This window comes from Pseudomonas graminis (assembly GCF_001705435.1).
GTDB classification, from domain to species: Bacteria; Pseudomonadota; Gammaproteobacteria; order Pseudomonadales; family Pseudomonadaceae; genus Aquipseudomonas; species Aquipseudomonas graminis_B.
The window spans coordinates 1-57256 of sequence record NZ_MDEN01000062.1 but is presented as its reverse complement, the minus strand read 5'-3'; the positions used below and the strand labels follow the sequence as shown (position 1 = coordinate 57256).

General features: G+C 60.6%; 49 protein-coding genes, 2 tRNA genes and 1 pseudogene (1 of these 52 cut by a window edge). 33 read left to right on the top strand and 19 right to left on the bottom strand.

Features of this window, described 5'->3' with window-relative positions; all coding sequences use genetic code 11:
* The 13 genes and pseudogenes from BBI10_RS12370 to BBI10_RS12315 form a co-directional block, all read left to right on the top strand.
* Positions 1-503, top strand: partial view of an acyloxyacyl hydrolase gene (locus BBI10_RS12370; protein WP_065989064.1) — the 3' portion only. 10 nt of this gene lie to the left of the window's left edge; the window shows 503 of its 513 coding nt (coding positions 11-513); its start codon lies off the left edge, out of view; it ends in the stop codon at positions 501-503.
* A gap of 333 nt (positions 504-836) precedes the next feature.
* Positions 837-1871: pseudogene (locus BBI10_RS28580) on the top strand (HAMP domain-containing protein); the annotation flags it as partial.
* 15 nt (positions 1872-1886) lie between these two features.
* Positions 1887-2726 (top strand): methyl-accepting chemotaxis protein, encoded by an 840-nt coding sequence (locus BBI10_RS28575; protein WP_410929048.1) that lies wholly within the window; start codon positions 1887-1889, stop codon positions 2724-2726.
* Between the two features lie 137 nt (positions 2727-2863).
* Entirely contained in the window at positions 2864-4075 is a 1212-nt protein-coding gene (locus BBI10_RS12360; protein ID WP_065988804.1) for a GGDEF domain-containing protein, read from the top strand.
* 434 nt (positions 4076-4509) lie between these two features.
* Positions 4510-10125, top strand: coding sequence for a putative Ig domain-containing protein (locus BBI10_RS12355; RefSeq protein ID WP_065988803.1), 5616 nt, complete (start codon positions 4510-4512; stop codon positions 10123-10125).
* A 513-nt stretch (positions 10126-10638) separates the two neighbouring features.
* Positions 10639-11994 carry an iron-containing redox enzyme family protein gene (locus BBI10_RS12350; RefSeq protein WP_065988802.1) on the top strand — a complete coding sequence of 452 codons (1356 nt, stop codon included), beginning with the start codon at positions 10639-10641 and terminating at the stop codon, positions 11992-11994.
* Between the two features lie 47 nt (positions 11995-12041).
* Positions 12042-12992 carry a methyltransferase gene (locus tag BBI10_RS12345; protein ID WP_065989062.1) on the top strand — a complete coding sequence of 317 codons (951 nt, stop codon included), beginning with the start codon at positions 12042-12044 and terminating at the stop codon, positions 12990-12992.
* The gene (locus BBI10_RS12340) at positions 12989-13300 is read left to right on the top strand and encodes a hypothetical protein (RefSeq protein ID WP_065988801.1); all 312 of its coding nucleotides are present in this window, start codon (positions 12989-12991) and stop codon (positions 13298-13300) included. Before BBI10_RS12345 ends, BBI10_RS12340 begins: the two co-directional genes overlap by 4 nt.
* A gap of 144 nt (positions 13301-13444) precedes the next feature.
* Positions 13445-13960, top strand: coding sequence for a DUF4142 domain-containing protein (locus tag BBI10_RS12335; protein WP_065988800.1), 516 nt, complete (start codon positions 13445-13447; stop codon positions 13958-13960).
* A gap of 135 nt (positions 13961-14095) precedes the next feature.
* Positions 14096-14338, top strand: a complete 243-nt coding sequence (locus BBI10_RS12330; RefSeq protein WP_065988799.1) for a hypothetical protein — start codon at positions 14096-14098, stop codon at positions 14336-14338.
* Positions 14339-14693: 355 nt separating this feature from the next.
* Positions 14694-17393: a DNA ligase D gene (gene ligD / locus BBI10_RS12325; RefSeq protein WP_065988798.1), complete on the top strand. Its 2700-nt coding sequence runs from the start codon at positions 14694-14696 to the stop codon at positions 17391-17393.
* Between the two features lie 245 nt (positions 17394-17638).
* On the top strand, positions 17639-18886 hold the full coding sequence (locus BBI10_RS12320) for a zinc-dependent alcohol dehydrogenase (protein ID WP_065988797.1): 1248 nt from the start codon (positions 17639-17641) through the stop codon (positions 18884-18886).
* 25 nt (positions 18887-18911) lie between these two features.
* Positions 18912-19130, top strand: coding sequence for a PLDc N-terminal domain-containing protein (locus BBI10_RS12315; protein ID WP_065988796.1), 219 nt, complete (start codon positions 18912-18914; stop codon positions 19128-19130).
* A gap of 82 nt (positions 19131-19212) precedes the next feature.
* Here BBI10_RS12315 and BBI10_RS12310 read toward each other — a convergent pair whose 3' ends face one another.
* Positions 19213-20070, bottom strand: a complete 858-nt coding sequence (locus BBI10_RS12310; protein WP_065988795.1) for an SDR family oxidoreductase — start codon at positions 20068-20070, stop codon at positions 19213-19215.
* A 443-nt stretch (positions 20071-20513) separates the two neighbouring features.
* Here BBI10_RS12310 and BBI10_RS12305 point away from each other — a divergent pair, with 443 nt between their 5' ends.
* Positions 20514-20894 (top strand): RidA family protein, encoded by a 381-nt coding sequence (locus BBI10_RS12305; RefSeq protein WP_065988794.1) that lies wholly within the window; start codon positions 20514-20516, stop codon positions 20892-20894.
* 122 nt (positions 20895-21016) lie between these two features.
* On the top strand, positions 21017-23011 hold the full coding sequence (locus BBI10_RS12300) for a peptidase U32 family protein (protein ID WP_065988793.1): 1995 nt from the start codon (positions 21017-21019) through the stop codon (positions 23009-23011).
* Positions 23012-23066: 55 nt separating this feature from the next.
* Here the strand turns inward: BBI10_RS12300 and BBI10_RS12295 are convergent, their stop codons facing one another.
* Positions 23067-23396: a hypothetical protein gene (locus BBI10_RS12295; protein WP_065988792.1), complete on the bottom strand. Its 330-nt coding sequence runs from the start codon at positions 23394-23396 to the stop codon at positions 23067-23069.
* Between the two features lie 286 nt (positions 23397-23682).
* Here BBI10_RS12295 and pcsA point away from each other — a divergent pair, with 286 nt between their 5' ends.
* Positions 23683-24402 carry a phosphatidylcholine synthase gene (gene pcsA / locus BBI10_RS12290; RefSeq protein ID WP_065988791.1) on the top strand — a complete coding sequence of 240 codons (720 nt, stop codon included), beginning with the start codon at positions 23683-23685 and terminating at the stop codon, positions 24400-24402.
* Between the two features lie 96 nt (positions 24403-24498).
* Here the strand turns inward: pcsA and BBI10_RS12285 are convergent, their stop codons facing one another.
* The gene (locus BBI10_RS12285; protein ID WP_065989060.1) at positions 24499-24960 is read right to left on the bottom strand and encodes an Lrp/AsnC family transcriptional regulator; all 462 of its coding nucleotides are present in this window, start codon (positions 24958-24960) and stop codon (positions 24499-24501) included.
* Between the two features lie 206 nt (positions 24961-25166).
* On the opposite strand from BBI10_RS12285, the gene BBI10_RS12280 reads away from it, so the two are divergent.
* Positions 25167-26327 (top strand): cysteine desulfurase family protein, encoded by a 1161-nt coding sequence (locus BBI10_RS12280; RefSeq protein WP_065988790.1) that lies wholly within the window; start codon positions 25167-25169, stop codon positions 26325-26327.
* Between the two features lie 157 nt (positions 26328-26484).
* On the opposite strand, the gene BBI10_RS12275 is transcribed toward BBI10_RS12280, so the two are convergent.
* The 3 genes from BBI10_RS12275 to BBI10_RS12265 all read right to left on the bottom strand — a co-directional run bounded on the left by BBI10_RS12275 (position 26485) and on the right by BBI10_RS12265 (position 32421).
* The gene (locus BBI10_RS12275; RefSeq protein ID WP_244160353.1) at positions 26485-26913 is read right to left on the bottom strand and encodes a hypothetical protein; all 429 of its coding nucleotides are present in this window, start codon (positions 26911-26913) and stop codon (positions 26485-26487) included.
* Between the two features lie 197 nt (positions 26914-27110).
* Positions 27111-27743 (bottom strand): hypothetical protein, encoded by a 633-nt coding sequence (locus BBI10_RS12270; RefSeq protein ID WP_065988789.1) that lies wholly within the window; start codon positions 27741-27743, stop codon positions 27111-27113.
* A gap of 1 nt (position 27744) precedes the next feature.
* On the bottom strand, positions 27745-32421 hold the full coding sequence (locus tag BBI10_RS12265; RefSeq protein WP_244160352.1) for an RHS repeat-associated core domain-containing protein: 4677 nt from the start codon (positions 32419-32421) through the stop codon (positions 27745-27747).
* A gap of 444 nt (positions 32422-32865) precedes the next feature.
* Here BBI10_RS12265 and BBI10_RS12255 point away from each other — a divergent pair, with 444 nt between their 5' ends.
* Both BBI10_RS12255 and dacB read left to right on the top strand, forming a co-directional pair.
* Entirely contained in the window at positions 32866-33210 is a 345-nt protein-coding gene (locus BBI10_RS12255) for a YggL family protein (RefSeq protein WP_065988787.1), read from the top strand.
* 376 nt (positions 33211-33586) lie between these two features.
* Positions 33587-35053, top strand: a complete 1467-nt coding sequence (gene dacB / locus BBI10_RS12250) for a D-alanyl-D-alanine carboxypeptidase/D-alanyl-D-alanine endopeptidase (RefSeq protein WP_065988786.1) — start codon at positions 33587-33589, stop codon at positions 35051-35053.
* Here the strand turns inward: dacB and BBI10_RS12245 are convergent.
* Positions 35044-35229, bottom strand: a complete 186-nt coding sequence (locus BBI10_RS12245) for a hypothetical protein (RefSeq protein ID WP_065988785.1) — start codon at positions 35227-35229, stop codon at positions 35044-35046. The genes dacB and BBI10_RS12245 overlap by 10 nt on opposite strands.
* Positions 35230-35275: 46 nt before the next feature.
* On the opposite strand from BBI10_RS12245, the gene BBI10_RS12240 reads away from it, so the two are divergent.
* Entirely contained in the window at positions 35276-35908 is a 633-nt protein-coding gene (locus tag BBI10_RS12240; RefSeq protein WP_065988784.1) for a DUF5666 domain-containing protein, read from the top strand.
* A gap of 126 nt (positions 35909-36034) precedes the next feature.
* Here the strand turns inward: BBI10_RS12240 and BBI10_RS12235 are convergent, their stop codons facing one another.
* From BBI10_RS12235 to BBI10_RS12225, 3 genes are all read right to left on the bottom strand, one after another.
* Positions 36035-36379 (bottom strand): hypothetical protein, encoded by a 345-nt coding sequence (locus BBI10_RS12235; RefSeq protein ID WP_065988783.1) that lies wholly within the window; start codon positions 36377-36379, stop codon positions 36035-36037.
* A 93-nt stretch (positions 36380-36472) separates the two neighbouring features.
* Positions 36473-37030 (bottom strand): DUF4174 domain-containing protein, encoded by a 558-nt coding sequence (locus tag BBI10_RS12230; RefSeq protein ID WP_065988782.1) that lies wholly within the window; start codon positions 37028-37030, stop codon positions 36473-36475.
* Between the two features lie 254 nt (positions 37031-37284).
* Positions 37285-37361, bottom strand: a tRNA-Val gene (locus BBI10_RS12225).
* A gap of 313 nt (positions 37362-37674) precedes the next feature.
* Between BBI10_RS12225 and BBI10_RS12220 the strand changes: the two genes are divergently transcribed.
* Complete coding sequence (locus BBI10_RS12220; protein WP_065988781.1) at positions 37675-37998, top strand: hypothetical protein; 324 nt, start codon at positions 37675-37677, stop codon at positions 37996-37998.
* Between the two features lie 175 nt (positions 37999-38173).
* Positions 38174-38395 (top strand): hypothetical protein, encoded by a 222-nt coding sequence (locus tag BBI10_RS12215; RefSeq protein ID WP_244160351.1) that lies wholly within the window; start codon positions 38174-38176, stop codon positions 38393-38395.
* 112 nt (positions 38396-38507) lie between these two features.
* Here the strand turns inward: BBI10_RS12215 and BBI10_RS12210 are convergent.
* Positions 38508-38584: transfer RNA gene (locus BBI10_RS12210), tRNA-Val, on the bottom strand.
* A gap of 247 nt (positions 38585-38831) precedes the next feature.
* Here BBI10_RS12210 and BBI10_RS12205 point away from each other — a divergent pair.
* Positions 38832-40115: an NAD(P)/FAD-dependent oxidoreductase gene (locus BBI10_RS12205; protein WP_065988780.1), complete on the top strand. Its 1284-nt coding sequence runs from the start codon at positions 38832-38834 to the stop codon at positions 40113-40115.
* A gap of 25 nt (positions 40116-40140) precedes the next feature.
* Here BBI10_RS12205 and BBI10_RS12200 read toward each other — a convergent pair whose 3' ends face one another.
* Entirely contained in the window at positions 40141-40842 is a 702-nt protein-coding gene (locus BBI10_RS12200) for a peptidase C39 family protein (protein ID WP_244160350.1), read from the bottom strand.
* Positions 40843-41068: 226 nt separating this feature from the next.
* On the opposite strand from BBI10_RS12200, the gene BBI10_RS27560 reads away from it, so the two are divergent.
* On the top strand, positions 41069-41245 hold the full coding sequence (locus BBI10_RS27560) for a hypothetical protein (protein WP_167355791.1): 177 nt from the start codon (positions 41069-41071) through the stop codon (positions 41243-41245).
* A gap of 129 nt (positions 41246-41374) precedes the next feature.
* Here BBI10_RS27560 and BBI10_RS12195 read toward each other — a convergent pair whose 3' ends face one another.
* On the bottom strand, positions 41375-42139 hold the full coding sequence (locus BBI10_RS12195; RefSeq protein WP_065988779.1) for a TerC family protein: 765 nt from the start codon (positions 42137-42139) through the stop codon (positions 41375-41377).
* A 117-nt stretch (positions 42140-42256) separates the two neighbouring features.
* Between BBI10_RS12195 and nhaR the strand changes: the two genes are divergently transcribed.
* A complete protein-coding gene (gene nhaR / locus BBI10_RS12190) occupies positions 42257-43153 on the top strand; it encodes a transcriptional activator NhaR (protein WP_065988778.1) in 897 nt (298 codons plus the stop codon).
* On the opposite strand, the gene BBI10_RS12185 is transcribed toward nhaR, so the two are convergent.
* Together BBI10_RS12185 and BBI10_RS12180 are read right to left on the bottom strand one after the other, a co-directional pair.
* Complete coding sequence (locus BBI10_RS12185) at positions 43150-44307, bottom strand: MFS transporter (RefSeq protein ID WP_065988777.1); 1158 nt, start codon at positions 44305-44307, stop codon at positions 43150-43152. The genes nhaR and BBI10_RS12185 overlap by 4 nt on opposite strands.
* Positions 44308-44496: 189 nt before the next feature.
* The gene (locus tag BBI10_RS12180; protein ID WP_065988776.1) at positions 44497-45006 is read right to left on the bottom strand and encodes a DUF1993 domain-containing protein; all 510 of its coding nucleotides are present in this window, start codon (positions 45004-45006) and stop codon (positions 44497-44499) included.
* A gap of 108 nt (positions 45007-45114) precedes the next feature.
* Between BBI10_RS12180 and BBI10_RS12175 the strand changes: the two genes are divergently transcribed.
* Positions 45115-45792 (top strand): YceH family protein, encoded by a 678-nt coding sequence (locus BBI10_RS12175; RefSeq protein WP_065988775.1) that lies wholly within the window; start codon positions 45115-45117, stop codon positions 45790-45792.
* 5 nt (positions 45793-45797) lie between these two features.
* Here BBI10_RS12175 and BBI10_RS12170 read toward each other — a convergent pair whose 3' ends face one another.
* The gene (locus tag BBI10_RS12170) at positions 45798-46610 is read right to left on the bottom strand and encodes a shikimate 5-dehydrogenase (protein ID WP_065988774.1); all 813 of its coding nucleotides are present in this window, start codon (positions 46608-46610) and stop codon (positions 45798-45800) included.
* Positions 46611-46837: 227 nt separating this feature from the next.
* Between BBI10_RS12170 and BBI10_RS12165 the strand changes: the two genes are divergently transcribed.
* The 3 genes from BBI10_RS12165 (at position 46838) to pbpG (ending at position 48882) form a co-directional block, all read left to right on the top strand.
* Positions 46838-47188, top strand: coding sequence for a hypothetical protein (locus BBI10_RS12165; protein WP_065988773.1), 351 nt, complete (start codon positions 46838-46840; stop codon positions 47186-47188).
* A gap of 238 nt (positions 47189-47426) precedes the next feature.
* On the top strand, positions 47427-47609 hold the full coding sequence (locus BBI10_RS12160) for a hypothetical protein (protein ID WP_065988772.1): 183 nt from the start codon (positions 47427-47429) through the stop codon (positions 47607-47609).
* A gap of 337 nt (positions 47610-47946) precedes the next feature.
* Positions 47947-48882: a D-alanyl-D-alanine endopeptidase gene (gene pbpG / locus BBI10_RS12155; RefSeq protein ID WP_065988771.1), complete on the top strand. Its 936-nt coding sequence runs from the start codon at positions 47947-47949 to the stop codon at positions 48880-48882.
* Between the two features lie 44 nt (positions 48883-48926).
* Here pbpG and BBI10_RS12150 read toward each other — a convergent pair whose 3' ends face one another.
* Both BBI10_RS12150 and BBI10_RS12145 read right to left on the bottom strand, forming a co-directional pair.
* Positions 48927-49859 carry a magnesium transporter CorA family protein gene (locus BBI10_RS12150; protein WP_065988770.1) on the bottom strand — a complete coding sequence of 311 codons (933 nt, stop codon included), beginning with the start codon at positions 49857-49859 and terminating at the stop codon, positions 48927-48929.
* Positions 49860-49863: 4 nt separating this feature from the next.
* Entirely contained in the window at positions 49864-51447 is a 1584-nt protein-coding gene (locus BBI10_RS12145) for a RimK family protein (protein WP_065988769.1), read from the bottom strand.
* A gap of 89 nt (positions 51448-51536) precedes the next feature.
* Here BBI10_RS12145 and BBI10_RS12140 point away from each other — a divergent pair, with 89 nt between their 5' ends.
* The 3 genes from BBI10_RS12140 to BBI10_RS12135 all read left to right on the top strand — a co-directional run bounded on the left by BBI10_RS12140 (position 51537) and on the right by BBI10_RS12135 (position 53496).
* A complete protein-coding gene (locus tag BBI10_RS12140) occupies positions 51537-52667 on the top strand; it encodes a GNAT family N-acetyltransferase/peptidase C39 family protein (protein ID WP_065988768.1) in 1131 nt (376 codons plus the stop codon).
* A 114-nt stretch (positions 52668-52781) separates the two neighbouring features.
* Complete coding sequence (locus BBI10_RS28220; protein WP_274605101.1) at positions 52782-52913, top strand: hypothetical protein; 132 nt, start codon at positions 52782-52784, stop codon at positions 52911-52913.
* 124 nt (positions 52914-53037) lie between these two features.
* Positions 53038-53496, top strand: a complete 459-nt coding sequence (locus tag BBI10_RS12135) for a DUF2214 family protein (RefSeq protein WP_065988767.1) — start codon at positions 53038-53040, stop codon at positions 53494-53496.
* Between the two features lie 29 nt (positions 53497-53525).
* Here BBI10_RS12135 and BBI10_RS12130 read toward each other — a convergent pair whose 3' ends face one another.
* Positions 53526-54845: an Nramp family divalent metal transporter gene (locus BBI10_RS12130; protein WP_065988766.1), complete on the bottom strand. Its 1320-nt coding sequence runs from the start codon at positions 54843-54845 to the stop codon at positions 53526-53528.
* Positions 54846-54959: 114 nt separating this feature from the next.
* On the opposite strand from BBI10_RS12130, the gene BBI10_RS12125 reads away from it, so the two are divergent.
* Positions 54960-56396: an MFS transporter gene (locus tag BBI10_RS12125; RefSeq protein ID WP_065988765.1), complete on the top strand. Its 1437-nt coding sequence runs from the start codon at positions 54960-54962 to the stop codon at positions 56394-56396.
* Positions 56397-57256: the final 860 nt, after the last annotated feature.

Sequence of the window (57256 nt, the reverse complement as noted above, 5' to 3'; positions counted from 1 at the left end):
TACTGCTCGCAGCCCTTTGTCTGTCCTCTTTCGCCACCCATGCTGATGCCACGCAAATCTCCGGGGCACTGGGTGCCACCAGCCAGGGTGGCTTGACCGGCCGCGTTGCTTTGGGTTTCGACTGGGACAAGGCATGGCTGGAAAGCTCCACCGGCAAACTGACCGGCTATTGGGATCTGGGCTACACCTACTGGGAAGCGGGCAAACAGGCCGGCGCGCGCCATTCGGCGTCGTTTGCCCCGGTGTTCGTTTATGAGTTCGGCGGCGGCCCGGTCAAACCGTTTATCGAAGCGGGCGTGGGCGTTTCGCTGTTTACCGGCGCGTCCGCGGGCGATCAGACGTTTGGCTCGGCGTTCAACTTTGAAGACCGCCTCGGCGCCGGCCTGAAGTTCGGCGACGCCCAGCGCGTGGGTGTGCGCGTGACGCACTATTCGAACGCGGGGATCAAAGAGCCCAATGACGGGATCGAGTCCTACGCGCTGGTTTACAGTCAGGCGCTTTGAGGGCTGAAGTTCCATCGAACTGAGGTTCCAGCGGCAAGCTGCAAGGGGCGTGCCTGACCCTTGAGCCAACGCCGGGCGGACGCCAGAGGGCTGCTTTTGCAGCCCCATATTTTGGGTCTCTGCCCAGCTCCCCTTGCCTACCTCCTCGCTTTACATACCTTTCGCCTACCAACCTTTCATGACACGCCATCGGTATTACACGACCGATTGTCAGATTCCAGCGAGGCAGAGGCCTGTTTTAACCCGCAAGCCATTCATCTATGGCCCCGCTCGCCGATAGACCGGCAGACAGACTGCAATCCTTTCCCTGCAATCGCTTGAAGGCTCTACGGCATGACCAAATCCCTGAAATTCAGTCACAAGATTCTACTGGCGGCCTCGCTGGTGGTGATCGCCGCATTTACCTTGTTCACCCTCTACAACGATTATCTGCAACGGACGGCCATTCGGGATCAGTTAAGGGAAAGTCTGAATCAGACGGGCGAGAGTACGGCCGGTAACATCCAGAACTGGATGTCGGGACGCATCCTGCTGGTGGAAAACGTTGCCGAGGGCGCCGCGGTGTCGCCGTCGCCCGACGTGTTCAATCGTCTGCTGGGCCAGCCGACGCTGATCTCGACGTTCATGAGCATCTATCTGGGCAAGGCCGATGGCTCGTTCGTGACGCAACCGCCCGACGACATGCCCGGCGATTACGATCCGCGTACCCGCCCCTGGTACACCGACGCGCTGAAGGCCGGCAAAACCACCTTGACCGAGCCGTACCTGGACGCGGTCACCAAAGGCCTGATCGTGACGATCGCAACGCCGGTCAAAGGCCCCTCCGGCGTGGCCGGCGTCGCGGGCGGCGACCTGAGCCTGGAAGTGCTGGTGAAGATGATCAGCGCGCTGCGCCTGCAGAACGACGGCCATGCCTTTCTGGTCGACGCCAACGGCCGCATCCTCGTGCATCCGGACACCTCGCTGGTCATGAAGACCCTGGCCGAGGTGTACCCGAACGACACACCGCGCCTGTCCCAGGACATCAGCGAAAGCAAGCACGACGGCAAGACGGAAATCCTCACCTTCGTCCACGTCAATGGTCTGCCGTCGGTCAACTGGTACGTCGGCATCTCGGTGGACAAGGCTCAGGCCTACGCCGCACTGGGCGATTTCCGTAACTCGGCGATCATCGCCACGATCATCGCCGTGGTGCTGATCATTCTGCTGCTGGGCGTGCTGCTCAGCGTGCTGATGCGTCCATTGAATACCATGGGCCGCGCCATGCACGACATCGCCGCGGGCGAAGGCGATCTGACCAAACGTCTGGAGGTCCTCAGCCAGGACGAATTCGGCTACCTGGGCAACGGCTTCAACCTGTTCGTGGAGCGGATCCATGACTCGATGCGCGAAGTGGCCTCCTCCACCGTGCAGCTCAACGAAGTCGCGTTGCGGGTGGTGAGCGCCTCGAACTCCTCGATGCTCAACTCCGACCAGCAGGCCAACCGCACCAGCAGTGTCGCGGCGGCCATCAACGAACTGGGCGCTGCCGCGCAGGAAATCGCGCAGAACGCCGCCATGGCCTCGGGCCATTCCAGCGACGCCCGCAACATGGCGTCCAACGGTCAGGCCGTGGTCGGTCAGAACATTGAGGCGATGAACCGGTTGTCGACGCGCATCAGCGGCGCCAGCGAGCAGATCGAACAGCTCAACACCAAGACCGCCAACATCGGGCAGATCCTCGAAGTCATCACCGGCATCTCCCAGCAAACCAACCTGCTGGCGCTCAACGCTGCCATCGAAGCCGCGCGCGCCGGGGAAGCCGGGCGCGGGTTTGCCGTGGTGGCTGACGAAGTCCGCAGCCTGGCGCATCGCACCCAGGAGTCGGCCAGTCAGGTGCAGAAAATGATCGAGGAGCTGCAACACGGCGCCCGTGAAGCGGTGGCAATCATGAATGACAGCCAGCGCGAGAGCCACGAAAGCGTGAGCATCGCCAACCAGGCCGGCACCAGCCTGGAAAGCGTGACGGTGCGGATCGGCGAGATCGACGCGATGAACCAGTCGGTCGCCACCGCCACCGAGGAACAGACCTCGGTGGTCGAAGCGATCAACGTCGACATCACCGAGATCAACACGCTGAACCAGGAAGGCGTGGAAAACCTGCAAGCCACGCTGCGCGCCTGTTCCGACCTGGAACGTCAGTCGGCGCGCTTGACGCAGCTGGTGGGCAGTTTCCGTATCTGAGGCAAGGCGCAGCGCTGTTCGTCGCAAACCTGACGCTTGATCGGTCAGCCCTTGCGAAATCAGCGCTCCGACGAAATGATGGCACTAAGACATCACTGGTGATGTCTTAGTCCGGTAACCCAGCCCTTTGGTGCAACATGCTTTCCTTTGTCCTCGATCGACCTGGCCCCCATGACGCGCAACTTCTTGCCGAGGTCGATCGCACCATCGCGTCGCGCTTTCGCAGCCTGCGTTTCAGCACCGAGCTGGAGCGTCGTTACGAGGCCGAAACGCTTGAGCAACGCCGCCAGTTTCTGTCCGCCGTGGGCATTGGCGGCATCCTCATCTACAACCTGTTCATGGTCAGCGACTGGCTGAGCCTGAACGATATGTTTACCTACGTGGCGCTGGGCCGTGTCTGCCTGATGACGCCGATCTTTATGATTCTGCTGGTCATCGCGCGGCGTGCCAGCACCCGGCGCATCGTGGAAGCGACGGCAGCCATCGGCACCGTGACGTGTTCGGTGATGCCGCTGATTGCGATGATCTACAGCGAAAGTCCGTTCCGCCTGCACTATCAACTGGGGATGCTGCTGATCATGGTGTATTGCACGGTGATCCAGCAGGTGCCGGTGCGCTGCGCAGCGGTGGCCATGGCGTGCATGCTGGTCATCCAGCTGGTGACAACCTACCTGGCTGACTTCGCTGACTTCCAGATCTGGCAGGCCAATGCGCTGTTGTTCTTCTCCACCGCGGCGTTGCTGATGATGGCGTCGTGGTTTCTGGAACACGGCAGCCGGTTGAGTTATCTGTTTGCGTTGCGCGGGCAGTTGCTGCGAGCGCAACTGGTGGAACTGGCGCGCATCGATTCACTGACGCAATTGTTCAACCGGCGCTTTCAGGGCGAGGTGCTGGCCTCGTTGTGGAGCCGCGCGGCGCAGACGCCCATGAACGTCGCGGTGATCCTGCTGGACATCGATCACTTCAAATCCTACAACGATAATTATGGGCATATGCAGGGCGATACCTGCCTGCGGCTGCTCAGTGGCGTGATTCAGCGCACTGCGCAGAAAGCCAACGCCCTGACCTTCCGCTTCGGCGGCGAGGAAATCCTGGTGCTCATGACCCACGCCCACCCGGCCCAGGCCAGGGCGCTGGCGGAAAACCTGCGCTCGGCGGTCGCCGCGCTGAACGTGCCACACCCGGTGCTGGGCGATGGCGCCAGAGTCACCATCAGCCTCGGCGTCGCCATCGCCAGCGCACCGCAGACCAGCGCCGAAGTGCTCATCGCCATGGCCGACAAGGCCCTCTATGTCGCCAAGGGTGAAGGCCGCGACTGCCTGCGTTGCGCCCCGGCGGAAGTGGCCTAACGAGCTCTACCAATCGACCGCGTTCCCTTCAATCGACCGCGATCCCCCTGAATGACCGCCAACCCCCTGAATGACCGCGAGCCCCGTGTAGGACCGGCTTTAGCCGGGAATGCGTCAGATGCCACACCGCAAAATTGATGGTGTACACGCAGGCCTCTTCCCGGCTAAAGCCGGTCCTACCAATTGACCTGCATTCCTACCCAACGATACCCATCGTTCGCAGCAACCCCCCGCCCCTCAAGTGCCAAAAAAGCACAGCCCCCAAAACGTCAATTAGGTGACGCATAAAACCACCCAAATGTGCCGGCCGTCACAAAACGACGGTTTCCCGACATACGGCGACAACTTTTCCGTTCAGTTAGGTCATACCTGCTGCAGTGCCGATTGGAAATTGGCACGCAGCGTGACCTCAGCCTGTGACCGGAGATAAGTACATGATTTATAACGTCCAAAATTTTGGCGCCAAAGGAGATGGCGTCTCTGACGACACCGCGGCCATCCAACAAGCGATTGATGCAGCGGCGGCGGCTGGCGGAGGACAAGTCTATGTACCCCCCGGGACCTACATCGTGTCGGGCGGTGAGGAACCGTCTGACGGCTGCCTCATGCTCAAGAGCAACGTCTACATGTACGGCGACGGCATGGGCGTCTCGAACATCAAGGTCGCGGACGGCTCCGACACGAAAATCACCGGCGTTATCCGCTCCGCCTACGGCGAAGAAACCCACGACTTCGGGCTGAGCAACCTCACCATCGACGGCAACCGCGACAACACCACCGGCAAGATCGATGGCTGGTTCAACGGTTTCATTCCCGGCAAGGAAGGCTACGACTCCAACGTCACCCTCGACGGCGTGGAGATCAAGGACTGTTCCGGTTACGGCTTCGACCCCCACGAACAGACCGTGAACATGGTCATCAAGAACAGCGTGTCCCATGGCAACGGTCTGGACGGCTTCGTCGCTGACTTCCTGAGCGACAGCACCTTCGAAAACAACATCGCCTACGACAACGATCGTCACGGCTTCAACGTGGTCACCAGCAGCCACGATTTCACCCTCAGCAACAACGTCGCCTATGGCAACGGCGGTGGCGGCATCGTCGTGCAGCGCGGCAGCGAGAACATCCCTTCGCCGAACAACATCACCATCACCGGCGGTGAGGTCTATAACAACGGTGCCGAAGGCGTGCTGATCAAGCTCTCCAGCGAAGTCACCATGACCGGCGTCGACATCCACGACAACGCCAGCGCCGGCGTGCGCATCTACGGCAGCAGCAACGTCGACGTGATCAACAACACCTTGAGCAACAACTCGCTGGGCGGCGGCGTACCGGAAATCATCATTCAGTCCTACGACGACAGCAACGGCGTTTCCGGCAAGTATTTCAACGGCAGCGACAACACCGTTCAGGGCAACACCATCACCGGCAGCGCGCTGTCCACCTATGGCGTGGCCGAGCGCAACGAAGACGGCACCGACCGCAACGCTATCATCGGCAACACCATCAGCCACACCACCAAGGGCGACACCCTGCTGTACGGCGATGGCAGCTACGTCAGCGCGACCGTGCCCGTTGTGGCCGTGCAAGGCACCGACGGCAACGACACCCTGCTGGGCAGCGACGCCAACGAGATCTTCTACGCCGGCGCAGGCAATGACACCGTCAACGGCGGTGGCGGCAGCGACATCCTCATCGGCGGTGCCGGGGTCGACAAGCTCACCGGCGGCGCAGGCGCGGACATCTTCCGCTTCACCAGCGAATCCGACAGCTACCGCACCGCGACCACCAGCTTCGACGACACCATCACCGACTTCGATCCGACCCAGGACAAGATCGACCTCGCCGGCCTGGGATTCACCGGGCTGGGCAATGGCCGTGGCGGCACCCTGCAGGTGAGTTACAGCGCCAGCAACGACCGCACCTACATCAAGGACTACGACGCCGACGCCAGTGGCAATCGCTTCGAACTGATCCTGGCCGGCAACCTGGTCAGCGCGCTGACCGCCGACAACTTCATCTTCAATCGCACCCTCACCGGCACCGAGGCCAACGATTCGCTGCAGGGCACTGACGGGGCCGACACACTGTTGGGCCTCGCCGGCAATGACAGCCTGGCGGGCGGCGGCGGTGACGATCGTCTCGACGGCGGCGCCGGGCAAGACACCCTCAGTGGTGGCGCCGGTGCTGACACCTTCGTGTTCTCCAGCCGCACCGACAGCTACCGCAACTACAACGCCGGCGGCGCGAATCTGGGCGACGTAATCACTGATTTCGACGTTACCGCCGACAAGATCGACCTCTCCAAGCTGGGCTTCACGGGCCTTGCCGACGGCATGAACAACACCGTGTACGCGGTGCTCAACGACGCCGGCGACAAGACCTACATCAAATCGCTGAACGCCGACGCCGAAGGCAACCGCTTCGAAGTCGCGCTGGTGGGCAACTACCTCGACAAACTGACCAGCGCCAACTTCGTGTTCGCCACCGCACCGACGGTGAATCAGGCACCCGTGGTGGCCAACCCGCTGCTGGATCAGAACGCCACCGAGAACACGCCGTTCAGCTACGTCGTGCCGGGCACCAGCTTCACCGATCCGGACAACGACAACCTCAGCTACACCGCCACCCTGGCCGACGGCACCGCCCTGCCCGCCTGGCTGACCTTCGACGCCGTGACCCGCACCTTCAGCGGCACGCCGGGCAACACCGCGTCGGGCACCTACGCGATCAAGATCACCGCGAGCGACGCCAGCAACGCCACGGTCAGCGACAGCTTCACCCTCGCCGTGCAGGACGTGCCAGTCACGCCGGGCGAGATTAACGGCACGCCGGGCAACGACACGCTGACCGGCACCACCGGCAACGATCAGCTCTTCGGCGGCGCGGGCAACGACACCCTGAATGGTGGCGACGGCAACGACGTGCTCATCGGTGGCGCCGGTGCCGACAAACTCACCGGCGGCGCGGGCGCGGACGTGTTCCGCTTCACGTCGACCCAGGACAGCTACCGCACGGCGACCACCAGCGCCAGTGACCAGATCCTCGATTTCGATGCCGCCGCCGATAAGATCGACGTCTCGGCCCTGGGCTACAGCGGCCTGGGCAACGGCCTCAACGGCACGCTGCAGGTGTCCTACAACGCCAGCACCAACCGCACCTACGTGAAAGACAACGTCGCGGACGCCAGCGGCAACCGTTTCGAACTGTCCCTGGCGGGTAATCTGGCCGGCAGCCTTAACGCCAGTCACTTTGTCTTCGCCAGCCAGAACGTGCCCGTCAACGTGGCGCCGGTGGTGGTGATTCCGCTGCTGGACCAGAACGCGACGGAGAACTCGCCGTTCACCTACGCGGTCACCAGCAACAGCTTCTCCGACGGCAACAACGACACGCTGACCTACACCGCGACCCTGGCCGATGGCAGCGCCCTCCCGGACTGGCTCAGCTTCGACAGCACCCGCCTGACCTTCAGCGGCACGCCCACCAGCACTGCCTCAGGCAACTACACCCTGCTGATCAAGGCGACTGATCCGTCGGGCGCGTCCGTCAGTGACAGCTTTGCCCTCGCCGTGGCCGATGCGCCGGCCAGCACCATCACCGGCACCGACAATGGCGAAGCGATCGCCGGCACCGCAGGCGCCGACCTGATCCTCGGGCTGGGCGGCAACGACACCATTCGCGCCGGCGCAGGACCGGACATCATCGACGGCGGTGCAGGTCGCGACTCGCTGTACGGCGGCGACGGTGCCGACACCTTCCGCTACACCAGCGTCCAGGACAGCTACCGCGACTACAATACCGGCGGCGTCACCGCCACCGACACGGTCTACGATTTCACCCACGGCGTGGACAAGATCGACGTTTCCGCCCTGGGCTTCCTCGGCCTGGGCGACGGCAGCAACGGCACGCTGTACCTGAGCCTGAACGCTGCCGGCGACAAGACCTACATCAAGTCCAGCGTCCCTGACGCCGACGGTCACCGCTTCGAGATCGCCTTGAGCGGCAACTACGTGAACACCCTCACGGCGGACGATTTCGTGTTCGGCTCCCGGGCCGACCAGGACATCCTGTTCCTGCCGACCCTGGGCCAGTCCAACGCACGTCTGCTGCGCATGACCGAAGACGACAGCCAGTCCGGCACCACCATGCTGGTCGACGGCCTGAGCAAGTACACCACCTACGACGTGCGCAGCCAGTTCAACGACGCCGACGGCAATGGCATCGATATCGCGGTGGGCGGCAGCACCGTCAACGGCATGTCGACCCTCAGCGCCGACGAACTGAAACTGTGCTGGTGGCTGACCGACACCGACCAGCCGGGCCCTGCTTTGTTGCGCGCCGTGGCCCTGTTGAACGACCAGCTCACCGAGCTGAAAGCGGTCGACAACGTGACCATGGGCATCATCTGGGGCCAGGGCGAAGAAGCAGCGCAGGAAATCGCCCGCGCCTCGGACAAAGAGGCCGCCGCGGCGGCGTACAAGGCCGCCACTTTGTCGGTGTTCGATTACCTGCACGCGCAGTTCGGCAACTTCAACGTCTACATGATGGAAACCGGCCACTACGACCAGGACGCGGCCCGCGCCCGCGGTTTCTCGGAAGAGAAGATCGCCGGCATCGTCGAGGGCGTCGGCTATGTCCGCGCCACCCAGGAAGCGATTGCCGCCCAGCGTGACGACGTGAAGATTGCGGTGGACTACACCGACCTGCCCCTGCGCCACGAGGTCGACCCGCTGGTCTATCCCGATGACGTTTGGCACTTGCACGAAGAGTCTGCCGAGATCGTCGGTCAGCGTCTGGCCGACTACATCGCCGACGACCTGGGCTTCAAAGGCGACCCGAGCGACAACAACAGCGTGCAGGCCATCTTCGACGGCGCGCAGAACGAAGGCGGCCTGATCTTCGGCACCGACCAGGACGACACCTTGGTGGGCTCGGCCGGCAATGACACGCTGGACGGCGACCTTGGCGCCGACAGCATGACGGGCGGCGACGGCAATGACATTTACATCGTCGACAACGCCTTCGACAGCATCACCGAAAGCAGCGACTCGCCGTCGCAGATCGACACCGTGCAGGCGTCGGTCAGCTGGACCCTCGGCGCGAATCTGGAAAACCTGGTGCTCACCGGCGTTTCGGCCATCGACGGCAACGGCAACGAGCTGCGCAACTTCATCACCGGCAACGCGGCAGCCAACGTGATCGACGGCGCAGGCGGTGCCGACAGCATGAGCGGCGGCAACGGCAACGACACGTACTACGTCGACGACAGCGGCGACAGCGTGATCGAAAGCAACGCCGATCGCGTCTCCGGCGGCGTCGACAGTGTGCACAGCACCCTGGCGACGTTCACCTTGGGCAATAACGTCGAAAACCTGTACATCGACAGCATTGACGCGGCGAACGGCATCGGTAACGCCCTGGACAACGTGCTGTTCGCCGGCAGCGGCGATAACGTGCTGGACGGGCGCGGCGGCAACGACACGGTGTCCTACTACGGCGCGCAGGCCGGCATCACCGCCACCCTGTCGACCTCGGCGCAGCAGAACACCGGCGGCTCAGGCCTCGACACGCTGAAGAGCGTCGAAAACCTGATCGGCAGCGCCTTCGACGACAACCTGACCGGCAACAGCGGCGCCAACGTGCTCAACGGCGGTGCCGGCAACGACACGCTGATCGGCGGCTCGGGCAATGACCGTTTGATCGGCGGCGCTGGCACTGACACGCTCACCGGCGGCACCGGGTCGGACACCTACGTGTTCGACTCCATCGCCGACATGGGCGTCGGGGCGTTGCGCGACGTGATCAATGGCTTCAAGAGCGCCGAAGGCGACCTGCTCGATTTCAGCGCCCTGGACGCCAATCCGCAGACCCCGGGGATCGACGCGTTTACTTTCATCGGCAGCAACGCCTTTGACAGCAACGACGCGACCGGGCAAATCCGCTTTGCTGACGGGATTCTCTACGGCAGCATCAACGCCGACGCGACCCCGGATTTCGAAATCCAGCTGGTCGGTGTCAAGGAACTGCACGTCACTGACCTCGTTGCCTGATTGATCGCGTAACACAAAAACGGCCTCCGCAATGGAGGCCGTTTTTTTTATGGATCGCTCACCTACCGGCTCCTTCCCGGCTGAAGCCGGTCCCACTAAAAGCATCGCGTGCATGCGATGTGACTGACTGAGCCCCGGACAGCGTGACCGCATATTCCTCGTAGGACTGGCTTTAGCCGGGAAGACGTCAAGTGCCTCACCGCAAGATCCGCTGCGTACTCAATGGCCTATTCCCGGCTGAAGCCGCTCCCACTAAAAGCAGACGGTTACAACGATCCATTTTAGGCATCAGCGGCAGACGCAAACCCCGTTGGAGCCGGCTTTTTGTCGTCGCTGCCCTCCCGGCGGTCGAGTCACGCTGTACGATTTTCAGGCCACGCGGCGTCGATTGAATCGAAATATGCGCCATTCATCTCCGACAGCTGTCGATCATCGACTGCCCTGCAACTCGATGGAATTTTCGCGAACTGCCTCCCTCTGACCTACATATCAAGAAAAGTCAGCAGGCTAACCATGACCTCTTTACAGCTACTGTCCGAGCGTTCTGCCACGGCGCACCTATCCAACGGCGCCCACCATTCGCTGTACGCCCGCCTGCTGCGCGGACAGGTGGACAGCGAGCGGGACAACGTTCGCGACTTCCTCCAGGAGCACCTGGAGAAAGCGAATACGCTGCCGTCAAACCTGCCTGCTGACCTCAACGATCTGTCGGCATGGGTGGCCAGTAACAGCCATTCCGTGGCCGAGCAGTATTGCGTCTATCTCGAGGAACGCCGCGCCGGCGGGCCCAGGAAGTTCTTCACCAACAAAGCTCACGCACTGTTCTTTCTGCAAAGTGTTGCGCCGAGCAAGCTGGTAGATGGCGCCTGGCTGTACGGCACGGTGAAGCACGCCAACGACTGGCGCTATCACGGCCTTATCCGCACCTACCTTGAAGAGCTGGGCGACGGCGAGCCTGCGCTGAATCACGTCGTGCTGTACCGCAATTTGCTCACCGAACACGATTGCGCGCCCATCGCGCCACTGGACGATGCGCTCTATCTGCAAGGCGCCATTCAACTGGGGCTCGGCCATTTGAGCGACGAATTCCTGCCGGAAGTGTTGGGCTATAACCTGGGCTACGAACAACTGCCGCTGCACCTGCTGATTACTGCCTTCGAGCTGAGTGAACTGGGCATCGACCCGTATTACTTCACCTTGCACGTGACCATCGACAACGCCAGCTCCGGCCACGCCCATAAGGCGGTGCAGGCCGTGCTGGATCTGTTGCCGAACGACGACAGCAAGGATGAGTTCCTCCAGCGTCTGCGCGCAGGCTACCTGCTCAACGATCTGGGCATTGGTTCGACCGACATCGTCCGCGCCTTCGATCTGGAAGAAGAAGTGGTCTCGATGCTGGAGACCAAAAGCACCTTCGGCCAGCACATGCATTCCGATTACTGCCGCCTTGAAGGCCGGACCATCAACGACTGGCTCGCCACCCCTGGCCAGAGTCGCCAGCTGTTGAGTGCGCTGGAGGACCGTGGCTGGATCAAGCGCAATCAAGACCCGCAGGACAGCCGCTTCTGGCAACTGATCGACGGTCCCGGCGCCGTGATGTTCGGTGTGTTCAGCGGCTATGAGATGCAGCTACTGAAAGACTGGATCGCCGGTGACTGGCAGGCCTCCGAGCGGAGCAATCCGTTTCGCGCGCGCTTTCGCCGTCGCCCGGTGGCCGCGGCCGACATCAGCCAGCCGCGCAATACCCCGTCTCTGCCGCTCGAGCGACTGGTCCAGCTGATCGCCCCCGATTCCCATTCAACGCCTGAAGGTCTGGCGGCCACTCGAATCTATGCTCGCCAGTTGGCGCAAGGAAGCCTGACGCAATGAACCAGCAGACACTGCTTGAACCGAACCTTGATCAGCCCGCGCCGGACATGCTGGAAATGACCGACGCAAGCCACGACCTCGCGCTGCTCCAACTGGGACAGCGTCTGCAGGACGGCGGCTATCGTTTCACCACGGTCACGCCGCTGACCCATCAACGGGTTAACGCCCGTGATCAGAACCGCAAGGCCCGCAGCCTGCGCGACGTCTTCGGCTGGAGCCGCCCGTTCGAAAGCGGGTTGCTGGACGAAGCCGAACTCGAAGCACTGCTTGCCGCGGGTGTGCTGCGGGCCCATGCCGGCATGTGGGTCAGTGAAGTGCGTTGGTCGAGCCTTGATGACCTGCTGTTCGTCCACTCCGCCTTCCCCACCGTGGCTCACGATTCGGTGTTCTTCGGCCCCGACACCTATCGCTTTGCCCAGGCCATTGAAGAACACCTGCGCACCTCGACCCATCCGATTCGTACCGCCGTCGACATCGGCTGTGGCAGTGGCGTCGGCGCGATCCTCATCGGCCGTGCCCGACGGGATGCGAGTGTGCTGGCGGTTGACATTAACCCCACTGCCCTGCGGTTCACTGCCGTCAACGCGTCGCTGGCCCAGGCCGACAACGTGGTCGCCTACCACAGCGACATCCTGGCTGGCACCATCGGGGAGTTCGACTTGATCGTCGCCAACCCGCCGTACATGAAGGACACCCAGGAACGCGCTTACCGCCACGGTGGCGAACAACTGGGCTCCGAGCTGTCCGTGCGCATCCTGGCGCAAGCCATTGAGCGACTGGCGCCGGGCGGCAGCGTATTGCTGTACACCGGCGCGCCCTCGGTCGACGGCGTTGATCTGTTCCTCGAACAGGCGCGCGCACTCGTTGATCGTCCTGATCTCGCCTGGTCCTATCGCGAGATGGACCCTGACGTGTTCGGTGAAGAGCTGGAAACCGACACGTACCAGGACGCTGACCGCATCGCTGCCGTGGTGCTGACGGTCACGCGGATTCAGTGAAATACCCAACGACGCCGGACGGTCGCTATTTCGTCGTCAAGGGCCAACTGTGGCGCTGCAGCAACCCGGCCCTCGGCGAAGAAGAGCGCCAGCAGTGGGTCAATGCGCTGATGAAGGCGCGGCAGGCCGTCAAAGCCGCCAAACGGGCCGATGACGCTACCGCGCTCCAGGGGGCTCGCGCTTCGGTCAATGCGGCGAAGATTGCACTGGGCGAGCGCGGTCCGGTCTGGTGGTCGGACGGTGCGGCGGACTTCAATCGCTTCAAGGCTGTGAATACGCCTTATCGGAACTGGTTTGAATCGCTCTGACACAGAGTTGCGGACGGTTTAAGGCGTTCCACAGGCGACCTGACAGCAGCTGGTTATGAAATTCTCTGAACGATTAATGTGATCAGTGCGTCGGATTAGTTGCTGGCACTCAAGCCACGTCAAGGACAGAAGAGGAACTTCACTATGGCAAATCTTATTCAGACTTCCGCACTCGCACTGTTGATGGCTATCGGTAGCCAAGGCGCTTTTGCAGCCCAAGACAACGACGACTTCGTGGAAGATGCATCCGCCAAAGGTGTGGCAGAAGTTGAAGCCGGTAAACTCGCGCTGGAGAAAGGCACTTCCGCTGATGTGAAAGCCTTCGCGGAAATGATGGTCAAAGATCACACGGCCGCCAATACCAAATTGAAAGGCATTGCGGACACCAAGAAGCTGGAAGTGTCTGATAACGCCATGCTCATGGACAAAGCCAAAGCGATGATTCTTGAGCTGCGCAGTTCGAAGTCGTTTGATCAGGCGTATGCGAACAACCAGGTTGTCGCCCATGAACAAACCATCGAGCTGTTCAAGAAAGAAGCCGCTGAAGGCAAAGACGCTGATCTGAAAGCGTTCGCGACCGCTACGTTGCCGAAGCTGGAAGAGCACCTGACCCACGCCAAGGCCTTGGCCAAAGCACATGGCGGTGACGCTGCTAAATAGTTCGGAGGACGCCTGTCACGGGCTGATTCGAATCTTTAGTTGAAGGAGGCAGGGTTTAGACACCCTGCCTTTTTCATGTCTGTCAGTGTGTGATCAAGCAATCCGCGCCTGCCCCCCTATAACGTGAGGCCCGACATGAGCAATGCGACCCGCAATCAAATGGCTGTTGTCCTCAATCAACTGGACGAACTTCGCGGCAGCGTTAACGAACTGTTCCGGCTTGAACTGGCCGAAGTCACCGAGCTGACCGGCCACCAGACGGTGGACGATAAACAGAGCATCGCCCAATGCTTTGCTACGCTGGAAGCGTCTATCGTGGACATGGAACAGACCCTGGCGATGCTGGCGGAAGCGACGGAGCAGCGTGGGGCTGTATAGCGCGTCTACGCTCTATGCCAGGCCGTCGATTTTGCAGTGTCTTGGCCGACGCCTTCCCGGCTAAAGCCAGTCCCACTATCGGGCCGCGCTGCACCCGTAGGACCGGCTTCAGCCGGGAATTGGCCCGTTCAGGCGCGGATATTGTACGGTGTGCCAGTTGACGCCTTCCCGGCTAAAACCAGTCCCACTGTTGAGCCGCGCTGCACACGTAGGACTGGCTTCAGCCGGGAATTGGCCCGTTCAGGCCCCCCCCCATTGTTGCGGGTGTCAGGAGAGGATCGAACCGATACCGGAACTCCGCCCGCGCCGCGAACTCTGCGTTTAACAGACACAGGCTGCAGGCTGAGGGATTTCCATGAGTGCCGGACTGGAAGAATACAACCGCAAGCGCGATTTCGACGCGACGCCCGAGCCGTCAGGCAGCGCGAAGAAAAAACGCGCTTCGAGCAAAAAAGCAGCCCATGCCCTGCAGTTCTGCATCCAGAAGCATGACGCCTCCCGCCTGCATTACGACTTCCGCCTCGAAATCGATGGCACGCTGAAAAGCTGGGCCGTGCCCAAGGGCCCCTCGCTGGACCCGGCAGCCAAGCGCCTGGCGGTGCACGTTGAAGATCACCCGGTCGAATACGCCACCTTCGAGGGCAGCATCCCCGAAGGGCATTACGGTGCCGGCGACGTCATCGTCTGGGACCGCGGCGTGTGGACACCCCTCACCGACCCTGCCGAGGCCTACGCCAAGGGCAAACTCAAATTTGAACTGCAGGGCGAGAAGCTCGGCGGCGTGTGGAACCTGGTCAAGACGCACATTCCCGGCAAGCAGGAGCAGTGGTTCCTGATCAAGCACCAGGACGAATTTGCCCGCCCGGAAAGCGATTACGACGTGGTCAGGGAACTGCCCGACAGCGTGCTCAGCGAGCGCACCCTGATCCCTAAAAAACGCGGGAGCAAAACGGCGGCAACGTCAAGGTCGCCAGCGCCCAAGCCTGTCAAGCCCAAAGCGGTAGAGAAAGTCCCCGCCCCCCGGAAGAAATCCGCCAAGGCGCAACTGGTCGGCGCCGAACCTGGTGATATCCCGGATCTCATCAAGCCCGAACTGGCGACGCTGGTGGAGTCCGCGCCGGAGGGCGACTGGCGCTACGAGATCAAGTTCGATGGCTACCGGGTCATGGCGCGAGTCGCCGAGGGCAACGTGCAGCTGTTCACCCGCAATGGCCATGACTGGACGCACAAACTGCCGCACCAGGCCGACGCCATCGCCGGACTGGGCCTTGAATCGGCCTGGCTCGACGGCGAGATGGTCGTCGCCAACGACGAAGGCGTGCCCGACTTCCAGGCCTTGCAGAACGCCTTCGAGGCCGGTCGCAGCGGCAAGATTATTTATTACCTGTTCGACATGCCCTTTCTCAACGGCATGGACCTGCGCGAAGTGCCGCTGGAACAGCGTCGCGCCGCGCTGTCCAAGGTGCTCGAACGGACCGACGACGAGGTGCTCAGGTATTCCGAAGACTTCGCCGAAGTGCCGGAAGTCCTGCTCAACAGCGCCTGCCAGATGAAAATGGAAGGCCTGATCGGCAAGCGCGCCGGCAGCCCTTACCTGTCGCGCCGCAGCGGTGACTGGATCAAGCTCAAGTGCAAGCGCCGCCAGGAATTCGTCGTCGTGGGCTACACCGATCCCAAGGGCGCGCGCAGCAAATTCGGCGCATTGCTCTTGGGTTTGCACGATGCCGACAGTGGCGAACTGAGGTACGCCGGCAAGGTCGGAACCGGTTTCAATGAAGCGACATTGGGCACGATCTACGACCAACTGGCGCCGCTCCACGGCAAGAAGGCTGCGGTGGTCAATCCGCCCACCGGCTTTGAAGCCAAGGGCGTGCACTGGCTCAAACCAGTGCTGCTGGCCGAAGTGGCGTTTGCCGAGATCACCAAAGACGGATCGGTCCGGCACGCTGTTTTCCAAGGCCTGCGCACCGACAAGCCTGCGGAGTCGATCACCGAGGAGCTACCGGCGCCAGCGCCTTCAACCGATCAAACGTCGAAACCCGGGCAGGCGTCAGACGTGCCAGAAGCGCGGTCGGAAGACACGCCAAAACCTGCGACCCCGCGTAAGCGTGCGAAGGCATCCAAGCCTGTCAACGCCGAAGAAGGTCCGCGTGAGTCCGACGCCGCTGACACCCGAACAGGCAAGATTCGCCTGACCCACCCCGAGCGAGTGATCGATCCCACCAGCGGCGCGACCAAGCGCGACCTCGCCGATTACTACATCCGCATTTCCGAATGGCTGCTGCCGCAACTGTCTCAACGCCCTGTGGCGCTGGTGCGGGCACCGGAGGGCATCGGCGGCGAGCTGTTCTTTCAGAAAAACGCCGACCGCCTTGCCATCCCCGGCATCGAGACCATGGGCAAGGAATACACCGGCCATCCGGTGATGCTGATCAACAACATCGAAGCACTGATCGGTGCGGTGCAGATGAGTGCCATGGAGCTGCACACGTGGAACGCCGTCGCCAATAACCTTGAGCGGCCGGACCGTTTCATACTCGACCTCGACCCCGATCCCGCGCTGCCCTGGAAAACCATGGTGGAAGCCACGCAACTGACCCTCGCTGTGCTGGATGAACTGGGGCTCAAATCGTTCCTGAAAACCAGCGGCGGCAAGGGGATTCATGTGGTCGTGCCGCTGACGCCGAAAGCGGACTGGGACGCCGTGAAGGATTTCAGTCATGCCATCGTCAAGCACATCGCCAGGCTGCTGCCGGAGCGGTTTTCGGCGGTGGCCGGGCCGAAGAACCGCATTGGCAAGATCTTCATCGACTACCTGCGCAACGGCCTCGGCGCCACCACGATTTGCGCGTACTCGGTGCGCACCCGGGAGGGCCTGCCGGTGTCGGTGCCGATATATCGCGAAGAACTGCTGGAGATCAAAGGCGCCAACGCCTGGGACATCAACACCGTCCACGAACGTCTCGCCGAACTGGACAGCGACCCGTGGGCGGACCTGGGCAAAACACGCCAGACCATCACCCCCGACATGCGCAAGCGGGTCGGGCTTAAATAACCCATCCGCGACGCAGGCTTCCTGTAGAACCGCGATGACGTAGTAAGACCGGCTTTAGCCGGGAAAGGGTCGGCAGCCACACTGCAAAGATGATGGTGTCTACACAGGCCTCTTCCCGGCTGAAGCCGGTCCTACCAGCACCAAACGCACCGCTAATCCCCCACCGCTGCAAAGTCCTGAACTAAACCCCTCGCCGCCTGCTCCGCTACTTAGTTGCCCCTAATTAATCGCGGAGAAAAACCACAATGAGAGCACTCACCTACCACGGCGCCCATGACGTGAAAGTCGACACCGTCCCCGATCCGGTCATCGAACAGGCTGACGACATCATCCTGCGCGTGACCGCCACCGCAATCTGCGGCTCCGACCTGCACCTCTACCGCGGCAAAATCCCCACCGTCGAACACGGCGATATCTTCGGCCACGAATTCATGGGCATCGTCGAAGACACCGGTTCAGCCGTGACCGCCGTGCAGCGCGGCGACCGAGTGGTGATCCCCTTCGTCATTGCCTGCGGCGAGTGCTTCTTCTGCAACATGGACCTGTACGCCGCCTGCGAAACCACCAACACCGGTCGCGGCGCGATCATCAACAAGAAGGCCATTCCACCGGGGGCTGCGCTGTTCGGCTTCAGCCACTTGTACGGCGGCATCCCTGGCGGCCAGGCCGAATACGTGCGCGTGCCGAAAGCCAACACCGGGCCGTTCAAGGTCCCCGGCACGCTGTCGGACGAAAAGGTGCTGTTCCTCTCCGACATCCTGCCCACCGGTTACCAGGCGGTCCTGAACACCGGCATCGGCCAGGGTTCGAGCATCGCCATCTACGGCGCGGGTCCTGTGGGGTTGATGGCTGCGGCCGTGGCCCGGATGCTCGGCGCCGATCAGATCTTCATGGTGGACCATCACGCTTACCGGCTGGCGTACGCCCAGGCCACCTACGGTGTGATCCCGATCAACTTCGATGAAGACGACGACCCGGCCGATACCATCATTCGTCAGACCAAGGGCATGCGCGGTGTGGACGGCGTGGTCGATGCGGTGGGTTTCGAAGCCAAGGGCAGCACCACCGAAACCATTCTGACCAACCTGAAAATCGAAGGCAGCAGCGGTAAGGCGCTGCGCCAGTGCATTGCTGCCGTGCGCCGTGGCGGCGTGGTCAGCGTGCCGGGTGTGTACGCCGGTTTCATCCACGGCTTCCTGTTCGGCGATGCGTTCGACAAGGGCCTGACCTTCAAAATGGGCCAGACCCACGTGCAGCGCTACCTGCCGGAATTGCTGGAACACATTGAAGCCGGCCGTCTCGCGCCCGAAGCGATCATCAGCCACCGCATGTCTCTGGAGCAGGCCGCTGAAGGCTACAAGATTTTCGACAAGAAACAGGAAGACTGCCGCAAGGTCATCCTGACCCCCGGCAGCCCGGAAATCCCTTTGACTGCATCCGTGACCGAAACTGAAACGGGTACTGCAACGGTTACCGGCATCCCCGCCATGTGATCCCGCGCGGGCCGAGGACAATGAAATGGACACGCTGTTCTCGGCCGCCCTGGTGGTCGTCATCCTTCTGATCGACGTGTGGGCCATCGCCAGTGTTTGGCGCGGCCCCGAATCGTCCTGGACCAAAATCGGCTGGGTGGTGCTGATCCTCATCTTCCCGGTGATCGGCGTTGCCATCTGGGGCATCGCCGGGCCACGGGGCATCGCCAAAGCCCCCACGTCCAGGGTACGCCGCAGGGGCTGAAGCGCTGTGAGGGCTGCCTCTTTTGCTGCGCGGCGAGCAGGCGCGAGTCCTGGGCGCGACGCGGCAGTCCATCCATGATCAGTTACAGGATCGGCTTGCCGCCGGTCACCCCATAACGTGTGCCCGAAATGTAACTGCCTTCGTCGGACCCCAGCAGTACGTAGATCGGCGCGACCTCCACCGGCTGACCCGGACGGCCAAGTGGCGTTTCCTCGCCGAAGCTTTTCACGTCTTCGTCGGTCATGGTCGACACAATCAGCGGCGTCCAGATCGGGCCGGGCGCGACGCTGTTCACGCGAATGCCGCGCTCACCGAGCAACTGCGCCAGGCCAGCGGTGAAGTTGGCGATGGCGCCCTTGGTGGCCGCGTACGGCAGCAGCGTTGGCTTAGGCGAATCGGAATTGACCGAACTGGTGTTGATGATCGAACTGCCCGCAGCCATGTGGGGCACCGCCGCCTTGCAGATGCGAAACATCGCGGTGACGTTGATATCGAAGGTTTTCACCCATTCCTCGTCGGAGATTTCCTCAAGAGATGCGTGGGACATCTGGAACGCGGCGTTATTGACCAGCACGTCGATGCGGCCGAACTTCTTCACCGTTTCATCGACGATGGCCAGGCACTGCGCCTTCTCGGCCAGATCGCCCGGCAGCAGCAGGCACTGACGGCCCGCCTCCTCCACCCAGCGTGCGGTTTCCTTGGCATCTTCGTGTTCATCGAGGTACGAAATCGCCACGTCAGCGCCTTCACGGGCGTAGGCGATAGCGACTGCACGGCCAATGCCGCTGTCGCCGCCGGTGATCAGCGCAATCTTGTTGCTCATGCGGCCCGAGCCCTTGTAGCGGGTCTCGCCGCAGTCCGGGTAGGGGTCCATTCGGCTCTGATCGCCAGGAACAGGCTGCTGTTGAGGCTTGAACGGCGGTTTCGGGTAATCAGTCATGGGGCTCTCCTTGAAATGTTCCAACCCAAACGGTCAGCGTTAAAAGTGGACTGAACGACCGTGGACGAGTTCGGAGTTTTTTTGCAGCGGCCCTGCTCGACGATTCGCCAGATGTTCCAGCGCCGGGGTTGATTGTTCCCGCAACGGAAACACTGTATTGCGAAATGATAGCTAGCTAACGGTTAACCTCACTGCTAGTTTCAATGACGTTGAATCCGCCGATTTGACAACCCCCCCGGAGCCGCTTCACGTCAGAGATAACGTGACGGCGGCTCGCTTTTTGTGGACAGCCCCAGGCGCATTGGCACGAATTTTCTGATCGGACCCCTGCTCACTCGGCCGGCCACGACGCTGTCAAGCCTCCCTTTTCCCTTCCGAGTCGGACATCATGGCCGTCGGCCGTTCCTGGCCGGTCATCCATACACTCGTAGAAGAGAACGCCCATGGCCAACCACGACATCACCTTCACGCCGGATCCTGACGCCGATTCCATCTCCTCGGACGTCGCCGGTTTCGGCGGTCTGCTGGTTTCCACGCAGATCCCCACCCGGGCCGACGGCAGCCTGGAACTGGGCGGTATCGTCGAGCAGAGCGAATGCACGTTGCAGGCGTTGAAAGGGGCACTGGAGCGGGCCGGCAGTTCCATGGACCGCGTGCTGCACCTGACCATCTACCTCACCGACATGGCCGATCGGGCCGCATTCAACGAAGTCTACACACGCTTTTTCGCCAAACCCTGGCCTGTGCGCGCCGCAGTGGGCGTCGCCGGGTTGGCCGTCGAAGGCATGCGCGTGGAAGTCACGGCGATGGCCGCCAAGGCCTGATCACGCGGGTTTCCGGCGCCCCCACCCCACAGGCGGGCGCCATCGGGCAGCAGACGGGTGCCGGTCAGGCGTTTCGCCGCTACAATGCGCGCCTTGACCGTGACCGTGCCGACTAAAAAAATATGTCTCTGCCCAAACATCACCTGGAATTGCTTAGCCCTGCCCGCGACGTGGCCATTGCCCGCGAGGCCATTCTGCATGGCGCTGACGCGATCTACATTGGCGGCCCGAGCTTCGGCGCGCGCCACAACGCGGCCAACGACGTCAGCGAGATCGCCCAACTGGTCGAGTTCGCCCGCCGTTACCACGCCCGCGTCTTCACCACCATCAACACCATTCTTCATGACAACGAACTTGAACCGGCGCGCAAGCTGATCCATCAGCTCTACGACGCTGGCGTCGACGCGCTGATCGTGCAGGACCTCGGCGTGATGGAGCTGGACATTCCGCCCATCGAGCTGCACGCCAGCACCCAGACCGACATCCGCACCATGGAGCGGGCACGCTTTCTCGATCAGGCCGGCTTCTCGCAGCTGGTGCTGGCCCGTGAGCTGAACCTCCAGGAAATCCGCGCCATCGCCGACGAAACCGATGCCGCCATCGAATTCTTCATTCACGGCGCGCTGTGCGTAGCTTTCTCCGGTCAGTGCAATATTTCCCACGCCCACACCGGGCGCAGTGCCAACCGTGGCGACTGCTCCCAGGCCTGCCGTCTGCCCTACACGCTGAAAGACGATCAGGGCCGCGTGGTTGCCTACGAAAAGCACCTGCTGTCGATGAAAGACAACAACCAGAGCGCCAACCTGCGCGCACTGGTGGATGCCGGCGTGCGTTCGTTCAAGATCGAAGGCCGCTACAAGGACATGGGCTATGTGAAGAACATCACGGCCTACTACCGTCAGCGTCTGGACGAGATCCTCGAAGACCGTCCGGACCTGGCCCGCGCCTCCAGCGGCCGCACCGCGCACTTCTTCCTGCCGGACCCGGACAAGACCTTCCACCGGGGCAGCACCGACTATTTCGTCACCGACCGCAAGGTCGACATCGGCGCGTTCGATTCGCCGACCTTCACCGGCCTGCTGGTCGGCGTGGTCGAGAAAGTCGGTAAGCGTGACTTGCAGGTGGTGACCCATGAGCCGCTGTCCAACGGTGACGGCCTCAATGTGCTGGTCAAGCGCGAAGTGGTGGGTTTCCGCGCCAACATCGCCGAGCCAAAAGGTGAGTTCGAAGAAGACGGCGAGAAGCGTTACCGCTACCGCGTCGAGCCGAACGAGATGCCAAAAGGTTTGCAACTGCGGCCCAACCATCCGCTCAGTCGCAACCTCGATCACAACTGGCAACAGGCTTTGCAGAAGACCTCGGCCGAACGCCGCATCGGCCTGTCATGGGTGGCGCGCCTGCGTGAAGAGCGTCTGGAACTGGTCGCCACCAGCGAGGAAGGCATCAGCGCTCGCGTCGAGCTGAACGGCCCGTTTGGCGTCGCCAACAAACCGGAGCAGGCGCTGGAGCAGCTCCACGATCTGCTCGGCCAGCTCGGCACCACCGAATACCACGCGACTGCCATCGAGCTGGACGCGCCGCAAGCGTTCTTCATTCCGAACTCGCAACTCAAAGCGTTGCGCCGTGAAGTCATCGAGACCTTGACCGCCGCTCGCATCCAGGCGCACCCGCGCGGTGCCCGCAAGCCGGAAACGTCGCCGCCGCCGGTTTACCCCGAGGCGCACCTGTCGTTCCTGGCCAACGTCTATAACGAGAAGGCGCGGCACTTCTATCACCGTCACGGCGTGCAGTTGATCGACGCCGCGTACGAGGCCCATGAAGAGAAAGGCGAAGTGCCGGTGATGATTACCAAACACTGCCTGCGCTTCTCCTTCAACCTGTGCCCCAAGCAGGCCAAGGGCGTGACCGGCGTGCGCACCAAGGTCGCGCCGATGCAACTGGTCCATGGCGATGAGGTGCTGACGTTGAAGTTCGATTGCAAGCCGTGCGAGATGCACGTGATCGGCAAGATCAAAGGCCATATTCTGGGCCTGCCCCAGCCGGGCAGCGGCGTTCAGGTGGTGGGGCATATCAGCCCTGCTGATCTGCTGAAGACCATCCCGCGCGGGGCGCACTGATCCTGCTATCGCGTTGATTGCTCGCGCTGCACCTCCAGGGCTGCAGCGCGGTCAGTCAGCGCCGTGCGACTTCGTGCTTGATGCAGCCTTCGTAATACACCTGTTTGACGCTTTCCGGCCGCAGCCTCGAAGGGCTGTCGTAAGTCTGCTCGGTAATGCCCAGGGCACTCATGCGCATCCATTGCTGGGCGAAATGCTGGGCCTGCATCTTCTTGCGGGCGCCGTACAGCGTCAGGCCGGACAGTTTGTATTGTTGAGCAGTACCGGCCATCCCCGCGCCCCAGGTGCAGAGGTCGCGTTCGTTCTTGTTTGGACTGCGCGCCAAGGCCTGGGAAGTCACCGTTATGAGCACGCAGAAGGTCAGTAGCGTCTTGAGAAATGACATGCGATTCCTTGCCTAAGTGACTGATCAGGCGTGGATTCTGACGAGGTACGGCGCCCACCGGGGCCAGCATATTGCCTTTTTTGTTTGTCAGCCGACCAATGACACCTGCACCCCTGCGCTCCACGGCACGGCGTCACATTTGAGTAACGAAAGCCTGCGCCGCCTGCTACCGTGTAGGGGTTACGTATGAACCTTATCGACCGATCCCCGGTCGATAGATGCACCTCTGGTTCCGTCGACCGTTGTTGTACCCGACCGAACCCGCTTATTTCCAGAAGGACCGTCCATGATTCCGATTCAACGCATCGCCTGGCTCAAGGCCTGGGGCGCCCATGGTTTTACTGCCACGGGCGTGGTGCTCGCCTTTCTCGCGACCATTGCTCTGTTCGACAACCAACCCAAGGCGTGCCTGCTCTGGCTGGGCTTCGCCCTGATCGTCGATGGCGTAGACGGCTCCCTGGCGCGCAAGCTGAACGTGCAGTCGGTCCTGCCGCACTTCGACGGCTCGGTGCTTGACCTGGTGATCGATTACCTGACCTACGTGTTCATTCCCGCCCTGTTCATCTACCGCTACATCCCGCTGCCTGAATACACCCTGCTGCTGACCACCTCGATCATCCTGGTGTCGTCGCTGTTCTGTTTCTGCAACGTCGAAATGAAAAGCAAGGACAACTACTTTCAGGGCTTCCCCGCCGCCTGGAACGTCGTCGCCCTGTGCGTCTACATCCTTTCTCCGGCGCCGTGGCTGACTTTCATCACGGTGATCTGCCTGGCGCTGCTGACGGTGACACGCATGAAGTTCCTGCACCCGTTCCGCGTCCGCCGCTTCATGCCCCTGAACATCGCAGTCACTGCCGTGTGGTTCTTCTGCAGCTTCCTGCTGGTGATGAATCATCCGTACAACGGATCGGTGGCACTGTTCGTGTGGTTGGCCATGTCAGCGTACTTCCTGGGGATCTGCATCTGGCGCACGTCCATGGAATGGATCGACAAAGCCCGCGTCTGATTCAACAGACGACTTTCCTCGACGCATAAAAAAGCAGCCCTCTTCGGAGGGCTGTTTTTTTTGCGCAGAATTTGAATGAAGCGTGCTGATGCGGGTTTACAGCGTGTAGCTCAACGGCAGCTGTGTCGTGGACTTGATCTGCTCCATGGCGAAGCTGGAACTCATGTCAGTGATGCCCGACAACTGGATCAGCTTTTTGTAAACGGCATCGTAGCCAGCGATGTCCGGCACCACGATCCGCAGCATGTAGTCGGTATCGCCCGCCATGCGGTAACACTCCACCACTTCGGGCAGCGTGGCGATCAGATCATGGAAACGACCCAGCCACTGGGCGTTGTGCTGATTGGTTCGAATGGCGGCGAACACCGTTACCGCGACGTTCAACTGCGCCGGGTCAAGCAGCGCAACCCGCCCGCGAATCATGCCCTGCTCTTCGAGCTTTTGTACGCGACGCCAGCATGCGGTGCTGCCGAGGCCGACGCTGTAGGCAATTTCTGCAATCGGGCGGGTGCAGTCGTTCTGCAGAATGCTCAGGATGGCCTGGTCGAATTTGTCCATGGAACGCGCGGGGGCCTCGGTAAATTCATATGCCGGGAAGCGATAAGGATAGGCCAGAAAGGCCAGTTCATAAAATGATATTCCCTTCAATGAGCCTTTGATGGAAATTCATTCTAATCCGAGGGCAAATCTCCGTTGAGGAATCAATTTTTTTTCACCCTGACGCTAGTAGTATTTTCGGCACGACGGACAGCGCAGAACTCCCCATGAAAACACTCCCTTGTTATTTCGATTACGCCGCCACCACCCCGGTCGATGACCGCGTCATCCAGGCCATGGTCACCTGCCTCGGCCGCGAAGGTACCTTCGGCAACCCGGCCTCCAGCTCCCACGCCTACGGCAATCAGGCCCGGCAGTCCGTGGAGTTGGCGCGCCGTCAGGTTGCAGAACTGGTGGGTTGCAGTGCCGATGACCTGGTCTGGACCTCAGGCGCGACCGAGTCCAACAACCTGGCGATCAAGGGCATCGCGCTCAACCCCAACAATGTCGCCCGCCGTCACCTCATCACCAGCACCATCGAACACAAAGCCGTCATCGACACCGTTCGCCAGCTTGAGCACGCCGGTTGCCCGGTGACCTGGCTCGAACCCGACAGCTGCGGCCTGATTCACCCCGACGCCGTGCGCCACGCACTGCGAGATGACACGCTGTTGGTGTCGCTGATGCTGGTCAACAACGAACTGGGCACCGTCACCGATATCTCGGCCATCGGCCAAATCGTGCGTGAACACGGCGCCCTCTTCCACGTCGACGCCGCCCAGGGCGCTGGCAAACTGGCGATCGACCTGAGCGCATTGCCGGTGGACCTGATGTCCTTCTCCGCGCACAAAACCTACGGCCCGAAAGGCATCGGCGCACTCTACGTCGGCGACCGCGCGCGATCGCTGCTCGAAGCACAGATGCACGGCGGCGGCCACGAACAGGGTTACCGCTCCGGCACCCTCGCCACCCACCAGATCGTCGGCATGGGCGCGGCGTACGCACTGGCCAGCACCGAAATGGACGAAGAAGTCGCGCGCATCGGTGCGTTGTCCGCACAACTGCGCGAAGGCCTGCTCGGCTTGGACGGCGTGAGCCTGAACGGCGATCCCCAACAACGCGTTCCCCATACGCTCAACGTCTGCATCGACAGCCCGGGGTTTAACGTTGCCAGCCTGGCGAGCGAACTGGCGGTTTCTTCGACCTCGGCGTGTAACTCCGCGAGCAGCAGCGTTTCTCACGTGTTGCTGGCGTTGGGGCTGAGTAAAGCCCAGGCCGGGAGCAGCTTGCGGTTAAGCCTGGGGCGGTATACCAAGGTGGGTGATGTGGAGAAGGCGATCGCAGTGATTACCGGGAAGTTGACTGCGCCGGCGGCGACGTTTTGGTGAGGAAAGTGGGTTGATCGTAAAGGGACGATTATAAGGGGACTGATTTATTTACAGCGCTTCACCGTAAATTAATCTGTCCCCGATAGCGGAAGGGGTTAAAGGTTCAAAAGGTCTCCGTCCCCTTTAACCCCCGACTAGGTAGAAGCGGCTAACCGCTTTAGGCTTCACTCTTTTTTGGAACTGCGTAGATCCTTGTTATGTCTTCGCCGCTAGCCAAGTCATAGAATTTACTTTCATAGAAATCAAAAATCGCCTCGAGATTGCATCTTGAAAAATGTTCTTTAACTTCACCCATCTCTTGTGAGTCCTCACGCTTCTGTTTGGCTTTTATCTTTTCTAAAAATCCAGTTGAACCTGCCTCCGGAAATACGAAGATGTGCGGCATCAGTACGCCCTGTTCTGCGAACAGATCAAAGTCAGGAAAACTTACTGCAAAAAATATATCCTCTCTATCTTTAGTTGCTGAAAGCGCTCTAATTGAGCCAATAAGAAAAAATGCCAGGCTGATCAAAAATTCCGAACTCTTGTCGCTCCCTATACTTTTCTTTAAGACCTTTAGCCGGTGATACCTAGAGATCAATGGCATTTCTTCGAAACTTTCGAATTCGGAGAAAAAAAACGCTTAAATCGTTATAGGGTTCTTTGCTGATTATTTTACGGAATAGCTTCGTCAAATTCATTTTTTCGGAATACTCCATCCATGACCGTTCAGCCAGTCGATAGTCCCTCTTGAAAACCTGAGTTAAAGGGATCCGTCCCCTTTAACCTCTTTAATCTTATACATCAGTAATAGATCAGCTCGCGTACATTGTTCACGAAACGAATTTCGGCATCGTCGCCGACTATTCCCTCAAACTCTCTAAAAAAGAAGTCCAAGTCCTTTGAGAATGCAAAGAATGCATCGCGACCATGCTCTCCAGACACCAACGATCGTAGTATATAGTGGCAACTTTCATGTAGAGCTTCATACAGCTCTTTTCCGATTATTGATAAATATTGCTCCTCAATAATACTAGCAAGCATCGAACTTTTAGGCATTGTTGTGGGCCTATGCCTCGAGATCACGTTGTATTTCCTCAGATCTTTGTCATACTGCAGATGTTCTTGAACCAGCCTTTCAAATTTGCCGCCCTTATCTCGGAACAGGAGCCGAGGCATTCCTTCGACGTCTTCCGCCAATGGTATTTTTATACTCAAATGATTTATATCGACTGAATAGCATTTGGATACAAGCGCTTTTATAGCTGATTTACCTTGGGCCGTGGCTCCGAAGCCAACCCCTCCTTGCAGATTCGTAGCCATCACCAATGCGAACTCGTCAGTATCATCCGCGGACATTTCGCTTATAAAATCGTTAGCATGATTCTTAAACTCAGCAAATTCGGCTTTAAAGCATAAGATCTTGTAGTATTTCATATCAGATTCCTGTACGTCCTGCCGGGTAGGTGAACACTATTACCGCACCCTTTGTATTTGTGGCGTGAACATGTGGCATTTCATGGTGAGCTGGTTGATCATCTCCGACCAAGTCAGGATGCCCATCTGGATGATCGAACACTTCTGGTACCCCACCTTCACCCCTGCGCCCTAGCGTAGTGATCCCGCGACTTTTCATACAGTTGCAATTCACTCCATGGCTACTTAGGTTGAGATCTTTCATTGGGATCGCCTGCCCACCTCTACCTAACCGCGGTACCTGAGCATGTTGCTGAGCCTTTTTCATCGCAGCCCTACGGCTATTCGTTGCGACAACTTTTTGCAAACCGAGTGGGTCGATCCAACCCGTCGGGTTCGGCACGTAGTAATAGAGGTTTAGCCCACCACTGTAGCCAATCGGGTCCTTGCTGATAAATCGCCCGACCCTTGGATCATAGTATCGATGCCGGTTGTAGTGCAGGCCGGTCTCGTGGTCGTGGTATTGCCCCTGGAAGCGGATCGGGTTGGTCAGGCCGACTTGTTGGGCGAACTCCGAACGGTTTTCTTGCGCTTCGCCCCAGGCTTTGTGTTGCGCGCTCCATGCGGTGTGGCCGTTCTGGTCGGTGATTTCCTGGGGGGTGCCGAGGTGGTCGCATTGGTACCAGGCCAACGCATCAATCGGCAGCGCCACCGGTTTGTAGTTCCACAGCGGGTCTTCTTTGAAGTTGTAGCGACCTTCGTATGCCGGCTGGCTGACGAGGCGGATGGTTTCGTGGCGGATGGCCTGGGCCACGGGCACAAAGGTGCCGGGTTCGTGGATGTAATGCACCGTGCGGCCTAGCGCGCCGGCATAGGGCGGCGGACTGCTTTCCCAGGCGAGGTTGTCGCCGTCCCAGCCGTAGAGGGTGAAGCCGCAGCCGAGTTCGCGCTCTTTGCGGGCGTGTTCGTTTTCGTTCCAGCCGGTGCCGGCTTCGGGGCGTGGCCGGTAGTGGGCTTTTGAGAGTTTGTAGAGGCGACGTCCGAGAGGGTCGTAGCCGAAGTCGACAGTCAGGCGCGGATCGTAGAAATGTACAAGGCGATCGAAAAGGTCCCAGTGCAGCTCGCTACGCAGGCCTTTGGTCCAGCGCTCGGTCAGGTTGCCGCGTTCGTCGTACTCGTAGTGGTTGCCGGCGTAGTCGCGCAGCAGGTTGTCCACGAGTTTGTTGCGGACACGTTCGGGATCGAGTGGACGGCGGACGGGTGCTGCGCTGTCGTCGAGCAGGTTGCTCGCGGGGTCGAAGGCGAAGGTTTCCACGCCCAAGCGGCTGGTTGCGCTGAGCAGCCGATTGACGGGGTCGTAACGATACGAAAGCGGGCCACGGCGGCTGTCGTTGATGTCGGTGAGCTGCCCGGCAGCGTCGTAGCTGTAGGTGCGTTTGATGACGGTGGATTTGTCGTCTGCTCGGCCCAGTAATTGTTCTTGTAGGCGTCCCGCCGGGTCCCAGCTTTGGGTTTGCAGGAGTTGGTTACCCTGATGGCGGGCGACTTCGCGATGCAGGTCGTCACGCTCGTAACTGAGCAGTTCGTGCTCGTCGAGCTTGAGGCCGAGCAGATGGCCGCTGCCGTAGGTCAGCCAGCTGACGCGATGGCCGTCCGGGCGAATGGTGGCAACGCGGTTGTTGAGGGCGTCGTACTCGTGCTGCCAGACCGCAACCAGGGGTTTATCCAGATTCGAGTAATGCTGATGCTCGCGCAGCAGGTTGCCAGCCGGGTCGTGAAACCATTGCAGTTTGCTGATGGCGTTGGTCGCCATGACCAGATGGCCATTGCCGTCATAGGCGAAGGTTTCGCTTTGGGATTGCTCTCCCAGCGTGGCGCAGCGCTCTGTCAAACGGCCCATGGGGTCGAAGGTCAGTGCGATCGAGCGCTGGCCATTGATGGTTTCGGCCAGACGCCCCGTTTGGGGATCGTACTGATAGCGGGTCGAGCGACCGTCGAAACCGCTCTCTTCCAGCAGCCTGCCCACTGGATCGTAGTGAAAGTGAGCGCGGCGTTCGTTTTCGTTTTCCAGCGCCACGAGGCGCCCCAGTTTGTCCCAGCGGTAACGCAAGGTTTGCTCGGCTGCGTCGACGCGTTCGGCGATAAATCCTGCAGCGCTGTAACGCCAGGTGGTGCAGCGTTCCAGGCCGTCGGAGTGGGCGAGCAGCCGACCTTCGGCGTCGCGGCTAAAGCGTTCTTCGGTTTTGTCCGGGTGCTTGATCAGGACAAGCTGACCCGCTTTGTATTCGTACGTGGTCCTGTGCCCGGCCGGGTCAGTGAAGCGAACCATTTGGCCGCGTTCGTCGTACTCCCAAACACTGACCTTGCCCGAGCAGTCGGTGTACTTAACGAGTTGTCCGGCGTCGTTATAGGCCAACGCTTTTGTATTGCCGTTGGCGTCCTTGATCGCAGTAGGAAGACCGAACGTGTTGTAGGCGTATTCGGTAACGTTCTCTAGCGGATCGATCGCCTCAACCAAGTTTCCGCGAAGGTCATAGTCCCGTTTCCACAAGCCACCCTCGCCATCGCTGATCTTGATCAGGTGGCTCTTATCGTCGTACGCGTAATTCATCACGCTGTGATCAGCGCGGGTGTGTTCGGTCAGATTGCTGAGCTTGTCGTAGCGATAGCGATCCGTGCTGCCGTCGGTGTGGACGTGGCGAATGATGTTTTTCGCCTGATCACGGAAGAACCACTCCGAGCGCCCGTCGGCGTGGCAGATGCGGTACGTGTAACCAAGGCTGTCGTAGTAATGCCGGGTTTCGTGGCCCAAAGCATCCGTGACGTAGGTCAGACGGATGTTTTCATCCCACGCCAGCCGAGTATCAAAACTGCCGTCGTCAGCCCACTCGCGAACAGCCTTGGCATCGGGGCCAGATCCCTGCCACTGCAAATTCAAACCACGATTGGTGCGGTCGGTGTAGCGGGTAACTAGGTGGTTCTGATACTCGTAGCGCCAAGCAGCGCCATTCTCATCCTGAGCCAGAACAAGATCGCCAGAATCATCGTACTGATACGCGCACAGTTGACGTTTGACGTCGCCGGCATGTATTTCCCAAAGACCCGTCAACCGCCCCTGATCATCAATCAACGTAACCAGGCGCAGATGGACTTTGTTTACATCCTTCTCCGAGTAAGTCACCAACTCGGAAAGCACCAATCCCCCACCGTGCCGATGCTCGTAATGCAGCATCACCCCAGCGTCGTTGGGCAAAACCTTGTTGATCAGAACAAAACGACCACCCCGTCGAACATAGGTTTCCCTGTGCTCAAGCCCTCGCATCAGCAACAGCCGATCCTTGCCGAGTCGAATAACGGTTAGATTTTCAATGGCGTTGAAATGAAACAGCTTGACCTTGGGCAGAGGGAATTCATGGCTGCGACCGTCGGCATCGTGGAAGACCAGACGATCACCCACACAATCAAACCGCGTGGTAAACGGCGTAATCCACCGTGCACCGATTACGTCATGATCGAAGGCATCCAGACTGGAGCAATAAGTCCGCGTCCACTCAATCGGAAACGGCCCCGGCAGGCTGAAATCGGTATGACTGACCGACTCCGAACCCATCGCAAAGCTGATGCTCTTGATCGTCGACGCGCAGGCGCAATTCTTCTGTTCGTTGGGCCGACCCTTGGCAGGCCTCTCGTGCTGAACAACTTCGAGCTTGCCTTCGCCGGCCCGGCGCTTGGCCTGATTAACCATCCCCGGCTTGATGTTGAAAGACTGCCCATGCCCGTTGCGCGCCCGCCAGGTGACCACTGCACCCGCCAAGGTCTGCAGCAACGACCCAATCGAGTTCTGGACCCCAGGATCCGCCAGACCATTAATCTGGGTCCGAAGCTCCGAGCCCATGGCACGCAGCGCTTTGGCCTGCCTGCGTACCGGGTCTTTCAGCACCTCAGGCACAAGATGTTCGACGGTGCCGTTGACGATGTGTTGGCCGGCAGCGATGTAAACGTCGGCAACCGCGATGAAGATATTGGAAATCGCGCCTTTGGGATCGTAGTCCCACTGCTGGCGCCCCTCGCTGATCAGCTCCACCGCCTCAAGCAGATTGCCCTCGGCATCGAGATCGCCATTGATCACGCTCTCCAGACCCTTGGCGATCTCGTTCAACACGCCTTCGCCCAGTTTCCCCGCAGCGTCGAGAATCCCGTGAAGCTTGCCCTGCGCCTGAGTCACGAAGTCATCAAGCGTCCCAACGATGTCCGCATTGAGATGCCCAATCAGCACCTCAATCAGCGAATCCCCAAGCACCAACTTGCCCGCCTGACGCATCTCCTGACGCACCAGAAACAGCGTCGGCCGTAGGCTCATTCGCGCTGCCGCCATGGTCGGCGGAGTCGGCAAGACGCCAATCAGATTGATGCCCAGACTCACCCAATCCAGCGGATCGCGCGTCTCACTCGTCGCCAGCCGAACGATGTCATTCAGCGCATCAACCAGCGCCATGATGTTGCCCACCACCGGTAGAAAACCGGCAGCGCTCTTGATCCGCTCAAGCGAAACAACCCCGCCGCTGATGTCCTGCAGCCAGGCATCGACATTGGCCGCGCCGGCCCCGACGTCCTCAAGCTGGATCTGATCAAGCGGCACAACCGCCACTTCAGGTTCGCGTTTCTCACCACCAACAGGCAGATTTAAGGGGGTCGCCAAGGATGCTCTCCGTGCTCAAAAACCATCCGAAAAGGCGTGAATGCCAATCCGGGGGCGACGGAGATATCAAGGGCTATGCCAGCTATAAATTAGCCAAACAAAATCAACAGCTTAAGAGAAACAACGGCAGGTTTAAGCGAACGCTCAACCCGAAAACAAAGAACAAGTGCGCAAGAAGTTGCGCACCCCTGTGCAACTTCTTGCGCACTCGCCTGCACACCACGAACGACGCGGCCTCCAACCCATCAATCACCCCATTTCCAACAAACGAGTGCGCAACTTTTTGCGCATCATGGCTAAGAGTCATCCCAAAGCTCTCGGCGCGAGCCCCTCCCCAACCCCAGGCACGGTCAGAAATCCGAAAATCCCTGATCAGCATCAAGCAGGCGCCATCAGGACGAAGCTGATAGACTGCGCCCCGAAATTACTTAAGAGGAACGCTTCATGGCCACTAACCGCTCCCGTCGTCTGCGCAAAAAACTCTGTGTCGACGAGTTCCAGGAATTGGGCTTCGAACTGAAGCTGGGCTTCAAAGAGGACCTGGATGACGAGGCCATTGATGCTTTCCTCGACGCTTTCCTGACAGAAGCCATGGACGCTAACGGTCTGGACTATGTCGGCGGCGACGACTTTGGCCTGGTCTGCCTGGCCAACCGTGGTTCGGTCAGCGAAGAACAGCGCGCAGCTGTCGAAGCCTGGCTCAAAGGCCGCAGCGAGCTGACTGAAGTTGAAGTCAGCCCTCTGCAGGACGCCTGGTACCCGGAAAAGCCGATCAACGCGGCTGTCTGATTAGCGGGCGGGCCTTCCCGCCGAGCTGATACGGAAAAAGCCATCCCCCGGGATGGCTTTTTTGTGTCCGGGATTCAAGCATTCACGCGCCAGAAAACGTGTCCAGCTATCGCCCTCGCACTGCCAGGTGCAAAGCCCAGCCAGACACAGGCAGAGAAATTCACGGTTTAACGTGACTTTAAATGGGCAAGCGCAAAAAATAGCGCGGTTTGACGGCTGTACCCCGGCGCAAGTCACGAAAGCTTGGGGCATAATGCCGCTTTACCGAAACGCCAGTGTCACGCCCTGCTATCGGGCATTTTCTGGCGGTTCGTTCACAGTGCGAGGGAATTCACCCCCTCTTCATCTCCGTGTTTGCTGCAGTAGGGTTTATTGAATGATCAAGTCTTTGCGTCCGCTGTTTATCGCCACCCTGCTTTTGCCCCTCTCATTCTCCATCGCCGCCGCTCCCATCAACACCGCCCTGCCCCCCAAGGTTCAAGAAGCACTCAAAGCCAGCAAGCTGCAGAACGATGCGCTGTCGCTGGTGATGCTCCCGGTCAGCGGCCCCGGCACCCCGACTGTTTTCAACGCCGATGTGTCGGTCAATCCGGCCTCGACCATGAAGCTGGTGACCACTTACGCCGCGCTGGAAATGCTCGGCCCGACCCATCAGTGGAAAACCGAGTTCTACACCGACGGCACCCTCAGCAATGGCGTTCTGCGCGGCAACCTGTACCTCAAGGGCGGCGGAGATCCCAAGCTGAACATGGAACGCCTGTGGCTGCTGATGCGCGATTTGCGGGCCAACGGCGTGCAGCAAGTGACCGGTGATCTGGTCCTGGATCGCAGCCATTTCGTGCAACCGCAGCTGCCAGTGTTCGACGACGATGGCAACGACAAGAACAAGCCGTTCCTGGTGCGTCCCGACTCCTTGATGGTCAACCTCAAGGCCTTGCGTTTCGTCACCCGCAACGACGGTGGCAAGATTCTGGTCTCGGTGGAGCCGCCCATCGCCGCCATTCACATCAACAATCAGGTCAAGGCGCTGTCCTCCAGCAAATGCACGGGCGACGTGCTGTACAACCCGGTACCGGAAGCCGATGGCGGGATCACCGTAACGGTATCCGGCCAATTGGGCGACGGCTGCAATTCCCAGACGTATCTGTCACTGCTCGACCACCCGACCTATACCGCGGGCGCCGTGCGTGCCATCTGGCAGGAACTGGGCGGGACCATTCTCGGCAAGGACCGTCTGGACGTGACGCCCGGCAGCGCCAAGCTGCTGGCCAGGGCGTTCTCGCCGGATCTGGCGGAGATCATCCGCGATATCAATAAATTCAGTAACAACACCATGGCCCAGCAGCTGTTCCTCAGTCTGGGCGCTGAGTTCCGCAATGAAGCCGACGGTGACGATGCCAAGGCCGCGCAGCGTGTGGTGCGCCAGTGGCTGGCCAAGAAAGGCATCATCGCAACGCACCTGGTGATGGAGAACGGTTCAGGCCTGTCCCGCGCCGAACGGGTCAGCGCGCGGGAGATGGCGCAGATGCTCCAGGCAGCGTGGAACAGCCCGTTTCAAGCCGAATTCATGAGTTCGCTGCCGCTGGCAGGGATGGACGGCACCATGCGCAAACGCCTGAAACGCACGGCCCTGCGCGGTGAAGCCCACATCAAGACCGGCACATTGAACACCGTTAGAGCGATCTCCGGATTCAGCCGCGACAGCAACGGCAACACCTGGGTCGTCGTGGCAATCCTGAACGACCCGCGTCCGTGGGGTGCGTCTTCGGTACTGGATGAAGTGCTGGTCAGCCTGTACAACCAGCCGAAACTCGCGAGCACGTCGATTTCCCTTCAGCAGTAATCTCCCGCGCCGGGCTGTGCGAAGTCGTTCGACGACCGACGCACAGCCTGGCCGCAACCTTCCTGCCCGCCCTTCCCCAACTCCGGCAAACCGGGCATCTGCTTGCGCAGGCCCGCCGGATGCGCCGCTGCCAGGCTCCGCTTGCTGACGCCAATGTCATGCACTTGGACGGGCACTACCGCTATGCTCAGTGCTCAGCCCATCACAGGATTCGCGCTGCCAATGAAGACGTCCAGAACCCAGCCCCTCCGCCACGCCCTTCTCCTGTCCGGATTGCTCGGCGCACTGCTGTCGGCAGCGCTGCCCGCCCACGCCGAAGACGGCAAACCCACCCGCGTGCGCGGCGCCATCACTGCGGTCGAAGGCGATTCGCTGAAAATCCACAGCAATCGCGGAGAGGACCTGCAGGTTGCGTTGACCCCTGATACACAGATTCGTGGCGTGACCCTGGCGCAAGTGTCGGAAATCAAACCGGGCAGCTACATCGGCTCCGCGGCGGTGCCGTTGCCGGACGGTTCGCTAAAGGCGCTCGAGGTGCATGTGTTTCCGCCAGCCATGGCGGGCACGGGAGATGGCCATCGGGCTTTTGACCTGACGCCGGACAGCACCATGACCAACGGATCGGTTGGCGATCTGGTCGCCAGCACCGGACGCACCATCACGGTGAACTACAAGGGCGGGCAAAAGAAGATCGTCATCCCTGACGACGTGCCGATCGTCAACCTGGTGCCCGGCGATCGCAGCTTGCTCAAGCCCGGCGTGAAGGTGGTGCTGCAAGCGCAGAAAGGCGCGGACAACACGCTGACCGCGCTGTCGATTTCTGCCGGGCAAAATGGCGTGACTCCGCCGATGTGAAGCAGTTGATGTGAAAAGCCGAGGTAAAGCGGCCAAGGTGAATGGTCTGTGGTGCTCAAAGCCTGCGCGACGCCGGGACATGATAGAACCGGTCAGCACGCGCAGGTCAGTGAATGCAGGCTCGATTCAGAGGCAGGTTGCGAGCACCGCGCCACGCTGCTCAACCACTTTAGCGCCCGGCTTGGCGTAGAAGTTGACGTTGGTCATGCCCGCCTTGCCCGCCACATCAGCGAAATACTCGCCTTCGGTGGTGTAGACCGTGAACGCGCCAGGATCCCCTTTGGCCATGAACACGTCCGCTACATCGCCGAACAGCTGGACGTTGGCCCAAGTGACCTTGATGCACTCGGCAACGGCAACCGCAGGCTTCTGACTGGTGTAAACCTGCGCCGGCCCTGCCGAGCGCGTCTGATTCAAGCTCATGCAGCCAGACAGCATGATCAGTGCCACAGCGCCCGCCCAATGTTTCATGCCAGTCCCACTCATCAAACGTCCCTTTCGGTGAAAAAGGAGCGATGTTACCAGCAACGCCAAGCGAGCCCCATGGGTATGGCGTCTGAGCGGTTAATCGTCCAGCCCGGCAGGCGGCGCAGCGGGCGCGACCTTGCCAGGCTTGGCCGGCTTGCCCGACGGCGTTGCGGCCTTCGGCTCGGCGACGGGTGCAGGAGCCGCAGCGGCGGCCGCCTCTTTCTCAGCCATCGGCATCTGGTCGATGGTGCTGAAAATCTCCTTGGGATCGATGGGGCCGTTGTGGATCATTTTCTTCTCACCGTCCTTGCCCACCAGGATCACCTGAGCTTGCTTGTCTGTCTGAGCGCCAAGCTTGAGCTCGCGAACCAGCGCCATGGTGGTCTGGGCATCGAGGTCCTTGCCGCTACGCTGACCGACCATGTTAATGATGGTGTAAAGGACCATGTCACGCTTGGCGAAACCCTCCTTGTTGGCGCTCTCATCCAGACTTTTTTTCAGACTCACCAGCGTCGGGTCCACCGAACTCGATGCGATGACGATCAATGGACGGTTCTTGCCGCGCTCCTGAGACAGTGGGCCATCACCGTCGGCAGCCAGCAAGGGGCTCGACAGGGCGAACAAAACGGCAAGGGTCAACGACCGGCTAAACATACACACCTCCTCTGGATTTCCATGCACTGATGATCGCGCATCATGGGAAAAGGTCCAGACGGTAGCGGGAAAAAAAACGGATTTTTTCGCGGCTCGGCATGGTACGTAAGCGTCAAATCGGGCTGAAGCGTCCGGCCATAGGGGCTATGGCTGATTCAGGCAAGGCTGGCATGACTTAAAAGTTTCAGGCAATAAAAAAGGGCGAATCTTTCGATTCGCCCTTTTTTGTTACCGCCCAGCAGAGCGGATTTGTTTGGTAGGCGCGATTGGACTCGAACCAACGACCCCCACCATGTCAAGGTGGTGCTCTAACCAACTGAGCTACGTGCCTGCTGTGGGTCGGCATTCTACGGATATTCAAATAGCTGTCAACGTCTTTTTCGCCCAGTAAGCCTATGAATATGCAAATTATTTCCCCGGCACATCGACACGGACGGATTGACCTGACACGACCCCTGTCGATCAGCCAGACCCGGCGGTCAATCCCCTGACACACAGGCTGATCTTCGCCACCCGGCTAGATCGAATGAGCGGTATCCCGCCAATGACGCCCCCACCAACATGCCGCTTGTCGCCGTGATGGCACTTCGGACAAGGTTCAGATGCCGAATGGGGACAAGGAACCAAGACACGGAGATCACCTGATGAACAGATCACTTGCTGCATTCACGCTGGGCTGCGCGCTGTCCTGCACCTCCCTTGCTGCGCTGGCTGGCGCGACATCGCCGGACATGGGTCCGCCGCCTTCGCAGACGGGCATCGATCCGCGCGTGCAGGGCAGCGACCCGGCTCGCCAGGGTGCTGATGTGGACGCGCAAAACAAGAAGGGCATCAGCATTGGTGGCGGCACGTCAATGAGCAATGGCACCGGCAATAAAGACGATGCGGATTTGCCCGGTGGCGATACCACGACTGGCGGCGGCAGCAAGGGCTCGGGTTCATCGAGCGCGGGCGGCGCGGGCGGCTGAAGCATCACCCACGCATGAGCCGTGACACGAGGCATCCAAGGGCGCTTGAACAGCGCCCTTTTCGTGCCTGGTGGTCGTGGAAGTCCATCGTGCTTTGATATAGTGCGTCGCCGCCGCGCCTGAATCAGAGGCGCAGGCGCGGCGGTCATCAACAGTGGAGAGCGGCACCGTGGGCATGAAAAAATCAGCGCTGGAACTCAAGCGTGACCTGAGCGGCATCGCGGCCAATCTGGAAAGCACCGCTGGCGAAATCAGCCGGTTGGCCGAACGTGTCAACGATGTGGACGTAGTCGCCGTGCTGCACTTGATGAATCAGCAGTACAAGGATGCTGACCGGCTGCGCGCCTATGTGGACGAGATCAGGGCGGGCCGCATTACCCGCGCCAAGGGCGAGTGACCGGTCAGCCATAAAGGACCGCACGCCTGACGTCATTCGGATTCGAGCACAAAAAAAGGGTGACCCTCTCGGGCCACCCTTTTTTGTCACCGCCCAGCAGAGCGGATTTGTTTGGTAGGCGCGATTGGACTCGAACCAACGACCCCCACCATGTCAAGGTGGTGCTCTAACCAACTGAGCTACGTGCCTGCTGTGGGGCGGCATTCTACCGAGATCCGCATCGCTGTCAACTTCGATTCAGCCCTAAGCCCATGAATGTCCAAGCTATTTGCGCCGGCACTCTCGAATCGGTCTGAGTAGATGCGCCTGTGCCTCAATGGCCGCTGCCTTGTCAGCGTCTCGTCGACACCGCAAAGCTGCGGCGGTGGCTGGCCGCCCAATTTCATCTCAGGTACGATCCGCCCATTCGTAAAAAATATAAAACAGGGGTTACAGGATGACGAACACGCCATACCCACATTCCTACTACGCCGCTTCCGCCAACCCCGTTCCGGTGCGGCCACGGCTGCAAGGGGACGTCGAAACTGACGTGGTCATCATCGGCGCAGGCTACACCGGCCTTTCGAGCGCGCTATTTCTCCTGGAACACGGCTTCAACGTCACTGTGCTGGAAGCCGCCAAGGTCGGCTTCGGCGCCTCGGGGCGTAACGGCGGGCAAATCGTCAACAGTTACAGCCGCGACATCGACACCATCGAAAAATCTGTCGGACCGAAGGAAGCGCAGCTGCTCGGCCACATGGCCTTCGAGGGCGCGCAGATCATCCGCGACCGCATCGCCAAATACCAGATCCAGTGCGACCTCAAAGACGGCGGTGTCTTCGCGGCGATCACGCCCAAGCAGATGGGCCATCTGGAATCACAAAAGCGCCTCTGGGAACGCTACGGCCATACGCAGCTGGAGCTGATGGACCAGCGCCGCATCCGTGAAGTGGTGGCGTGCGACCAGTACATCGGCGGCATGCTCGACATGAGCGGCGGTCACATCCACCCGCTGAACCTGGCGCTGGGCGAAGCGGCGGCGGTCGAGTCACTGGGCGGGGTCATTTACGAACAGTCGGCGGCAACGCGCATCGATCGCAGCGCCAGCCCGGTGGTGCACACCGCCGAGGGCAAGGTTCGGGCGAAGTTCGTCATCGTCGCGGGCAATGCCTATCTGGGCAATCTGGTCCCGGAACTGGCGGCCAAGTCGATGCCCTGCGGCACACAGGTCATCACCACCGAGCCGCTGAGCGAGCAACTGGCAAGCACGTTGCTGCCTCAGGATTACTGCGTCGAGGACTGCAACTACCTGCTCGATTACTACCGGCTGTCTGGCGACAAGCGTCTGATCTTCGGCGGCGGCGTGGTGTACGGCGCGCGCGATCCGGCGAACATCGAAGCCATCATCCGGCCGAAGATGCTCAAAGCCTTTCCGCAACTGAAGGACGTGAAGATCGATTACGCCTGGACTGGAAACTTCCTGCTGACCTTGTCGCGGTTGCCCCAGGTGGGCCGGCTGGGGGACAACATCTATTACTCCCAGGGATGCAGCGGCCACGGCGTGACCTACACCCATCTGGCCGGCAAAGTGCTGGCCGAAGCCCTGCGCGGACAGGCGGAACGATTCGACGCCTTCGCCGGCCTGCCCCACTACCCGTTCCCGGGCGGGCAACTCTTGCGCACGCCGCTGACGGCATTGGGTGCCTGGTATTACAGCCTGCGGGACAAGCTGGGGTTCTGAATCAGAGGTGATGAACGACCAACCGTTAACGGGCGGCCGGATTGTTCAGCGCCTTGACCGCCTCGCCCGCCGCCTGTTCTTGCCCGGCCTGGGCCAGATCATTGGCGGCTTTCAGCCAGCGTTCACGGTCGACCGGCACTGGCACCTGACGCGGGCTCTGGATCAGCACGGCCCAGTTGCCGGCGTCGTTCCAGTCCGAGGTAAACGAATCGAAGCTCGTCGTCACCCGCCCTGGCCCGGTATAGATCAGCACCGTGCGCTTGTTCTGATCGAACCCGACCAGCACCCCGTAGCGCTGCTCTTTCCACAACAGGGAGCCGTCCGAAAACCGCACCATGACTGGATACCCCGCCGACACCTGGGCCAGCAGGTCCGGGAGACCATGGTCGACGGGATACACCACAAAGCCGTATTCGCGGGCCAGATTCAGCATGCTGCGGTCGAGCTTGTCTTCGGCGCCCGGCAGTTTCAGCGGCTTTTCCAGCAGGCCCGGCGTGGTCTGGACGCCATGCACGGTCAGCATGCTGGCCAGCGCGAACGGTCCGCTCTGGTAATCCTTGCCCCGGAACGACGGCACCGCGTTGATTTCCACTCGGTCGGGCAGTGCCTTGTACATCGGCGGGTAGCCGGGCTTCCAGTTGTGGGCGTTCGAGCAGCCTGCCAAGACCAGCACGGCGGCAAGCGCCAGCCATTTGCGTCGACTTGCAACGCTATCCAATCGCGTCAATGCCCGCACGTTCTTCACTCACTTGACTGATGGCAACGAATCCCGAGATCCGGCCGGAACGCGGATGATAGAGCCGCCACCGATTGTGGTATAGCCCGAAGCGCTGTCAACGCGAGTGGATAGAACGAATCGGTCATGCAATTCCTACCACCGGTCAATTTTTGGCAACAACAGCGAGACTAGACTGTCGGTAACTAAGAGACGAAGAGAAGAGCCGGAGGAAGCCATGAGCCTCGGAATGACCATTGTGATGTTGATCGCTGCCTGGCTGGCCGTTGCGGCTGCCATGTTGTGGGGGGTGATGCGCATCTCGCGTCGCCATCATCCGCATTATCGGGAAACCGAAGCCGCGAAATCCGTAGAGCGTGCACAACGCAAAATCCGTCCTGTCACGGCGCACTGACGATGTGACGACGTGAACGCGGAAAGGACAGACGAAAACGGTCGGTAATGGCATCCCATTCCCGACCGTTTTTATTGGTCTACTTTTTTACGGCCCCGCCCTCGATAGCCAGGCGGAGCCGTCCAGGCGTCAGACCTTCTGAGCTTGGGCTTCGGCGTCCAGGCGGCGCTGGCGGGACCGACGAACCAGCATGTTCAGCACTTCAATCAGGGCCGAGAACGCCATCGCGGTGTACACGTAGCCTTTCGGAACGTGGGCGCCGAAGCCTTCGGCGATCAGAGTCATGCCGATCATGATCAGGAAGCCCAGCGCCAGCATAACCACGGTCGGGTTGTCGTTGATGAACTTGGCGAGGGGCTCCGACGCCACCAGCATCACAACCACGGCGGCGATCACGGCGATCACCATGATCGGCAAGTGCTCGGTCATGCCAACGGCGGTGACGATACTGTCGATGGAAAACACCAGGTCAAGCATCAGGATCTGACCGATCGCGGCAGCCATGCCCAGCGTGACGGCGCTGGAAGCGGCTTTTTCGGCTTCGCTCTTTATGTCGACGCTGTGGTGGATCTCGGTGGTTGCCTTCCAGACCAGGAAGAGGCCACCGGCGATGAGGATCATGTCCTTCCAGGAGAAGGTCTGCCCGAACACTTCGACCACAGGCGCGGTCAGCTGGACAATCCAGGCCACGGTGGTCAGCAGGCCCAGACGCAGGATCAACGCCATGCTGATACCGATCCGGCGCGCCTTGGTACGCTGATGAACCGGCAGCTTGTTGGTGAGAATCGAGATAAAAATGAGGTTGTCGATACCGAGCACGATTTCCATGACGACCAGTGTCGCCAGAGCGATCCATGCCGTTGGGCTTGCAGCCAGTTCCAGAAGATATTCCATATAGCGAGTGTCCAGGATCAGTTCAGGGGATAGGGCAGCATTCTAGGGACGGAAACACTTCAGCAAAATTCGTATTTTTCAGGCGTATACTTCGGTTTTTACGAAGTGACAGCGCCCATGCTCAATTACCGACAGCTGCACTATTTCTGGGTCGTGGCCAAGACCGGCAGTATTGTCCGCGCCTGCGAGCAATTGAACCTCACGCCCCAGACCATCAGCGGGCAGATCAGCCTGCTGGAGCAGACCTACGGCGTCGAGCTGTTCAAGCGCGTGGGCCGTCAACTGGAGCTGACCGAAACCGGTCGCGTTGCCCTGCCCTATGCCGAACAGATGTTCCAGCTGGGTGGGGAACTCGAAGCCGTTCTGAGCGCCCAGCCCGACGAGCAGCAAATCCTCTTTCGCGTCGGCGTCGCCGATGTCGTGCCCAAGTCCATCGTCTATCGTCTCATCGCGCCGAGCATGGCGCTCAACGAACTCGTGCGCATCAGTTGCCGGGAAGACCAGCTCGAACGCTTGCTGGCGGACCTCGCGATTCAGCGCCTGGACCTGGTCATTTCCGACAGTCCCATGCCTTCTCATCTGGACATTAAAGGCTATAGCCAGAAGCTCGGCGAATGCGGCGTGAGTTTTTTCGCCACCCGCGCCCTCGCCGCCCTGTACGGCAAGCACTTCCCCCACGGCATGCAAGGCGCGCCGCTGCTGGTTCCGGGCCAGCAAACGGTGGTACGCAGCCGGCTGATGCGCTGGTTCGCCGAGCAGAATATCCAGCCGAAGATCGTCGGCGAGTTCGACGACAGCGCCCTGATGAAGGCCTTCGGCAAGTCCGGCAGCGGGATTTTCATTGCGCCGAGCGTGATCGCCGATGAGGTGATCGAGCAATATGACGTCGAGCTGATCGGTCACACCGACGCCGTGACCGAGTCGTTCTACGCGATCTCGGTGGAGCGCAAGGTCAAGCATCCCGGCATTGTGGCGATCACTGAAGGCGCACGCCGCCAGTTGTTCCCGGACTAGGCGTCGCAGGTCGCCGGGGTTGGGCGGACTGTCATCAGCAGCAAGGCCAGCAGAATCGACAGCAGGATGATGCCGGCCGCCGCGAAGCCCAGGCTGCCGATGCCCAGGTGATCGATCACCCGTCCGCCGATGATCGCGCCAATGCCGATGCCCAGATTGGCCCCCGCGATGTTCAACGAGGCGGCGAAGGCCGGGGCCTGTGGCGCGGCTTTCATCAGCCGCACATGGCTGACCAGAAACAGCGCCGCCTGGGTCGCGCCCCACACGGCCAGCGCCAGGGCCAGCGCAGGCAGCGAGTGCATGCTCGGCACCACCATGACCATACCGCCGATCATGAAAGTGCAGAAGGTCAGGCTGGCGATCAGCGGATGGCGGTCCACCAGGCGCCCGCCCAGGGAATTACCCAGCAAGCCCACAGCGCCGAAGCCCATCAGGCACCAGCCGACCACAGTGCCGTTGAACCCGGCGAGTCGCTCGAGCATGTCCGCCAGGTAGGTGTACGCGGTGAACATGCCGCTGAAAACCAGCACCGACAGCAGCACGTGGCCTTGCATCAAAGGACTGCGCAGAATCCGGAACTGGCTGCGGAAGGAGGCCTGATCCTTGTGCACGCTGCGGGGCAGGTAAATGAACAGCAGCAACGCCTTGGCGAACGCCATCACCGCGAGGACGGCGAAGGCGCTGCGCCAGCCGATGGCGTCCGAGATCAAGGTGCCGACGGGGATGCCGAACACCGTGGCGCAGACGATGCCGAAGCCGATCTTGGCAATCGCGCGGCCGGCATGCTTCGGTCCGACGATGTCCACGGCGGTTTCGCTGGCCAGGGCCCAGAACACCGGCAGCCCGAGGGCCGGGATCAGCCGCGCGGCGGCCATCACCCAGATGTTGGGGGCCAGCGCTGCAACAACGTTTGAGACGCCAAACATGATCAGCACCGAAATGAACAGGCGCTTGCGCTCGAAGCGCGAGAAATACGCGGTCAGGAACGGCCCGAAGCAGGCCACCGTAAAGGCGAACAGCGTGACCAGCAAGCCGGCCTGGGGGATGGTGACGGCCAGGTCGCGGGCGATCGCGGGCAGCAGACCGACGATGACGAACTCTGTGGTCAGCACGGTAAAGCCGGCGGCCGACAGCAGGTAGATGGGGAAGAACATGAAATCTCCAGAACGACAAAACGACCAGTCCTTGCGGAGCGGTCGATCGGATGTGGCGTGAATCAGGATGCGGAGGGTATCAGAGCCGTGCGTCTGGCTGGCAGACGCCGGACGAAACACGTGTCGCTGCCCGGTTAGCGCCGGGCAGCGATGCAATCAGGCCGTGATCGCGTCAGGCAGTCTGACCGATCAGTAAGCGCCCATGTAGTCGCGCTTGCCGACTTCCACGCCGTTGTGGCGCAGCAGGTCATAAGCGGTGGTGACGTGGAAGAAGAACTGCGGCAGCGAGTAATGCAGCAGGTAGGTCTGGGTGTCCAGACGCTTTTCTTTTTCGGTGCCCGGGCGCAGCACGATTTCGCGCGCTTCGTTGCCATCGACCTGTTCGGCCTTGATCGTGTCGAGGAACGCCAGCACTTTGGTCAGCAGCGCTTGCAGGTCGGCAAAGGTGGTTTCGGTGTCTTCGTACTTCGGCGGCTCAAGGCCTGCCAGTCGTGCGCCGGCGCCTTTGGCGAAATCAACGGCGATTTGCACCTGACGCACCAGTGGGAACATGTCAGGGAACAGACGCGCCTGCAGCAGGGCATCGGGCTGAATGTTTTTTGCAGTGGCGTGGGCTTCGCCTTTGGCCAGCACGGCGCCGAGGGCGGTGAGCATTTGCTTGAAGACAGGAATCGAAGCGGCGTAAAGAGAAAGGGTCATGGCAGTTCCTGGGAAATGAGTCGCACGGAGGCGGACGCGAACGCGGCTTGTCTTTTACCTCATCCAGCCCCTACCCTCATAGCCTTTTCAACGCTTGGGGAATGGGTCATGTCTGACGAGCTGGATTCCGAAAACACCGTTGAAGCCTCGGATGCGCTGCAGTTGAGCAGCACCGAAGTGCGCATTCTGGGCTGTCTGATCGAGAAGCAGGCCAGCCATCCCGAGACTTACCCCCTGACCCTCAACGCCCTGGTGCTGGCCTGTAACCAGAAGACCAGTCGCGAGCCGGTGATGAACCTGACGCCCGGCCAGGTCGGCCAAAGCCTGCGCGCGCTGGAAAGCCTGCAACTGACGCGCCTGGTCATGGGCAGCCGGGCGGACCGCTGGGAACAGCGCGTCGACAAGACGCTGGAGCTGGTGCCGGCGCAACTCATCCTCACCGGCCTGCTGTTGCTGCGTGGCCCGCAAACCGTCAACGAGCTGCTGACCCGCAGCAACCGCATGCACGACTTCGAAGACGCCGACGCGGTGGTGCATCAGCTTGACCGGCTCATAGGCCGTGGGCTGGCGGTATTGATCCCGAAACAGGCAGGCCAGCGCGAAGACCGCTACCTGCACGCACTGGGCGATCCGGCTGACAGGGAGACAATCCTCGCCGCCCGGGCACACCCGACCGAGCGCAGCAGTTCAGCCAGCCCGGGCAGTTCGGCGCTGGCCGAGCGCGTCGAAGCCCTCGAAGCCCGTATCGCTGCGCTGGAAGAACGGCTGGCGTTGCTGGAGGGGTAAGCGCGCTAGCCCCGCGCGAACGCGGCGGCTGCCTGATACTGCTCCTGGGTTGGCGTCACACCGGTGTAAAGAATGAACTGCTCCAGGGCCTGGATTGCCGCGACCTGGTCGCCGGTGATCAGGCGTTTGCCGAGCCGCTCGGCCTCGACGATGAACGGCGTGCGCGCCGGCGTGGCGACGACGTCAAATGCTAAGTCGGCGTGTTCGAGGGCGGACACCTCAAAAGCCAGCGCCTCGGCCTGATCACCGGCCATACCCAGCGGGGTGACGTTCACCAGCAGCGGCGGGCGTTCACTGCCCAGTTCGGCTTGCCACGCAAAGCCGCACGTCTGCGCGAGCGCCCTGCCCGCCTGCTCGTTGCGCGCCACGATCAGCCCGTCGGTGAAACCGGCGTCGCGCAGGGCGCAGGCGACGGCCTTGGCCATGCCGCCACTGCCACGCAGCGCAAATCGCGTGCGCGGCACTTCATGGGTGTCCACCAGTTGGGCGATGGCAATGTAATCGGTGTTGTACGCTTTCAAATGGCCATCGGTATTAACGATGGTGTTGATGGATTGAATGGCGGCGGCGGACGCGTCCAGTTCATCGACCAGCTCAAGAGACGCTTCTTTGAAAGGCATCGACACGCCGCACCCGCGAATGCCCAATGAACGCATGCCGGCGATGGCGGCGGACAGGTCGGTCGGCGAGAAAGCCTTGTAATAGAAGTTCAAGCCCAACTGTTGATAGAGGTGGTTATGGAAGCGCACGCCGAAGTTGCCCGGACGTCCGGCCAGTGACATGCACAACCGCGTTTCCTTACTGGCAGTGACCAACATGAAATCTCCCGAGTGGTATTAGAAGACGCCTGGGGAAAGGCGTAGAATCGCAACGCTTCGCCGGAATGGGCACAGCTGTTGTTATTAAAGTTGTCGAATACCTTACACAAAATTTACGCAACGGCCTCGCAGATATTTCCTGAACCGTTGTCTGAGAAGTTATCCCGTGGCAGTGCCTGAGCGTAACGCAGGCTCGCGACAACGGGACTGAACACCGAGGAACAGTCATGATTCGTCAGATCCCCAAAGTTGCCCTGTTGTTAGGCGCCCTCGCCCTGGCAGGCCAGGCTGAAGCCCATGGCGGCGGCCCGGGCTGGGGTGGAGCAGCCGTGATCGGCGCGGTCGTCGGCGGTGTCGTCGGCGCGGCAGTGGCGTCCGGTCCGGTTTATGCGTCGCCCGCTCCTGTGTACTACTCGGCCCCGGCGCCGGTTTATTACGCGCCACCGCCACCGCCGCCGGTTTACTACCAGCCGGCTTATGTCGTTGAACGCCCGGTCGTCTACGCCCCGCGTTACTACGGCCCGCCACGTTATTACGGCCCACCACCGGGCTACTACCACGGTGGCGGTCGCTGGTAACAGCGGTTTGCTCCTGGCCTGAGGGCTGTGGCGTTATCAGCTCCAGCCTCACGTAACACTGACCCCGCCCCTCCGGCGGGGTTTTTGTGTCCGGGCGCTTATACCGGATGCAAGTGCGGTCTAGAAACCTGTTCCATCACCGCCCCTACCCGCTCATCAATGACGACTATCGAGCGCGTTGATTTCTGGATCAACCGGTCGCGCCGTACAGTGGCGCCATAGATTGATGGAGGCCCCTATGACCAAGGTACAAATCATGTCGGTTGTCGGCAGCGCAGTACCCGCCCAGCTTCGTGAGCGCGGTCTGCTGGCGTGCTGGTACTTGATGCACGATGGCGAACCCGTCAGCGGCCCTTTGCCTTCACTGCCGGCCGCGCAAGCGCTGTCGCAGCAGCTTGAACACCCCCCGCTCAACAGCTGAAACCCTGTTCCCTTATCCCTGCGAATCGTGCGTTGCTCCGCACACCCCTTTAGCCCGCCTCTTTAATGACGCGGGCTTTTTTTTGCGAGCCAATCCGGTTTTGATGCGCGGCCATGACCGTCAGGCGCGCCATAAACAGCAATTCGACCCTTTTAAATACAGGCTTTTTGGATCCGCCACCTGAACCTGAGCTATACAACAGCGGTTTATTAACGAAACCCCGCGCCAGCCCATCGACAACTTCAGAAACTTGCTCCTAAAATGCGCCAAACGTGTTGTCGTCCTTGAAGAAAGTCCGACGTTCCACGCTATTTCCATCATTAAGTGAGCGTTGCTCTTGAAAATCCGCCCAACCGTCATCGGCCTATTATTTGCACTTACAGGCTGCGCACTTTCCACCGTCACACTGGCCAAAGAATCACCGACCTTCAATCGCGATCCGGCCAATCTGCATCTGGCTTCCGGCAGCGCCATGATTACCGACCTGCAAACGGGTCAGGTGCTGTACGCGAGCAACCCCGACATCGTCGTGCCGATCGCCTCGGTGACCAAGCTGATGACCGCGATGGTCACCCTCGACGCCAAGCTGCCCATGGACGAGATGATCAAGGTCGACATCTCCCAGACCGCCGAAATGAAAGGCGTGTTCTCCCGGGTCAAGCTGGGCAGTGAGCTGAACCGCCACGACATGATGCTGATCACCCTGATGTCGTCGGAAAACCGCGCCGCGGCGAGCCTGGCCCACAGCTACCCGGGCGGCTACCCGGCCTTCATCCGGGCGATGAATGCCAAGGCCAAGGCGCTCGGCATGAACCACACCGTGTACATGGAGCCCACCGGCCTGTCGGTCTACAACGTTTCCACCGCGCGGGATCTGACCAAGCTGGCCCTCGCCGCACGCAACTACCCGATGCTGCGCGAGCTGAGCACCACGCCGGAGAAAACCGTGACCTTCCGCAAGCCGAATTACATCCTCGGCTTCAGCAACACTGACCACCTGGTGCGTAAATCCAACTGGGACATCAAGCTGACCAAGACCGGCTTCACCAACCAGGCCGGCCACTGCCTGGTGCTGTTGACCAGCATGGCCAATCGTCCTGTGTCGGTGGTGATTCTCGATGCCTTCGGCAAATACACCCACTTCGCCGATGCCAGCCGCATGCGCTTGTGGATGGAGACCGGCAAAAGCGGTCCGGCGCCGGAAGTCGCCCTGCAGTACAAGAAAGAAAAGAATCAGGTGCTGAGGCAGAAAGGTTTGCAGGCGTCGGAATAACACCTCCCGCCACGTTCAGTGGGAACCCGCCGGGCTCCCACTGATCACTGACTCGCCCGCGCCATGCGCTTGAGTATCACCACCATCCCCACGCCCAGTCCGGCCATGCCGACCAGCAATGCCGGGTAACTGACCCACCACGGGACGGGCGTGGTCATCATGCTGAATTCCGACATCCCGCCAATCCCCGCCACCAGATTCAATGGCAAGAACACCACATTGATCAACGTCAGCTTGCGCAACAGATTGTTGGTGTTGTTGTTGACCAGATTGCCCCGCGCGTCCATCAGGCTGGCGAACACCGTGGAATAGATGTTCGCCTGTTTATGGCACTGCTCGTTCTCGATGATCATGTCTTCGATCAGCGCCAGGCTGTCGCCGGAAAACTGATGTTTGTGCGCATGATTGCGCAGGCGCGTCAGCACCGAGCCGTTGCTGTCGATGGCGTTGATGTAATAGACCAGGCTTTCGCTCAGGTTGAACATCTGCACCAGATGGCGGCTGTCCATTGAGGCATTGAACTGCTGTTGCAGTTCCCGGGCGATCATCTTGATCACCTTGAGGTGACCCAGATAATGATGGATGTTGTGGAACAGCACCTCCAGCAGCACGTCGAGCAACGTGTGCATGGGCCGGTGCAGTCCCAGGCCGCTGATCTGCTTGTTGTCGGCGCAGATCAGGACCATGTGATGGGGGCTGAGCAGCACCCCGAACGACGACACGTCGAAGGAAAAGGTGTCCTTGCCCGAGTAGTTTTCCGGGCGCTTCCAGATCATGAACAGCGCGTCCGGGTGAAACTCGATGCGCGACACCTCGTCCGGGTCGAGCGCCGAGGCCAGGGCGTGGTCGTCCAGATTGAAGCGCTCCAGCAGCAGGGTCTTTTCCGCTGAGTCCGGATCGCTGAACCACAGCACACTCGCATCGGCTTCGGCGCATTCCCGTAACCGGCCCGCCTCAAGGCGGTGACCCTTGACCACCGCCCTAACCCGCCAGACCGCGACGTTTGATGTCGAGCCGGCGAATGAACTCCTCCAGCACCAGCGCGTACAAGTCGTCCTGCAGCCAAGCGTCTTCGATGCCGGCGTCGAGGTTGGGGTTGTCGTTGACTTCGATCACCACCACGCGGTCGCCGGATTGCTTCAAGTCGACGCCATACAGCCCATCGCCGATCAGGTTGGCAGTCTTCACCGCCAGGTCCACCACGGCGCGCGGCGCATCATGAACGGCCAGGGTGCGGCACTCGCCGTTGATCTCCGCGTCGATGGCCTTGTGGTTGTAAATCTGCCAGTGCCCCTTGGACATGAAGTACTGACAGGCGAACACTGGCTTGCGATTGAGCACGCCAATGCGCCAGTCATATTCGGTGTAGAGGTATTCCTGGGCCAGCAGCAGCACCGAGTGCTCGAACAGCTCCCGCGCCGCATCCTGCAACTGCTTCGCGTCCTGCACTTTGATCACGCCCTTGGAAAAGCAGCCGTCGGGTATTTTCAGCACCAGCGGGAAACCCAGTCTCGCCGCCACCTGCTTCAGGTCGTCCGGTCGCTCCTTGTAAAGGATCTCCGTGGCCGGCATGCCCAGTTTGTGGCTCTTGAGCAGGTCGGTCAGGTAGACCTTGTTGGTGCAGCGCAGGATTGACGCCGGGTCATCCATCACCACCAGCCCTTCGCTCTCGGCCTTCTTGGCGAAGCGGTAGGTGTGGTTGTCGACGCTGGTGGTCTCGCGGATCAGCAGCGCGTCGTATTCAGCCAGCCGTGAGTAGTCCTTCTTCTCGATCAGCTCGACGTCCACGCCCAGTTGCTGGCCGACGCGGATGAAGTTGTCCAGCGCCTTGGGGTTGGACGGCGGCAGCGCTTCCTGCGGGTCGTGCAGAATCGCCAGGTCGTAGCGATAGGTGCGACGTGACCGCGGCTGGCGCCAGATCTTGCGGCTGAAACTGTCCAGGGACTGGGCGAACTGGTCCTGCTGATGATCGCGCAGGCGGGTCAAGGCGCCGGTCTTGATGCCGACGATGTGCCAGTTGTCGCGCTTGCGAAACTCCACCAGCAGGATCGGCGCCGGAAACGCCTCGAACAGCTGACGGGCCATATCCTGCAACGGCGCGAGATCGGTCTGACCGAAATACAGGCTCAGGGTGAAGCCTTCGGTTTCGTCGTACGGATGGTCACGCAGCGCGTGTTCGAGGCGCTTGTCGAGGTCATCCAGCGCCAGGCCGTAGAGGGATTTGCGGGTCAGCTCGCTGATGGTTTTCACCGATGGAATCACGTGGTGACCCCGGGCTTCGGCCAGCAGCGAGCAGTAATAGCCGTGGCCGAGGTAGCGATAACTGCGGCACAGGTTAATCACCTGCACCCGCTGACCGGCATTGTTCTGAGGCGGGTTTTCAAGATAGTCCTGGGCGCTGATCAAGTGTTCGCTGGGCAAGTAAGACGACCAGTCTTCGAGCCGCTCCACCACAATCAACAGTTGGCTTCGGGTTGAAACAGGTTTCAGCGGATTGACATTTAAAGTTGCCGAACGCTGAGGTTGTGCTGATACTTCGTCGGTCTTCACCGGCACCGCATTCATGAGTTGATCCTTCGGGAAACAGTCCTTTCTATAAAACATGGCTTTGTAGAAATGTCCCGTTTCGTTACTCACTCTTTACGGTGCCTGACATGAACTTTATATATCGCCTCGCCCAGCCGGCCGATGTGGACGAACTGCTGGTGCTGGAAAACCAGTGCTTTGAATCCGACCGCCTGAATGCGCGCAGCTTTCACTGGATGGTCACGCGGGCCAACGCGCGATTGATCGTGGCGCTGGGTGATCATCCCGAACAACGCCTGGCCGGTTATGCGCTGGTGCTGTTTCATCGCGGCACTTCTCTGGGCCGGCTTTATTCCCTGGCGATCAGCGACGATGCCCGGGGTCAGGGCCTCGGGAAGCACCTGTTGGCCCAGGCTGAACAGCATGCCCTTGAGCGTGAGTGTGCCTATTTGCGGCTCGAAGTCCGGCCGGACAACGCCCCGGCGGTTCGTCTTTACGAGCGCAACGGCTATCGGCTGTTCGACCGCATCGACGACTACTACGAAGACCACGCCCCGGCATTGCGCTACGAAAAACGCATCCGCGAACACGCCACCGGCGTCACTCGCCACGTGCCCTATTACCCGCAAACGCTGGACTTCAGCTGCGGTCCGGCTTGCCTGCTGATGGCCATGAAAGCCCTGCAACCGCCGCGCGCAATGCAGCGTCACGAGGAACTGCAGATCTGGCGCGAGGCGACCACGGTGTTCATGACCTCCGGCCATGGCGGTTGCAGCCCCCAGGGTCTGGCGCTGGCGGCGTTGCGCCGTGGATTCGAGGTCGGCCTGCAGGTGTCAGTGCGCGGGCCGTTGTTTCTCGCCGGTGTGCGCAGCGAAGAAAAGCGCGAAGTCATGCGCCTGGTGCATGAGGAATTCAGCCGCGAGCTGGCTGAAAGCGCAGTCCGTCAACTGGGCAGTGCGCCGCTCAATCTCTGGCAACTGCAACAGGACCACGGTCTGGCGCTGGTGCTGATCAGCAGCTATCGGTTGACCCGTTCCAAGGCACCGCACTGGGTGCTGGTCACGGGGTGCGATGACGATTTCGTTTACTTGCACGACCCCGACATTGATCACAGCCAACAGCGTCAGGCCATGGACTGCCAATACATGCCGGTCAGTCATAAAGAGTTCGCCGGCATGAGTTGTTTTGGTGCCGACAAACTTCGCGCAGCGGTTGTTCTATATCCAGAGGGGCAGCCGCAGGGGCACGCGCCTATATAAACGGCGTCAGTCAAGACGTCGTTCGCGTAAAGATCCCGTCGTATTGATTGCAGTAGCACCGGCAAACGGAATGAATAGGCGTTCGGCCTTTAGGCGATGGGTGGAATAGCCGTGATGGATAACTCGGTGATCGGTCTGGTGATTGTTTCGGTGATAGCGGTATTTGGACTTTCGGCGTTTTACTTTGATTTCGTTCATCCGCGTCGCAAGCCACGCCTGGAAAAACGACGCCACCTGCAGAAATGAGCGACGGCGCCCCCCGACGGATTATTTTTCTTGCCCCACTTGATCGGTCAAGGCGTAACGCCAACGACCCGCTACGCTTGTGCAGGTGACGCTTGCTTCGCACATCGCTCGGGGGAGTTCAAACATGCTCATCAAATGGGTACTGGCTGCGTTGCACCTGCTGGCGTTCGGTTTTGCGATAGCGGCGGTGCTGGCGAGGGGACGGGCGTTGCGGCGGCTGCGCACGGACGATCCGAGATCGTTCAGGGATGTGTTCGTGGTCGACAATATCTGGGGCGTCTCAGCAGGGGTTCTGCTGGTGACCGGGGCATTTCGGGCGTTCGGCGGGCTGGAAAAAGGCTCGTACTATTACCTGCATCAGCCACTGTTTCACCTGAAAATGGCGGCGTTCGTCGCCATTCTCGCGCTGGAAGTGGTGCCGATGTTCGCGTTGATCAAATGGCGCATGGCATTCAAAAAGAACCAGCCCATTGATACGTCCCTGTCGCGCCGTTTCGCCCGAATCAGCCACATGGAGGCGTTGCTGATGGTCATCATCGTCATCGCCGCCACGGGCATGGCGCGGGGGATATTGCTGAGTTGAGGCCGGGGCGATGCCCTGACCTCTGTCTGTCAGACCACCCAGAAATACATGAGGGTCAGGTTCGCGCCCGAGATCAATCCGAACAGGCCCCAGGCCAGGGTTTTGGTCAGGCGACTGTTGGCGAACGGGCCCATCAATTGTTTGTCGCTGGTGAAGCGGATGAGCGGCCACAGCGCGAAGGGCAATTGCAGGCTGAGGACGACCTGGCTGAGCACCAGCATCTTGCCCACCGCGCCGTCGCCGAACCAGATCACCCCAATGAACGCCGGAATCAGCGCCAGGCCGCGGGTGGCCAGACGGCGTTGCCAGCACGGGATCTTCGCCTTGAGAAAACCTTCCAGCACCACTTGGCCGGCGATGGTGCCGGTGAACGTTGAGCTCTGCCCTGCCGCCAGCAGCGCGACGCCGAACAGCACGCTGGCGACCGCGCCGCCCACCAGCGGATCCAGCAGATGGTAGGCGTCCTGGATTTCCACGATGTCGGTGTGGCCGGTGCCGTGGAACGCGGCAGCCGCCAGAATCAGAATGGCCGCGTTGATCACCAGCGCCAGACTCAGAGAGGCGATGGTGTCGACCCGGGCGTAACGAATGGCGCTGGCCTTGCTTTCCACCGACGTGCCGTTGACCCGGGTCTGCACCACCGATGAATGCAGGTACAGGTTATGGGGCATCACGGTCGCACCGAGAATGCCGATGGCGATGTACAGCGGTTCCTGATTACTCAGCATCTCCCACGACGGCTTGAGCCCTGCGACGACGTCCGGCCAGAACGGCTTGATCAGCACCAGTTCGATAAAGAAACACGTTGCGATGGTCGCGATCAGCCCCAGCACGATGGCTTCGAGACGCCGGAAATTGGCGCCCTGCAAGGCCAGCACGATGACCGTGTCAAACGCCGTCAGCGCCACGCCCGTGGTGATCGACACCCCCAGCAGCAAGTGAAACGCCAGCGCAGCACCCAGCACTTCCGCCAGATCGGTCGCAAGGATCGACAGCTCGGCGAGAACCCACTGGCCCATGCCGACCCGGCGGCTGTAGTGCTCGGACGACAGCTGCGCCAGATCGCGGCCGGTGGCGATGCCCAGGCGCGAACACAGGTTCTGCAGCACCATGCCCGACAGACTGGCCAGCACCACCACGAACAACAGCGAATAACCGAAGCGCGAGCCGGCTTCGATGGCGGTGGCCCAGTTGCCGGGGTCCATGTAGCCGATGGAAATCAACAGGCCGGGGCCGACGAACAGCATCAGCTTGCGCAGGAAAGACGCATTGGCGGGAATGGCGACGCTGTCGGTGGTCGCCGACGGGCAGAATGGCGCGGTGGCCGTGGTCGGGAGTTTGTACTTCACAGGAATCCGAAACGTGGTGGCAGTCAGTCCCGGAGCTTAAACGTGCAGAAATGTTTTGTCTTGAATCTCTGGGGCACTAACATGCTGCGTCTCACCGATCCGGAAAAAACAATAATGCATGCCGTGCCCGATAGCCCTGACAACGCCCATTCGACCCGTGACGGCGTCGACCCGATACGTGCTGCGCGGATTTCCGCGCGCATCGACCGACTGCCCGCCGTCGCCACGATCTGGAAGCTGGTGGCGCTGTTGTCCATTGGCGGTTTCTTCGAGCTCTACGATTTGTTTCAGACCGCCTATATCAGCCCCGGTCTGATTCGCGACGGGCTGTTCGCCACAGGGGCCCAGGGCGTGTTCGGCTTTTCCGATCAGGCGGCGTTCGCCTCGGCCACCTTTCTGGGACTGTTCCTCGGTGCCAGCCTGCTGAGCCCGATCGCCGACCGCTACGGCCGCCGCGCGATCTTTACCTTCGCGCTGATCTGGTACACCGTCGCCACCGTCTTGATGGGCATACAAACCTCTGCACTCGGCATCATCTGCATGCGCTTTCTGGTGGGCATCGGCCTGGGCATCGAGCTGGTGACCATCGATGCGTACCTCTCGGAACTGGTGCCCAAGCGCATGCGCAGCTCGGCGTTTGCCTTCGCGTTTTTCGTGCAGTTCCTGTCGGTGCCGTCGGTGGCATTGATGTCCTGGTGGCTGGTGCCGCAAGACCCGTTCGGTATCGCGGGCTGGCGCTGGGTGGTGTTGGCCAGTGCAGTGTTTGCGCTGTTCATCTGGTGGCTGCGCTCGCGCCTGCCGGAATCGCCGCGCTGGCTGGCGCAACACGGCCGCTTCAGCGAGGCCGAAAAGATCATGGACGACCTCGAAGCCCGCTGCCTCAAGGACCACGGCCAGGCACTGGACGAGCCGGAAACCCACAACGTGGCGGTCGAAGGCAAAGGCCGTTTCGCTGACATCTGGCAACCGCCGTATCGCCGCCGCGCGCTGATGCTGATTGTGTTTCATGTGTTCCAGGCGATCGGCTTTTTCGGTTTCGGTAACTGGCTGCCTGCGCTGCTGTCGGGTCAGGGCGTGAGCGTGACCCACAGTCTGGCGTATGCCTTCGTGATCACCCTCGCCTATCCCCTTGGGCCGTTGTTGTTTGTGAAGTTCGCCAATCGTTTCGAGAATAAGTGGCAAATTGTCGGCTCGGCGTTGGGCTCGATGATTTTCGGCACGCTGTTCGCGCAGCAGACGACGGCCGTCGGGCTGATTTTTTGCGGGGTGATGATTACGTTTTGCAATGCGTGGCTGAGTTTCAGTTATCACTCGTATCAGAGCGAGTTGTTCCCGACCAATATCCGCGCCCGGGCGGTAGGGTTCTGTTATTCGTTCAGTCGTCTGTCGACGGTGTTCAGCAGTTTGTTGATCGGGTTGTTTCTGGATCATTTCGGCACGCCGGGGGTGCTGACGTTCATTGTGATGAGTATGTTGATTGTGATCATCACGATCGGGGGGTTTGGGCCGAAGACGCGGAATCTGGCGCTCGAAGATATTGCTCATCGCTAGGGGACTGATTTATTTACCATCGCTAGGGGAATGATCTATTTACAGCGCTTCACCGTAAATTAATCTGTCCCCGGTTGCGCGGTGCGGCTGGGAGAAGATCAAGATCCTTTAGATCAAGAGCGCCTGCCTAGGGGCAGACGTTTCGCCTTCGGCGAGTTACTTGGAAAAGCACCCCAAGTAACCAAGGGTGCTTGCTCCTGGCTAGGTTCCTCCTGCGTCGGAATACCCTCACTCCGACGACGCTCCGTGGGCCCGCGCCGAACGGACATCCCTGTCCTGACGGCGCTCTCGCCGCATCCATGCGGCTCGGCCCACTGCGCGTCGTCTGCGTTCGGCCTGCACCCAAGTCGCGTTCTGTGGTGTCTGGACTACCGCGTGAAGATCAAGAGCAGATCACAAGCAGATCAAAAGCAGATCAAAAGCAGATCAAAAGCAGATCAGGAGCAGATCAGGCCTAGGGGACTTGTGGGAGTGAGCTTGCTCACGAAGGGATCGGTACATCCACCGGATCTTTGGTGTTAGAGATAAAGCATTCGCGAGCAAGCTCGCACAGTATGGGTGTGCGATCAGCAAAATTGTTGGTGCCTGGGCTGGCCTCTTCCCGGCTAAAGCCGGTCCCACTAAGAGCAGCGCATGCATCCAGTGGGATTGGCTCCGACTGTAGGACCGGCTTTAGCCGGGAAGCCGTTGCCGTTGCCGTTGCCGTTGCTTTTGATCTTTCTCCACAAAAAGTCCAGACGACACACATCGCGACTTGGGTGCAGGCTGAACGCAGGTCTCGTGGAGTGGGCCGAGCCGCATGGATGCGGCGAGAGCGCCGTCAGGACATGGATGTCCGTTCGGCGCGGGCCCACGGAGCG

What these genes read in the sequence shown, in the direction of transcription:
- BBI10_RS12240 (WP_065988784.1), top strand. Translation starts at nt 35,276, where the DNA reads ATGAAGACGTCCAGAACCCAGCCCCTCCGCCACGCCCTTCTCCTGTCC.
- BBI10_RS12280 (WP_065988790.1), top strand. Translation starts at nt 25,167, where the DNA reads ATGAAAACACTCCCTTGTTATTTCGATTACGCCGCCACCACCCCGGTC.
- BBI10_RS12230 (WP_065988782.1), bottom strand. Translation starts at nt 37,030, where the DNA reads ATGTTTAGCCGGTCGTTGACCCTTGCCGTTTTGTTCGCCCTGTCGAGC.
- BBI10_RS12220 (WP_065988781.1), top strand. Translation starts at nt 37,675, where the DNA reads ATGAACAGATCACTTGCTGCATTCACGCTGGGCTGCGCGCTGTCCTGC.
- BBI10_RS12160 (WP_065988772.1), top strand. Translation starts at nt 47,427, where the DNA reads ATGACCAAGGTACAAATCATGTCGGTTGTCGGCAGCGCAGTACCCGCC.
- BBI10_RS12305 (WP_065988794.1), top strand. Translation starts at nt 20,514, where the DNA reads ATGGCCAACCACGACATCACCTTCACGCCGGATCCTGACGCCGATTCC.
- BBI10_RS12165 (WP_065988773.1), top strand. Translation starts at nt 46,838, where the DNA reads ATGATTCGTCAGATCCCCAAAGTTGCCCTGTTGTTAGGCGCCCTCGCC.
- BBI10_RS12195 (WP_065988779.1), bottom strand. Translation starts at nt 42,139, where the DNA reads ATGGAATATCTTCTGGAACTGGCTGCAAGCCCAACGGCATGGATCGCT.
- nhaR (WP_065988778.1), top strand. Translation starts at nt 42,257, where the DNA reads ATGCTCAATTACCGACAGCTGCACTATTTCTGGGTCGTGGCCAAGACC.
- dacB (WP_065988786.1), top strand. Translation starts at nt 33,587, where the DNA reads ATGATCAAGTCTTTGCGTCCGCTGTTTATCGCCACCCTGCTTTTGCCC.
- BBI10_RS12140 (WP_065988768.1), top strand. Translation starts at nt 51,537, where the DNA reads ATGAACTTTATATATCGCCTCGCCCAGCCGGCCGATGTGGACGAACTG.
- BBI10_RS12215 (WP_244160351.1), top strand. Translation starts at nt 38,174, where the DNA reads ATGAAAAAATCAGCGCTGGAACTCAAGCGTGACCTGAGCGGCATCGCG.
- ligD (WP_065988798.1), top strand. Translation starts at nt 14,694, where the DNA reads ATGAGTGCCGGACTGGAAGAATACAACCGCAAGCGCGATTTCGACGCG.
- BBI10_RS12285 (WP_065989060.1), bottom strand. Translation starts at nt 24,960, where the DNA reads ATGGACAAATTCGACCAGGCCATCCTGAGCATTCTGCAGAACGACTGC.
- BBI10_RS12275 (WP_244160353.1), bottom strand. Translation starts at nt 26,913, where the DNA reads ATGCCATTGATCTCTAGGTATCACCGGCTAAAGGTCTTAAAGAAAAGT.
- pcsA (WP_065988791.1), top strand. Translation starts at nt 23,683, where the DNA reads ATGATTCCGATTCAACGCATCGCCTGGCTCAAGGCCTGGGGCGCCCAT.
- BBI10_RS12295 (WP_065988792.1), bottom strand. Translation starts at nt 23,396, where the DNA reads ATGTCATTTCTCAAGACGCTACTGACCTTCTGCGTGCTCATAACGGTG.
- BBI10_RS28575 (WP_410929048.1), top strand. Translation starts at nt 1,887, where the DNA reads ATGCGCGAAGTGGCCTCCTCCACCGTGCAGCTCAACGAAGTCGCGTTG.
- BBI10_RS12170 (WP_065988774.1), bottom strand. Translation starts at nt 46,610, where the DNA reads ATGTTGGTCACTGCCAGTAAGGAAACGCGGTTGTGCATGTCACTGGCC.
- BBI10_RS12310 (WP_065988795.1), bottom strand. Translation starts at nt 20,070, where the DNA reads ATGACTGATTACCCGAAACCGCCGTTCAAGCCTCAACAGCAGCCTGTT.
- BBI10_RS12175 (WP_065988775.1), top strand. Translation starts at nt 45,115, where the DNA reads ATGTCTGACGAGCTGGATTCCGAAAACACCGTTGAAGCCTCGGATGCG.
- BBI10_RS12335 (WP_065988800.1), top strand. Translation starts at nt 13,445, where the DNA reads ATGGCAAATCTTATTCAGACTTCCGCACTCGCACTGTTGATGGCTATC.
- BBI10_RS12185 (WP_065988777.1), bottom strand. Translation starts at nt 44,307, where the DNA reads ATGTTCTTCCCCATCTACCTGCTGTCGGCCGCCGGCTTTACCGTGCTG.
- BBI10_RS28220 (WP_274605101.1), top strand. Translation starts at nt 52,782, where the DNA reads ATGGATAACTCGGTGATCGGTCTGGTGATTGTTTCGGTGATAGCGGTA.
- BBI10_RS12360 (WP_065988804.1), top strand. Translation starts at nt 2,864, where the DNA reads ATGCTTTCCTTTGTCCTCGATCGACCTGGCCCCCATGACGCGCAACTT.
- BBI10_RS12255 (WP_065988787.1), top strand. Translation starts at nt 32,866, where the DNA reads ATGGCCACTAACCGCTCCCGTCGTCTGCGCAAAAAACTCTGTGTCGAC.
- BBI10_RS27560 (WP_167355791.1), top strand. Translation starts at nt 41,069, where the DNA reads ATGAGCCTCGGAATGACCATTGTGATGTTGATCGCTGCCTGGCTGGCC.
- BBI10_RS12320 (WP_065988797.1), top strand. Translation starts at nt 17,639, where the DNA reads ATGAGAGCACTCACCTACCACGGCGCCCATGACGTGAAAGTCGACACC.
- BBI10_RS12315 (WP_065988796.1), top strand. Translation starts at nt 18,912, where the DNA reads ATGGACACGCTGTTCTCGGCCGCCCTGGTGGTCGTCATCCTTCTGATC.
- BBI10_RS12235 (WP_065988783.1), bottom strand. Translation starts at nt 36,379, where the DNA reads ATGAAACATTGGGCGGGCGCTGTGGCACTGATCATGCTGTCTGGCTGC.
- BBI10_RS12135 (WP_065988767.1), top strand. Translation starts at nt 53,038, where the DNA reads ATGCTCATCAAATGGGTACTGGCTGCGTTGCACCTGCTGGCGTTCGGT.
- BBI10_RS12125 (WP_065988765.1), top strand. Translation starts at nt 54,960, where the DNA reads ATGCATGCCGTGCCCGATAGCCCTGACAACGCCCATTCGACCCGTGAC.
- BBI10_RS12355 (WP_065988803.1), top strand. Translation starts at nt 4,510, where the DNA reads ATGATTTATAACGTCCAAAATTTTGGCGCCAAAGGAGATGGCGTCTCT.
- BBI10_RS12300 (WP_065988793.1), top strand. Translation starts at nt 21,017, where the DNA reads ATGTCTCTGCCCAAACATCACCTGGAATTGCTTAGCCCTGCCCGCGAC.
- BBI10_RS12350 (WP_065988802.1), top strand. Translation starts at nt 10,639, where the DNA reads ATGACCTCTTTACAGCTACTGTCCGAGCGTTCTGCCACGGCGCACCTA.
- BBI10_RS12270 (WP_065988789.1), bottom strand. Translation starts at nt 27,743, where the DNA reads ATGAAATACTACAAGATCTTATGCTTTAAAGCCGAATTTGCTGAGTTT.
- BBI10_RS12330 (WP_065988799.1), top strand. Translation starts at nt 14,096, where the DNA reads ATGAGCAATGCGACCCGCAATCAAATGGCTGTTGTCCTCAATCAACTG.
- BBI10_RS12205 (WP_065988780.1), top strand. Translation starts at nt 38,832, where the DNA reads ATGACGAACACGCCATACCCACATTCCTACTACGCCGCTTCCGCCAAC.
- BBI10_RS12345 (WP_065989062.1), top strand. Translation starts at nt 12,042, where the DNA reads ATGCTGGAAATGACCGACGCAAGCCACGACCTCGCGCTGCTCCAACTG.
- BBI10_RS12180 (WP_065988776.1), bottom strand. Translation starts at nt 45,006, where the DNA reads ATGACCCTTTCTCTTTACGCCGCTTCGATTCCTGTCTTCAAGCAAATG.
- BBI10_RS12145 (WP_065988769.1), bottom strand. Translation starts at nt 51,447, where the DNA reads ATGAATGCGGTGCCGGTGAAGACCGACGAAGTATCAGCACAACCTCAG.